50 protein-coding genes, 4 tRNA genes, 1 pseudogene and 1 riboswitch (1 of these 56 cut by a window edge) are annotated in these 46,782 nt (G+C 74.3%); of the genes and pseudogenes, 43 read left to right on the forward strand and 12 right to left on the reverse strand.

Features of this window, described 5'->3' with window-relative positions; all coding sequences use genetic code 11:
* From recA to LPA27_RS07535, 6 genes are all read left to right on the forward strand, one after another.
* Positions 1–48 carry the 3' portion of a recombinase RecA gene (gene recA / locus LPA27_RS07510; RefSeq protein ID WP_056862721.1) on the forward strand. Its footprint begins 999 nt before the window's first position, so only the last 48 of its 1,047 coding nucleotides appear in the window; the start codon falls outside the window, past its left edge; the stop codon is at positions 46–48.
* A gap of 2 nt (positions 49–50) precedes the next feature.
* Positions 51–908: a regulatory protein RecX gene (locus LPA27_RS07515; RefSeq protein WP_228942054.1), complete on the forward strand. Its 858-nt coding sequence runs from the start codon at positions 51–53 to the stop codon at positions 906–908.
* Between the two features lie 141 nt (positions 909–1,049).
* Entirely contained in the window at positions 1,050–1,544 is a 495-nt protein-coding gene (locus tag LPA27_RS07520) for a phosphoribosyltransferase (protein WP_056862722.1), read from the forward strand.
* Complete coding sequence (locus LPA27_RS07525; RefSeq protein ID WP_228942055.1) at positions 1,541–2,413, forward strand: PPK2 family polyphosphate kinase; 873 nt, start codon at positions 1,541–1,543, stop codon at positions 2,411–2,413. Before LPA27_RS07520 ends, LPA27_RS07525 begins: the two co-directional genes overlap by 4 nt.
* Complete coding sequence (locus LPA27_RS07530; protein ID WP_228942056.1) at positions 2,410–3,252, forward strand: HipA family kinase; 843 nt, start codon at positions 2,410–2,412, stop codon at positions 3,250–3,252. The genes LPA27_RS07525 and LPA27_RS07530 overlap by 4 nt, the downstream gene beginning before the upstream one ends.
* Positions 3,253–3,257: 5 nt before the next feature.
* Positions 3,258–3,668 carry a DUF3037 domain-containing protein gene (locus tag LPA27_RS07535; protein WP_228942057.1) on the forward strand — a complete coding sequence of 137 codons (411 nt, stop codon included), beginning with the start codon at positions 3,258–3,260 and terminating at the stop codon, positions 3,666–3,668.
* A 94-nt stretch (positions 3,669–3,762) separates the two neighbouring features.
* On the opposite strand, the gene LPA27_RS07540 is transcribed toward LPA27_RS07535, so the two are convergent.
* From LPA27_RS07540 to LPA27_RS07555, 4 genes are all read right to left on the reverse strand, one after another.
* A complete protein-coding gene (locus LPA27_RS07540; protein WP_056862724.1) occupies positions 3,763–4,506 on the reverse strand; it encodes a sirohydrochlorin chelatase in 744 nt (247 codons plus the stop codon).
* A 142-nt stretch (positions 4,507–4,648) separates the two neighbouring features.
* Positions 4,649–5,395: a phosphoadenylyl-sulfate reductase gene (locus tag LPA27_RS07545; RefSeq protein ID WP_056862725.1), complete on the reverse strand. Its 747-nt coding sequence runs from the start codon at positions 5,393–5,395 to the stop codon at positions 4,649–4,651.
* The gene (locus LPA27_RS07550) at positions 5,392–5,589 is read right to left on the reverse strand and encodes a hypothetical protein (protein WP_193664273.1); all 198 of its coding nucleotides are present in this window, start codon (positions 5,587–5,589) and stop codon (positions 5,392–5,394) included. The genes LPA27_RS07545 and LPA27_RS07550 overlap by 4 nt, the downstream gene beginning before the upstream one ends.
* A complete protein-coding gene (locus LPA27_RS07555; RefSeq protein ID WP_228942058.1) occupies positions 5,586–7,319 on the reverse strand; it encodes a nitrite/sulfite reductase in 1,734 nt (577 codons plus the stop codon). The genes LPA27_RS07550 and LPA27_RS07555 overlap by 4 nt, the downstream gene beginning before the upstream one ends.
* 440 nt (positions 7,320–7,759) lie before the next feature.
* On the opposite strand from LPA27_RS07555, the gene LPA27_RS07560 reads away from it, so the two are divergent.
* The 3 genes from LPA27_RS07560 (at position 7,760) to LPA27_RS07570 (ending at position 10,666) form a co-directional block, all read left to right on the forward strand.
* On the forward strand, positions 7,760–9,202 hold the full coding sequence (locus LPA27_RS07560; protein WP_228942059.1) for a glycine hydroxymethyltransferase: 1,443 nt from the start codon (positions 7,760–7,762) through the stop codon (positions 9,200–9,202).
* 87 nt (positions 9,203–9,289) lie between these two features.
* Complete coding sequence (locus LPA27_RS07565; RefSeq protein WP_056862729.1) at positions 9,290–9,766, forward strand: hypothetical protein; 477 nt, start codon at positions 9,290–9,292, stop codon at positions 9,764–9,766.
* A 72-nt stretch (positions 9,767–9,838) separates the two neighbouring features.
* The gene (locus tag LPA27_RS07570; RefSeq protein ID WP_228942060.1) at positions 9,839–10,666 is read left to right on the forward strand and encodes a hypothetical protein; all 828 of its coding nucleotides are present in this window, start codon (positions 9,839–9,841) and stop codon (positions 10,664–10,666) included.
* A gap of 16 nt (positions 10,667–10,682) precedes the next feature.
* Here LPA27_RS07570 and LPA27_RS07575 read toward each other — a convergent pair whose 3' ends face one another.
* Entirely contained in the window at positions 10,683–11,393 is a 711-nt protein-coding gene (locus tag LPA27_RS07575; RefSeq protein WP_056904393.1) for a response regulator, read from the reverse strand.
* On the reverse strand, positions 11,390–13,153 hold the full coding sequence (locus LPA27_RS07580) for a sensor histidine kinase (RefSeq protein WP_228942061.1): 1,764 nt from the start codon (positions 13,151–13,153) through the stop codon (positions 11,390–11,392). The genes LPA27_RS07575 and LPA27_RS07580 overlap by 4 nt, the downstream gene beginning before the upstream one ends.
* A 175-nt stretch (positions 13,154–13,328) precedes the next feature.
* On the opposite strand from LPA27_RS07580, the gene LPA27_RS07585 reads away from it, so the two are divergent.
* The 4 genes from LPA27_RS07585 (at position 13,329) to LPA27_RS07600 (ending at position 17,578) form a co-directional block, all read left to right on the forward strand.
* Positions 13,329–14,726, forward strand: a complete 1,398-nt coding sequence (locus LPA27_RS07585) for a cation:dicarboxylate symporter family transporter (protein WP_056862732.1) — start codon at positions 13,329–13,331, stop codon at positions 14,724–14,726.
* Positions 14,727–14,879: 153 nt separating this feature from the next.
* Entirely contained in the window at positions 14,880–16,067 is a 1,188-nt protein-coding gene (locus tag LPA27_RS07590) for a YihY/virulence factor BrkB family protein (RefSeq protein WP_228942062.1), read from the forward strand.
* Between the two features lie 51 nt (positions 16,068–16,118).
* Entirely contained in the window at positions 16,119–17,177 is a 1,059-nt protein-coding gene (locus tag LPA27_RS07595) for a potassium channel family protein (protein WP_056862988.1), read from the forward strand.
* A 68-nt stretch (positions 17,178–17,245) separates the two neighbouring features.
* Positions 17,246–17,578, forward strand: a complete 333-nt coding sequence (locus LPA27_RS07600) for a hypothetical protein (RefSeq protein ID WP_228942063.1) — start codon at positions 17,246–17,248, stop codon at positions 17,576–17,578.
* A gap of 394 nt (positions 17,579–17,972) precedes the next feature.
* Here LPA27_RS07600 and LPA27_RS07605 read toward each other — a convergent pair.
* The 3 genes from LPA27_RS07605 to LPA27_RS07615 form a co-directional block, all read right to left on the reverse strand.
* Positions 17,973–18,047 (reverse strand) — tRNA-Val (locus LPA27_RS07605).
* Position 18,048: 1 nt separating this feature from the next.
* A tRNA-Cys gene (locus tag LPA27_RS07610) sits at positions 18,049–18,119 on the reverse strand.
* A gap of 33 nt (positions 18,120–18,152) precedes the next feature.
* A tRNA-Gly gene (locus LPA27_RS07615) sits at positions 18,153–18,225 on the reverse strand.
* Positions 18,226–18,409: 184 nt separating this feature from the next.
* On the opposite strand from LPA27_RS07615, the gene LPA27_RS07620 reads away from it, so the two are divergent.
* Both LPA27_RS07620 and LPA27_RS07625 read left to right on the forward strand, forming a co-directional pair.
* Positions 18,410–19,249 (forward strand): aminotransferase class IV, encoded by an 840-nt coding sequence (locus LPA27_RS07620; protein ID WP_228942064.1) that lies wholly within the window; start codon positions 18,410–18,412, stop codon positions 19,247–19,249.
* 88 nt (positions 19,250–19,337) lie between these two features.
* A tRNA-Val gene (locus LPA27_RS07625) sits at positions 19,338–19,412 on the forward strand.
* Between the two features lie 428 nt (positions 19,413–19,840).
* On the opposite strand, the gene LPA27_RS07630 is transcribed toward LPA27_RS07625, so the two are convergent.
* On the reverse strand, positions 19,841–20,155 hold the full coding sequence (locus tag LPA27_RS07630) for a DMT family transporter (RefSeq protein WP_056862736.1): 315 nt from the start codon (positions 20,153–20,155) through the stop codon (positions 19,841–19,843).
* A gap of 11 nt (positions 20,156–20,166) precedes the next feature.
* Positions 20,167–20,234: riboswitch (guanidine-III (ykkC-III) riboswitch) on the reverse strand.
* 153 nt (positions 20,235–20,387) lie between these two features.
* Here LPA27_RS07630 and LPA27_RS07635 point away from each other — a divergent pair.
* From LPA27_RS07635 to LPA27_RS07655, 5 genes and pseudogenes are all read left to right on the forward strand, one after another.
* Positions 20,388–21,116, forward strand: a pseudogene (locus tag LPA27_RS07635) (NADPH-dependent F420 reductase); the annotation flags it as partial.
* A gap of 204 nt (positions 21,117–21,320) precedes the next feature.
* Positions 21,321–23,315: a threonine--tRNA ligase gene (thrS, locus tag LPA27_RS07640; protein ID WP_416383234.1), complete on the forward strand. Its 1,995-nt coding sequence runs from the start codon at positions 21,321–21,323 to the stop codon at positions 23,313–23,315.
* 10 nt (positions 23,316–23,325) lie between these two features.
* Entirely contained in the window at positions 23,326–24,414 is a 1,089-nt protein-coding gene (locus LPA27_RS07645; RefSeq protein ID WP_228942065.1) for a hypothetical protein, read from the forward strand.
* Between the two features lie 189 nt (positions 24,415–24,603).
* Positions 24,604–25,641, forward strand: coding sequence for an AurF N-oxygenase family protein (locus tag LPA27_RS07650; protein WP_228942066.1), 1,038 nt, complete (start codon positions 24,604–24,606; stop codon positions 25,639–25,641).
* Positions 25,642–25,717: 76 nt separating this feature from the next.
* The gene (locus LPA27_RS07655; protein WP_228942067.1) at positions 25,718–27,451 is read left to right on the forward strand and encodes an FAD-dependent oxidoreductase; all 1,734 of its coding nucleotides are present in this window, start codon (positions 25,718–25,720) and stop codon (positions 27,449–27,451) included.
* 54 nt (positions 27,452–27,505) lie between these two features.
* Here the strand turns inward: LPA27_RS07655 and LPA27_RS07660 are convergent, their stop codons facing one another.
* Complete coding sequence (locus tag LPA27_RS07660) at positions 27,506–27,643, reverse strand: hypothetical protein (RefSeq protein WP_165699018.1); 138 nt, start codon at positions 27,641–27,643, stop codon at positions 27,506–27,508.
* 122 nt (positions 27,644–27,765) lie between these two features.
* Between LPA27_RS07660 and LPA27_RS07665 the strand changes: the two genes are divergently transcribed.
* The 5 genes from LPA27_RS07665 to pdxS are packed head-to-tail and all read left to right on the forward strand — an operon-like array spanning position 27,766 to position 31,536.
* Positions 27,766–28,551, forward strand: a complete 786-nt coding sequence (locus LPA27_RS07665) for a TetR/AcrR family transcriptional regulator (RefSeq protein ID WP_156697724.1) — start codon at positions 27,766–27,768, stop codon at positions 28,549–28,551.
* Entirely contained in the window at positions 28,548–29,108 is a 561-nt protein-coding gene (locus tag LPA27_RS07670) for an HIT family protein (protein ID WP_056904386.1), read from the forward strand. The genes LPA27_RS07665 and LPA27_RS07670 overlap by 4 nt, the downstream gene beginning before the upstream one ends.
* Before the next feature lie 3 nt (positions 29,109–29,111).
* Entirely contained in the window at positions 29,112–29,948 is an 837-nt protein-coding gene (locus LPA27_RS07675; protein ID WP_228942068.1) for an inositol monophosphatase family protein, read from the forward strand.
* A 12-nt stretch (positions 29,949–29,960) separates the two neighbouring features.
* Positions 29,961–30,569, forward strand: a complete 609-nt coding sequence (gene pgsA, locus LPA27_RS07680) for a phosphatidylinositol phosphate synthase (protein ID WP_228942069.1) — start codon at positions 29,961–29,963, stop codon at positions 30,567–30,569.
* 52 nt (positions 30,570–30,621) lie between these two features.
* On the forward strand, positions 30,622–31,536 hold the full coding sequence (gene pdxS, locus LPA27_RS07685; RefSeq protein ID WP_056862745.1) for a pyridoxal 5'-phosphate synthase lyase subunit PdxS: 915 nt from the start codon (positions 30,622–30,624) through the stop codon (positions 31,534–31,536).
* 84 nt (positions 31,537–31,620) lie between these two features.
* On the opposite strand, the gene LPA27_RS07690 is transcribed toward pdxS, so the two are convergent.
* Complete coding sequence (locus LPA27_RS07690) at positions 31,621–32,457, reverse strand: hypothetical protein (RefSeq protein ID WP_228942070.1); 837 nt, start codon at positions 32,455–32,457, stop codon at positions 31,621–31,623.
* A gap of 249 nt (positions 32,458–32,706) precedes the next feature.
* On the opposite strand from LPA27_RS07690, the gene LPA27_RS07695 reads away from it, so the two are divergent.
* The 18 genes from LPA27_RS07695 (at position 32,707) to LPA27_RS07780 (ending at position 46,623) form a co-directional block, all read left to right on the forward strand.
* Complete coding sequence (locus LPA27_RS07695; RefSeq protein ID WP_056862747.1) at positions 32,707–33,240, forward strand: alternate-type signal peptide domain-containing protein; 534 nt, start codon at positions 32,707–32,709, stop codon at positions 33,238–33,240.
* Between the two features lie 4 nt (positions 33,241–33,244).
* Positions 33,245–33,847, forward strand: a complete 603-nt coding sequence (locus LPA27_RS07700) for a signal peptidase I (protein ID WP_056904382.1) — start codon at positions 33,245–33,247, stop codon at positions 33,845–33,847.
* On the forward strand, positions 33,840–34,448 hold the full coding sequence (locus LPA27_RS07705) for a SipW-dependent-type signal peptide-containing protein (protein WP_056904381.1): 609 nt from the start codon (positions 33,840–33,842) through the stop codon (positions 34,446–34,448). Before LPA27_RS07700 ends, LPA27_RS07705 begins: the two co-directional genes overlap by 8 nt.
* The gene (locus LPA27_RS07710; protein ID WP_056904380.1) at positions 34,445–34,891 is read left to right on the forward strand and encodes a hypothetical protein; all 447 of its coding nucleotides are present in this window, start codon (positions 34,445–34,447) and stop codon (positions 34,889–34,891) included. Before LPA27_RS07705 ends, LPA27_RS07710 begins: the two co-directional genes overlap by 4 nt.
* Before the next feature lie 161 nt (positions 34,892–35,052).
* Positions 35,053–35,646 (forward strand): alternate-type signal peptide domain-containing protein, encoded by a 594-nt coding sequence (locus LPA27_RS07715; protein ID WP_228942071.1) that lies wholly within the window; start codon positions 35,053–35,055, stop codon positions 35,644–35,646.
* On the forward strand, positions 35,646–36,245 hold the full coding sequence (locus tag LPA27_RS07720; protein ID WP_228942072.1) for a signal peptidase I: 600 nt from the start codon (positions 35,646–35,648) through the stop codon (positions 36,243–36,245). The genes LPA27_RS07715 and LPA27_RS07720 overlap by 1 nt, the downstream gene beginning before the upstream one ends.
* A gap of 105 nt (positions 36,246–36,350) precedes the next feature.
* Positions 36,351–36,977 carry a hypothetical protein gene (locus tag LPA27_RS07725; protein WP_228942073.1) on the forward strand — a complete coding sequence of 209 codons (627 nt, stop codon included), beginning with the start codon at positions 36,351–36,353 and terminating at the stop codon, positions 36,975–36,977.
* Positions 36,970–37,611 carry a TasA family protein gene (locus LPA27_RS07730; RefSeq protein ID WP_228942074.1) on the forward strand — a complete coding sequence of 214 codons (642 nt, stop codon included), beginning with the start codon at positions 36,970–36,972 and terminating at the stop codon, positions 37,609–37,611. The genes LPA27_RS07725 and LPA27_RS07730 overlap by 8 nt, the downstream gene beginning before the upstream one ends.
* Entirely contained in the window at positions 37,608–38,453 is an 846-nt protein-coding gene (locus LPA27_RS07735; protein WP_228942075.1) for a hypothetical protein, read from the forward strand. Before LPA27_RS07730 ends, LPA27_RS07735 begins: the two co-directional genes overlap by 4 nt.
* Before the next feature lie 61 nt (positions 38,454–38,514).
* Positions 38,515–39,114 (forward strand): pyridoxal 5'-phosphate synthase glutaminase subunit PdxT, encoded by a 600-nt coding sequence (gene pdxT, locus LPA27_RS07740; RefSeq protein ID WP_228942076.1) that lies wholly within the window; start codon positions 38,515–38,517, stop codon positions 39,112–39,114.
* Positions 39,115–39,195: 81 nt separating this feature from the next.
* A complete protein-coding gene (locus LPA27_RS07745; RefSeq protein ID WP_228942077.1) occupies positions 39,196–39,963 on the forward strand; it encodes a YebC/PmpR family DNA-binding transcriptional regulator in 768 nt (255 codons plus the stop codon).
* A 151-nt stretch (positions 39,964–40,114) separates the two neighbouring features.
* Positions 40,115–40,750: a crossover junction endodeoxyribonuclease RuvC gene (ruvC, locus tag LPA27_RS07750; protein WP_193664222.1), complete on the forward strand. Its 636-nt coding sequence runs from the start codon at positions 40,115–40,117 to the stop codon at positions 40,748–40,750.
* On the forward strand, positions 40,747–41,343 hold the full coding sequence (ruvA, locus tag LPA27_RS07755; protein ID WP_056904373.1) for a Holliday junction branch migration protein RuvA: 597 nt from the start codon (positions 40,747–40,749) through the stop codon (positions 41,341–41,343). The genes ruvC and ruvA overlap by 4 nt, the downstream gene beginning before the upstream one ends.
* 49 nt (positions 41,344–41,392) lie before the next feature.
* On the forward strand, positions 41,393–42,409 hold the full coding sequence (gene ruvB / locus LPA27_RS07760) for a Holliday junction branch migration DNA helicase RuvB (RefSeq protein ID WP_227489176.1): 1,017 nt from the start codon (positions 41,393–41,395) through the stop codon (positions 42,407–42,409).
* 204 nt (positions 42,410–42,613) lie between these two features.
* A complete protein-coding gene (yajC, locus tag LPA27_RS07765; RefSeq protein ID WP_056862761.1) occupies positions 42,614–42,943 on the forward strand; it encodes a preprotein translocase subunit YajC in 330 nt (109 codons plus the stop codon).
* Between the two features lies 1 nt (position 42,944).
* Positions 42,945–44,804 carry a protein translocase subunit SecD gene (gene secD, locus LPA27_RS07770; RefSeq protein ID WP_228942078.1) on the forward strand — a complete coding sequence of 620 codons (1,860 nt, stop codon included), beginning with the start codon at positions 42,945–42,947 and terminating at the stop codon, positions 44,802–44,804.
* A complete protein-coding gene (gene secF, locus LPA27_RS07775; RefSeq protein WP_228942079.1) occupies positions 44,804–46,066 on the forward strand; it encodes a protein translocase subunit SecF in 1,263 nt (420 codons plus the stop codon). Before secD ends, secF begins: the two co-directional genes overlap by 1 nt.
* The gene (locus tag LPA27_RS07780) at positions 46,063–46,623 is read left to right on the forward strand and encodes an adenine phosphoribosyltransferase (RefSeq protein WP_228942080.1); all 561 of its coding nucleotides are present in this window, start codon (positions 46,063–46,065) and stop codon (positions 46,621–46,623) included. Before secF ends, LPA27_RS07780 begins: the two co-directional genes overlap by 4 nt.
* Positions 46,624–46,782 lie beyond the last annotated feature (159 nt).

Consider the following 46,782-nt stretch of genomic DNA (forward strand, 5'->3'; position numbering starts at 1 on the left):
GCCGAGGTCTCGCTGCCCGGTGACCCGGTCGGCGTCGACGACTTCTGATCGTGACCCGGTCGCAGCGACCGGTCGACCGCGACGTCGACCCCCGGCCCGCCCCGTCGTGGGCCGGGGTCGACGCGACCGAGTCCGACCTCGGTGAGCCGGCGGTCTCCCCGTCCTGGCGTGGCGACGTCTCGGCGGGCGTCGACGCCTGGACCCAGCGCGCCGAGCGGACCGCGCGGTCCGGTGGGCCCGACGACGCGGCCGGGGCCGACGGGGCCTCGCGTCCGTTCGGGGAGGCGAGGTCCTCGGGTCGCAGGGGCTCCCGGGCCCGCGGCGGGTCCGAGGGCCGGCGGCAGGGTCGCAGCCGCTCGTCGGCGGGTCAGCCGCCCCCCGACCGCGCCGCGCTGGGGCCGGAGGCCGACCCGGAGTCGGTGGCCCGCACGATCCTGCTCGACCAGCTCACGGGCCGTGCCCGCAGCCGCAAGGAGCTCGGCGACAAGCTCGCGCAGCGCGAGGTGCCCGACGAGATCGCCACGGCGCTCCTCGACCGCTTCGAGGAGGTCGGCCTCATCGACGACGAGGCCTTCGCGCGGCTCTGGGTCTCCTCCCGCGGCGCCGGCGGGGGTGGCAGCAAGTCCCTGGCACGCCGCGCGCTGAGCCAGGAGCTGCGACGCAAGGGCGTCGACGACGAGGTCGCCCGCACGGTCCTCGACGAGATCGACCCCGACGACGAGGAGCAGGCCGCGCGAGAGCTGGTGCGCAAGAAGCTGCGCTCGCTCTCGCGCGTCGACGACGTCACCGCGACCCGCCGTCTCGTCGGCATGCTGGCGCGGAAGGGCTACGGCTCGGGCCTGGCCTTCTCCGTGGTCAAGCAGGAGCTCGCCGCCTCCGGTCGCGACGAGCCCGACCCCCTCGAGTGACGCGACGGTGGTTGAGGAGCGAGCGCCAGCGAGCGTCTCGCCACCACCTACTCGCCGCACCGTGGTCGAGGAACGCGTGCCGCCCGCCGTCGCCACGCCCCCCGCTCGACGCTGCGGCCGGCCTCCCGCCACAATGACCGGGTGGCCGACGAGCGCGAGATCCTGACCTACGACCTCTTCGGCACCGCGGTGCGCGACCTGGCCCAGCAGGTGGTCGACGACGGCTACGAGCCCGACCTCGTGCTGGCCATCGCCCGGGGCGGTCTGGGCCTGGCCATGGGGTTGGGCTACGCCCTCGACGTCAAGAACCTCTCGGCGGTCAACGTCGAGTTCTACACCGGCGTCGACCAGCGCCTCGACGTGCCGATCATGCTGCCCCCCACGCCTGCGGCCGTCGACCTGTCGGGCCTCAAGGTGCTCATCGCCGACGACGTCGCCGACAGCGGACGGACCCTGGAGTCGGTGCTGGCCTTCTGCGCCGACCACGTGGCCGAGGCCCGCTCGGCGGTGGTCTACGAGAAGCCGCAGAGCGTGGTGAAGCCCGACTACGCCTGGCGCCGCACGACGCGCTGGATCAACTTCCCGTGGTCCACGCAGCCGCCGCTGGTGACCCGCTCCACCGTGGTCGACGCGTGAGCGCCTCGCTGCTGCGGCTGCCGACGGGCCCGGTGGACCTGCGCAGCCTGCCCACCGACGCCACGCCCGACTTCGCGCACGGCAAGACCGCCGGCAAGGTCGCGCTGGCCGAGCTCGGCCCGCGGCTGGGCGAGCTGCAGGAGCGGCTCTTCTCCGAGCACACCACGGAGCACCCCCGCAGCGTCCTGCTGGTGCTGCAGGGCATGGACACCTCGGGCAAGGGCGGGGTCCTGCGGCACACCCTGGGGCTCGTCGACCCCCAGGGGCTGCGGATCACGTCCTTCAAGGCCCCCACGGCGCAGGAGCGGGAGCACGACTTCCTGTGGCGCATCCGTCGCGCGCTGCCCGGCCCGGGGCTGATCGGCGTTTTCGACCGCTCCCACTACGAGGACGTCCTCGCCGCACGGGTCAGGGGCCTGGCCCCCCTCGAGGAGGTCGAGCGTCGCTACGCCGCCATCAACGACTTCGAGGCCGAGCTGCTGGCCGCTGGCACGACCGTGGTCAAGTGCATGCTCCACATCAGCGCCGACACCCAGCGCGAGCGGCTGCTGGAGCGCCTCGACCGACCCGACAAGCACTGGAAGTTCACCCCCGGGGACATCGACGACCGACAGCTCTGGCCGGCCTACCGCGCTGCCTACGAGACGGCCCTGGAGCGCACCAACACCGAGGTCGCCCCGTGGCACGTCGTGCCCAGCGACCGCAAGTGGTATCGCAACCTCGCGGTCGGGCGCCTGCTCCTCGACGCCCTGGAGGGCCTCGCGCCCACCTGGCCCCCGGCGCGCTACGACGTCGCGGAGCAGCGACGGCGCCTGCTGCACGAGGCCGACCCGGATCCCGACCCCGGCCCGGAGGGGAGCGCGGCGTGAGCCCCGACCACCCGTCCGGTGCCGCCGACCGCGCCGTAGACGACGGCCCGCTGCCCACCGTGGCCGTCACGCGCTATGTCACCCCGCTGCGCGAGGGCGGCAGCCTGCCGGGGATCGTGGAGGCCGACGACCTGGGCACCTACGTGTGCAAGTTCCGCGGCGCGGGCCAGGGCGTGCGCGTCCTGGTCGCCGAGGTCGTGGTCGCCGAGCTGGCCCGTCTGGTCGGGCTGCGCACCCCGCGGCTGGTCGCCCTCGAGCTCGACGCGGAGATCGCGCGCTACGAGGCCGACGAGGAGGTCCAGGACCTGCTGGTCGCGTCGGTGGGGCTCAACCTGGGCGTCGACTTCCTGCCCGGCTCCTTCGGCTACGACGGCGAGCGGGCGGCCACGACGCCGGGCGGCGGCACCGCGGCGGTGGCCGAGGAGGCCGCCCGCGTGCTGTGGCTCGACGCGTTCTGCGCCAACGTCGACCGCAGCTGGCGCAACCCCAACCTCCTGGTCTGGCACGACGACCTCTGGGTCATCGACCACGGCGCCTCGCTGTACTTCCATCACGCCTGGAGCGGCGGCGTCACCGACCCGGCCCGCTTCGCCGCCCAGCACTGGGACGTCTCCGACCACGTGCTCGGCGCCCACGTCGGCGGCCTCGACGCCGTCGACGCGGCGATCAGCGAGGTGCTGACGCCCGAGGTCCTGCCCGGCGTGCTCGAGCGCGTGCCCGACGCCTGGCTCCAGCCCGTGCCCGGCGCCGAGACACCCGCGGCGCTGCGCGCGGCGTACGTCGCCTTCCTCACCGCCCGGCTCGGCACCCGCCAGTGGCTGCCGGGGGCCGACGCGTGAGCGGCGTGCCGGCCAATTCCGCCGGCGCCCCGACGCGCCCGCTGATGGCCTACCAGTACGTCGTGCTGCGCTGCGTGCCGCGCGCCGACCGCGAGGAGTTCCTCAACGTGGGCGTGGTGCTCTACTGCCAGGCCGGCGACTTCCTGGGCACGGCGTGGCACTGCGACCGCGAGCGCCTGACCGCCTTCAGCGCCGGGCTCGACGTCGACCAGGTCTGCGCCTCGCTGCGCTTCGCCGAGGCCGTCAGCGCCGGCGACGAGCGCGGGGGTGCGGCCTCGCGACACCCGGTGGGACAGCGCTTCGGGTTCCTCAAGGCACCCAAGAGTACGGTGGTGCAGCCCGGTCCGGTGCACGGCGGACTGACCGCCGACCCCGCTGCCGAGCTGCGGCGCCTGCTCGCCTGCCTGGTGACCTGAGCCCCGGTGTGCTGAGCCCCGGTGTGCTGAGCCCCGGTGTGCTGAGCGCCCCGGGGCGCCGAGGCCCGGGCGCCACCACGGTGACGGCCCGGGATCAGACCGGGACGAGCTCGACGGCGCCGACGGCGTAGCGGGCCAGCACCGTGCGGGCGACCTCGGGGTGCGCGCCCAGCGGCTCGGAGACCGCCACCGCGCCGGCCTCGAGGGCCAGCTCGGCGGAGCGGTCGGTGGCGCAGCCGGGGGAGAGGAAGAGCGAGGCCACCGCGATGTGGCGACGGCCCTCGCCGCGGAAGGCGCGCACGGCCTCGCCGGTGGCCGGCGGGGAGACCGAGGCGAAGGCCGCGGTGACGGGCAGGCGGTGGTGGGCCCCCCACAGCCGGGCGAGGCGGGCGACGGCCTGGTTGGCCAGCGGGTCGGTGGAGCCCGACGCGGCCAGCACGAGGGCGTCGAGCTCACGCACCCGCGACTGGCGCAGCGCCTCGCGCAGCCGCACGTCGAGCACCTCGAGGAAGCACGGCTCCAGACCCAGGATGGCCGTCGAGCGGATCTGCAGCCCCGGGTGCCGCGCGGCGGCCGCGGCCACGGCGGAGGGCACGTCGGCGGCGAGGAGCTGGCCCTCGGTCAGCAGCAGCGGCACGACCACGATCTCCTCGTGCCCGGCCTTGACGAGCCGGTCGACGACGGTCTGGAACGCGGGCCGGGCCGACTCGAGGAACGCGCGCTCGACCTTGAGGTCGGGGCGCATCGCGCGCACCTCGTCGACCAGTGCGGTGATGGTCGCGGAGGAGCGCGCGTCGCGGGTGCCGTGGGCCAGGGCGATCAGTGCCGGAGCTGCCATCGGAGGTGGCCTCCCTTGTCGTGGTGATCTCGGTGGGGCGGGGGTCCCGGGCCCAGCGGCGCTGCTGGTGGGTGTGGTGCTGATGTCGTGCGGTGGGTGTGGAGCGGTCCTCGGGTGGTGCGGGTGGGGCCGGGGGCGGAGGTCACATGTGGATGCCGCACTCGGTCTTGTTGGTGCCGGCCCAGCGGCCGCTGCGGGCGTCCTCGCCGGGGGCGACGCGACGGGTGCAGGGGGCGCAGCCGATCGAGGGGTAGCCGTCGTAGACGAGCGGGTTCACGAGGATCCCGTTGTCGGCGATGTAGGTCTCGACCTGCTCGTCGCTCCAGCGGGCGATGGGGGAGACCTTGACCTTGCCCTTCTTGGCGTCCCAGCCGATGACCGGCGCGATGACCCGGTTGCGGGTCTCGGCGCGGCGCAGGCCGGTGGCCCAGGCGTCGTAGCCCGCGAGCGAGCGGGCCAGCGGCTCGACCTTGCGCAGCTTGCAGCACAGGTCGGGGTCGGTCTTGTAGAGGTCCTTGCCGTACTCCGCGTCCTGCTCGGCCACGCTCTGCACGGGGGTGATGGTCAGCAGGTTGACCGGCATCGTCGCCTCGACGGCGTCGCGGGTGCCGATGGTCTCGGCGAAGTGGTAGCCGGTGTCGAGGAAGACCACGTCGATGCCGGGCACGACCTTGGAGGCCAGGTGCGACAGCACGGCGTCGCCCATCGAGGAGGTCACGCAGAAGCGCTCCCCGAAGGTGGCGGCGGCCCACTCGATGATGTCCTCGGCCGGGGCGAGCTCGAGTTCGGCGCCCCAGTGGGACACGAGGTCGCGCAGCTCCTCGGGCGAGCGGCCCGCGGTCTCGATGGCTCGGTTCGCGCGCGCCGTGAGGGTGGTGGCGGCGGTCATGTGGCGGCTCCCTGGGTCGTGGTGCCCGGCCGGATCAGGCCGAGCATCCTCAGGGAGAAGGCGCGCAGGCAGGAGCGGCATTCCCAGCTGCCGTGGGGGGAGCTGATCTGACCGTCCTGCGAGACGACCTCGTGCGGACGCAGGTCCTCGTCACCGCAGTAGGGGCAGTGGAAGGGGATGCCGCGCCCGCTCATGAGGCCGGCTCGAGGGTCTTGTCGCCCTTGAGGAGCTCCTCGTCGGCGCGGGCGACCCACGTCGTGAAGGACTCCTCGGTGCCCGTGCGGTCGGCGAGGTAGTTGACGACCAGGGTGGCGACGTAGTCGCCGAGCCCGGCGCTGGTGACCTTGTGGGCGCGCAGCTTGCGGCCGAAGTTGGCCTGCAGCCCGGTGGCGCCGCCGAGGTGGACCTGGAAGCCCTCGACCTGCTGGCCCTCGTGCATGACCAGCTGGCCCTTGAGCCCGATGTCGGCGACCTGGGTGCGGGCGCAGGCGTTGGGGCAGCCGTTGACGTTGACGGTGATGCCGTCGGGCACCAGTGCGTCGAGGTCGGGGAAGCGCTGCTCCAGCTCGGCGACCAGGTCGCGGGCGCGGTCCTTGGTGTCGACGATGGCGAGCTTGCAGAACTCGATGCCGGTGCAGGCCATCGTGTTGCGCCGCCAGCCCGAGGGCCGGCCCGAGAGCCCGAGCTCGTCGAGGTCGTCGAGCAGGGCGTCGACGGCGTCGGCGGGCACGCCGATCAGCACGATCTTCTGGTACGGCGTGAGCCGCGCACCCTCCACGCCGTGGCGCTCCATCGCGTCGGCCAGGCCGACCAGCAGCGTGCCCGACACCCGGCCGGCGGTCGGCGCGACGCCGACGTACTTGCGCCCGTCGGTCTGGTCGTGCACGCCGATGTGGTCGCGGTGGCCCACCGGCGAGGCCGGGGACTCGCAGGAGACGAGCTCGCGCCCCAGGTACTCGGTCTCGAGGACCTCGCGGAAGCGCTCGACGCCCCAGTCGGCGACGAGGAACTTCAGCCGCGCCCGCGAGCGCAGCCGGCGGTAGCCGTAGTCGCGGAAGATCGAGGCGACGCCCTCCCAGACGTCGGGCACCTCGTCGAGGGGCACCCACACGCCGAGCTTCTGGGCGAGCATGGGGTTGGTCGAGAGCCCGCCGCCGACCCAGACGTCGAAGCCGGGGCCGTGCTCGGGGTGCACCGTGCCGACGAAGGCGATGTCGTTGGTCTCGGGGGAGACGTCGTGGGAGGGGTGGCCGGTCAGGGCGGTCTTGAACTTGCGGGGGAAGTTCGAGAAGGCCGGGTCGCCGATGTAGCGGCGCTTGATCTCCTCCAGCGCCGAGGTGCCGTCGATGATCTCGTCGGCGGCCACGCCGGCGACGGGCGAGCCGAGGAAGGGGCGCGGGGAGTCGCCGCAGGCCTCGAGGGTGCTGAGCCCGGCCTCCTCGAGGCGCTCCCAGATGGTGGGGACGTCCTCGACGCGGATCCAGTGGTACTGGATGTTCTCGCGGTCGGTCACGTCGGCGGTGTCGCGGGCGAAGTCCTGCCCGATCGTGCCGAGCGCCCGCACCGTGGCCGGGGGCAGCAGGGCGCCGTCGGAGCGCACGCGCATCATGAAGAACTCGTCGTCAAGCTCCTCCTCGGCCAGGGTGGCGGTCTTGCCGCCGTCGAAGCCCGGCGCGCGCTGGGTGTAGAGGCCCATCCAGCGGAAGCGGCCGCGCAGGTCGGCGGGGTCGATGGAGGCGAAGCCGCGCTTGGAGTAGATGTTGAGGATGCGCGCCCGCACGTTGAGCGGGTTGTCGTCCTTCTTGGACTGCTCGTTCTTGTTCAGCGGTTCCATGTAGCCCAGGGCCCACTGACCCTCACCGCGCTTGGGGCGCGGACGGGCGGGGCGGGGGGCGGCCTGCTCGGTGGAGAGCTGCTCAGTCATGGGGTGGGGTTCCTCGGGTGCGTGTCTCGGCGGTGAGCGCGCGACTCTTCACGGGTCGGAACCACGTCGTCGGGGTTCGCTGCGACCTCGGAAGACCGGGCGCCCGCGGTCGGTTCGTGCGGGCGGTGCGTCGGGTGTCGCCGGGTGGGCGCGACGCGGGTCAGTGAGGTCGACACATGGAGCTGCGGGTGCGCCCGAGGTCCACGTGGCGTCGGACCACGAGGAAGGCGGACGTGGCAGCGGAGATCATGTCAAGGAGTCTCAGTCCTCGGACCGTCCGCCCACAAGGCGAAATCCCATGATGTGAGATCTTGATCCGCATGGTGAGACGGCCCACCGCGGGACCGCGGCCCGCCACGGGGTCGTGCGTCCCATGTCACACCACCGTGACCTGTTCGCGACCATCCGCCCGACCGTGCCGGCCGCGTAGGCTGAGGGTCATGTCGTCCACGCCCGACCTCACCAGCAGCGTCTACTCCCAAGCCCTCGAGCTGATCGCCTCGGTGGAGCCTCGCATCGCGGAGGCGACGCGGCAGGAGCTCGCCGACCAGCGCGCCTCGCTCAAGCTCATCGCGAGCGAGAACTACGCCTCGCCCGCCGTGCTGATGACGATGGGCACCTGGTTCAGCGACAAGTACGCCGAGGGCACGGTCGGGCACCGCTTCTACGCCGGCTGCCAGAACGTCGACACCGTCGAGACGCTGGCCGCCGAGCACGCCCGCGAGCTGTTCGGCGCCGAGTACGCCTACGTGCAGCCGCACTCCGGGATCGACGCCAACCTCGTGGCCTTCTGGTCGATCCTGGCCCACCGCGTGGAGTCGCCGGCCCTGGCCGAGCTGGGTGCGCGCAACGTCAACGACCTGACCGACGAGCAGTGGGAGACCCTGCGCCGCCGGCTGGGCGACCAGCGCCTGCTGGGCATGTCGCTCGACGCCGGCGGCCACCTGACCCACGGCTTCCGGCCCAACATCAGCGGCAAGATGTTCCACCAGCAGCAGTACGGCACCGACCCCGAGACCGGCCTGCTCGACTACGACGCGCTGGCCGCCAAGGCGCGCGAGTTCAAGCCGCTCGTGCTCGTCGCGGGTTACTCCGCCTACCCGCGCCGGGTGGACTTCGCCAAGGTCCGCGAGATCGCCGACGAGGTCGGCGCCACCCTCATGGTCGACATGGCCCACTTCGCCGGGCTCGTGGCCGGCAAGGTCTTCACCGGCGACGAGGACCCGGTGCCGCACGCCCACGTCGTCACCAGCACCACCCACAAGTCGCTGCGCGGCCCGCGCGGCGGCATCGTGCTGGCCACCGAGGAGTACGCCCCCTCGGTGGACCGCGGCTGCCCGATGGTGCTCGGCGGCCCGCTCTCGCACGTGATGGCGGCCAAGGCCGTCGCGTTCGCCGAGGCCCGCCAGCCGGCGTTCCGCACCTACGCCCAGCAGGTCGCCGACAACGCCCAGTCGCTCGCCGAGGGCTTCCTGGGCCGCGGCGCCACCCTGGTCACCGGCGGCACCGACAACCACCTCGTGCTGCTCGACGTCTCCTCCTACGGCCTCACCGGCCGTCAGGCCGAGTCGGCGCTGCTCGACGCCGGCGTCGTCACCAACCGCAACTCGGTGCCCGGCGACCCCAACGGAGCCTGGTACACCTCCGGCATCCGCCTGGGCACCCCGGCGCTGACCACCCGCGGCTTCGGTCACGACGAGTTCGACACCGTCGCGGAGCTGATCACGATGGTCCTGGAGAACACCCAGCCCGGCACGACCAAGGCCGGCGGCCCCTCCAAGGCCTCCTACGTCCTGGCCGACGGCGTCGCCGCCAAGGTCAAGGACGCCTCGGCCGAGCTGCTCGACAAGCACCCGCTCTACCCCGGCCTCGAGCTCTCCTGAGCCCTCCCACCCGCACCCGACCACGGCCGGCACCCCGCGAGGGGTGCCGGCCGTCGTCGTACACCGGGACCGTGGCAGCCTGGAGCGGTGACGGAGCCGACCCACCCCGAGCAGCCCCACCCCGACCAGCCGGCGCCCACCTACCAGTGGGCGGTGACCAGCGACCCCGACGTGCTGCACGTGCAGCTGCCGCCGGTCGCGGTGGTCGACGGCGACCGGGTGCGTGACGCGCTGCGGGCCCTCTTCGCCCGCCGCGGCTTCGCCGCGCTGCGCGACCCCGAGGACCTGCGCGCCCGCGCCGCCAACGGGTGCGTGCTGCGCCTGGTCGACGACCGGAGCGCCGAGCTGGTCGTGACGATCAGCGAGGGCGTCGGCGTCACGCGGGTGCCGGTGCCGCACCACGACCCGGCCTGGTCGGCGCGCGTGCTGGCGGCCGGCGAGGTCACCGTGCTGGTCACCGAGGCCGCGATCGACCCCAGCGGTGCCCTGACCCCGGAGCGCCTCGCCGCCGACGTCGCCGCCGGCGGCGTCAGCCTGGCCCGCGTGCCCGCCGGGGAGCTCTGACCCGACCCCTCCGCGGCGAGCCCGGCCCGGCGCGTGCCACGGCGGGGGCGCCGCGGCGTCTAGTGTCCTGCCGTGGACCCCACCCCCCCGGCCGCGACGGACGCCGTCGACGACGACCCGGAGCGCCCGCGCAGCACGCTCCCGGGCCGTGGCCTCGTGCCCCAGCGGTGGCAGGCCTGGCGCGTGCTCCTCGGTGCGGCCTGGGTCGGGGTGCTGGCCACCGTCGTCCTGACCGGCGTGCGCGACACCGGGTGGGCCGAGCTGACCCAGGCGGTGCGCGCGGGCGAGGTCGACCGCGTGGAGGTGGTCGGCGGTCTGCCCGCGGGTGCACGCGGCACCGCGACCGTGGAGGTTCTCTGGCGCGACGGGCTCCTGCGCCGCTCGACCGAGGTCATGGAGCGCCGACCCCTGCGCGCCTCGCCCGACGGCACCCCGCTGGGTCCTCGGGGCTCGGCCGGGCGCGGCCTGCGCGCCGCCGACGGGTCGCCCCCGGTGGTCCCGGACGTCGGCGCGGCACTGACCGGCCTCGGCGCCGGCTCCGCCCCTGGGCTGGTCGTGGAGCGTGTCGAGGCGTCGCAGGCGACGTGGCACGCGCAGGTGCGCCTGGCGGGCTTCCGCACCGGGGGCACCCTGGCCGGCGCCGCTCTCGTGCTGCTCGTGCTGACGGTGCTGCTCCTGGCCTGCGGCCCCGAGCCGCGTCGGGCGACCCGGTGGGCGTGGTGGTGGATCCTGCTCACCCTGCCGCCGCTGGGGCTGGCGGCGTACCTGCTGCTGGGCGGTCCCGGGCGGTCCGCGACCGGTGACCAGCCCGCGGGGGCCGGGCGCGACGGGCGGCTCACCGGAGGGTGGGCCTTCCTGCTCACCGTGCTGCTCGGGTCGGCGTCCTCGAGCCTGCTCTGAGGCCGGGGCGGCGTGCTCAGCGCCGCCAGCGGTACTCCAGCTCGGGGCGGCCTCCGCGCCCGTAGCGCGGCTGCCGCTCGGCGAGCTCGGAGTCGGCGAGGTGCTCGAGGTAGCGCCGCACGGTCACGCGGGAGGCCCCGACGGCCTCGGCCACCTCCGAGGCCGACCGGGGGCTCTCGGCGTCGCGCAGCGCCGCGGTCACCTCGCGCAGGGTCTCCGCGCTCATCCCCTTGGGCAGCACGGTCGCGGCGGCGGGGGAGCGCAGGCTGCCCAGCATCCGGTCGACCTCGTCCTGGGCCATCTCCGCCGAGGAGGCCGCGAGCCGGTCGCGGTAGGCGGCGTACTGCTCGAGCTTGGCGCGGAAGGTGGGGAAGGTGAAGGGCTTGAGCAGGTAGAGCACGACGCCCTGCGCCACGGCGTGCCGCACGACCTCGGTGTCGCGCGCCGAGGTGACCGCGATGACGTCGCACAGGTGGCCCGAGGCGCGCATGCGCTGCAGCAGGCCCAGCCCGTGGCCGTCGGGCAGGTGCAGGTCGAGCAGCACCAGGTCGACCGGCCGGCCCTCGGTGCGCGCCTGCTCCAGCAGCCGGGCGGCGTCGCCGGCCGAGCGCGCGGTGCCGGCCACGGCGAAGCCCGGCACGCGCCCGACGTACGCCGTGTGCGCCTCGGCCGCCCGCGCCTCGTCCTCGACCACCAGCACGCGCACCTCGGCCGCGGGGCCGCTCACGGGGTCGCCGCCGCGGTGCCGGGAGCGGCGGCGGGAGCAGGGCCGGGAGCAGCCCCGGCCGGCGGCGGGGCGGTGGAGCCCAGGCGCAGCACGACCTCGAACTCCGCCCCGCCGAGGGCGGAGACGCCCACGGTGACCTCGCCGTGGTGGCGGCGGGCCACCTGGGAGACCAGCGCGAGACCGAGACCGCGGCCGTGCCCGGCGCTGGCCTTGGTCGACCAGCCGCGCTCGAGCACCCGGGCCGCGGAGTCGGGGTCGAGGCCAGGGCCGGAGTCGCCGACGGTGACCCGCAGCCGGCCGCCGTCGGGCTCCCCCTGCCGACCGCCCAGGCCGGTGCTGGGGTCGGTGCTGGGGTTGGTGCTGGGGTTGCTGCTGGGGTCGGTGCGCAGGTCGACGTGCACCCGGCGCTCGGGGCGCGAGGTCACGGCGTCGAAGGCGTTGTCGACGAGGTTGCCGAGCACCGTGACGAGGTCGCGGGCCGGCACCTCGGAGCCGTCGCGGACCTCGCCGGTGATGACCAGCTCGATGCCGCGCTCGACGGCCTCGGAGGTCTTGCCGAGCAGGAGGGCGGCCACCACGGGGTCGCCGGTGGCGCCCACGACCCGGTCGGCCAGCAGCTGGGCGACCTGGAGCTCCTCGGTGGCGAAGTCGACGGCCTCCTCGGGGCGACCCATCTCGATGAGCGACACCACGGTGTGCAGCCGGTTAGCGGCCTCGTGGTTCTGCGAGCGCAGCGACTCGGTGAGCCCGCGCACGGCGTCGAGCTCGCCGGTGACCGAGCGCAGCTCGGTGTGGTCGCGCAGGGAGACCACCGAGCCGACCTCGTGGCCGTCCCACGACGCGGGGGCCGAGGAGACCACGAGCATGCGGTCACCGGCGAGGTAGAGGTCGTCGGACTCCGCGGTGCGCCCCAGGGCGGCCGCGACGAGGCCGGGGGCCAGCCCGAGGTCGTGCACCGAGCGCCCCACGACCTCGTCGCGCTCGCGGCGGCCCTCGGCGACCGGCTCGGGCAGGCCGAGCAGTCGTCGGGCCTCGTCGTTGACCAGCTGCACCCGCCCGTCGGCGTCGATGAGCAGCAGCCCCTCCCGCACGGCGTGCAGCACCGCGGAGTAGTACTCGTACATCCGGGTGATCTCGCGCTCGCCCAGGCCGTGGGTCTGGCGGCGCAGCCGGCGGCTCACCAGCCAGGCGCCCAGCAGGCCCACCGCGAGCACGGCCGCGGCGGAGACCGCGATCAGCACGAGGTCGTCGCCCAGGGCCTGGTCGATGGCCTGCACGGTGATGCCGACCGAGACCAGCGCGACCACCGTGCCGGCGTCGTCGAGCACCGGCACCACGGCGCGCATCGAGGGCCCGAGGGTCCCGGTGTACTGCTGGGTGAGGATCCCGCCCTGCGGCGCGTCGCCCAGGTCGCCCACGAAGGGCCGGCCGATGAGCGCGGGGTCGGGGTGGCTGTAGCGGGTCCGGTCGAGGGCCATCACGGTGACGAAGTCGACGTCGGTGTCGCGGCGGACCTCCTCGGCGTAGGGCTGGATGCGCACCGCGGGGTCCTCGGTGCGCAGCGCCGCGACCAGCGCGGGGGAGTCGGCCACGGCGCGGGCCACGCCGACCGCGCGGTCGGTGGCGGCCACCCGGGCGTCGCGCCGGGCGTCGTACGTCGCGAGCGCCAGCGACGCCACCACCAGGACCACGACCACCAGCACCTGGAGCAGCAGCACCTGGCGGGCGACCGACCCGTCCCGCCGCTCCGACCTCCGCACCTGCGCATTGTGCCCCACCGGCGCGCCGCCGCCCGTCCAGCGCCCGTCGGCCGCCGGTGCCCGCGGAGCGGACGTCGGCGTCCGCGAACTCAACGACCACAACGGTGACCACGGTCACAAGCGGTGCGAGCGTGCTCGGGTCGGGCACGGGCCCGGACGAGACACGGAGGAACCCATGAGCAGCAGCACCACCGCGAAGCCGGGCCGCACGGCACCGCGCAACCGCACGCACTACCTCTACATCGCCGTCATCGTGGCGGTCGCCCTCGGCATCCTGGTCGGCATCGTCGCGCCCGACTTCGCCAAGGAGCTCAAGCCGCTCGGCACCGGCTTCGTGGCCCTGATCAAGATGATGATCCAGCCGGTCATCTTCTGCACGATCGTGCTCGGCGTCGGCTCGGTGGCCAGCGCCGCCCGCGTCGGCAAGGTCGGCGGCCTCGCGCTCGGCTACTTCATCACGATGTCGACCTTCGCCCTGGCCATCGGCATGGTCGTCGGCAACATCCTCAAGCCCGGCGACGGCCTCCAGCTCGACGAGTCGGCCGCCTCGGCCGGCCAGGAGCAGGCCGCCGGCGCCCACAGCAGCACCGCCGACTTCCTCGTCGGGATCATCCCCGACTCGATGCTGTCCTCGCTGACCTCCGGCGAGGTGCTCCAGACCCTGCTCGTCGCGCTGCTCATCGGCTTCGCCCTGCAGCGCATGGGCCGCAGCGGCGCCCCGATCCTGCGCGGCATCGAGCACGTGCAGCGCCTGGTCTTCCGCGTGCTGGCCATGATCATGTGGGCCGCCCCCGTGGGCGCCTTCGGGGCCATCGCCGCCGTCGTCGGCGAGACCGGTGTCGGTGCGCTCAAGTCGCTGGCGGTGCTGATGATCGGCTTCTACATCACCTGCGCGCTCTTCGTCTTCCTGGTGCTCGGCACGCTGCTCAAGGTCGCCACCGGCGTCAGCGTGTTCAGCCTCTTCAAGTACCTCGGCCGCGAGTTCCTGCTCATCGTGTCGACCTCCTCCTCCGAGTCGGCCCTGCCGCGCCTGATCGCCAAGATGGAGCACGCCGGCGTCGACAAGCCCACCGTCGGCGTGGTCGTGCCCACCGGCTACTCCTTCAACCTCGACGGCACCGCCATCTACCTCACGATGGCCTCGCTCTTCATCGCCGAGGCCCTCGGCGACCCGCTGTCGATCGGCGAGCAGATCTCGCTGCTGTTCTTCATGATGATCGCCTCCAAGGGCGCCGCCGGCGTCACCGGCGCCGGCATGGCCACGCTGGCCGGCGGCCTGTCCTCGCACCGCCCCGAGCTCGTCGACGGCGTCGGTCTCATCGTGGGCATCGACCGCTTCATGTCGGAGGCCCGCGCGGTCACCAACTTCTCGGGCAACGCCATCGCCACGATCCTCATCGGCCACTGGACCGGCGGCCTCGACCGGCCCCAGCTCGACCGCGTGCTGAGCGGGCAGGACCCCTTCGACGAGACCACGATGATCGACGACCACGGCGACGACGCCCACCTCGACCAGGCCGAGGTGGCCCCCGCCGGGCCCGCCGGCCCGGTGCGCCCCACGCAGTCGGTCTGACCCGCACCTCCGCTCGACCACCGCTCGACCACCGGACCCCCGTCGCACCCGCGACGGGGGTCCGCTGCGTCGTGGGCCACCCACCGCGACCGCTCCCGCAGCGCGCGCTCGGGGTGCCCGGATCGGGGTCCGGCGGGCGATACCGTACCGACCATGGCCACCCCCACCCCCCAGTCCGCCGAGGGGTCGCCGCTCCTCGCGTGGGGGCGGCGCGCGGCCGAGACGCTGTGGCGGCTCGTGGTCGCCACCGTGGGCGCCTGCCTGCGCTTCCGGGTGACCGGCCTGGCCGCCGAGGCGGCGTTCTTCGCCGTCGTCTCCGTGCCGCCCCTGGTCTTCGCCCTGGCGGGGGCGATCGGCTACGTCTCCGAGCAGTTCTCCGCCGCCCAGGTCGCCGACGTGCGCGCGGCCATCCTCGAGGTCTCCTCGCGCGCGCTGACCGAGGGCGCGGTGCGCGACGTCATCGAGCCCACCATCGACGACGTCCTGCGCGGCGGCCGCTTCGACGTGGTCTCGCTGGGCTTCGTGCTCGCGCTCTGGTCCGGCTCGCGGGCGCTCAACGTCTTCGTCGACACCATCACGATCATGCACGGCCTGGGCGGCCACCGCGGGATCGTCAAGACCCGCGCGCTGTCCTTCGTGCTCTACGTCCTGGCCATGATCACCGGCGTCGTCTCGCTCCCGCTGGTCGTCGCCGGGCCGAGCCTGGTCGGTCGCTGGCTGCCCGAGCGCGCCGAGGTGCTCATGCACTTCTACTGGCCGCTGGTGCTGGTGCTGTGCATCTGCTTCCTGGCCACGCTCTACCACGTCTCGGTGCCCGTGCGGACCAACTGGAGCTTCAACCTGCCCGGCGCCGTCTTCTCCCTCGTGGCCTGGATCGCCGGGTCCTACGCCCTGCGGTGGGTGCTGACCGTCACCGCGTCGGACTCCCGGTCGATCTACGGCCCGCTCGCCGCACCGATCGCGGTGCTGCTGTGGCTCTACCTCGTCGCCATCGCCGTGCTCATCGGGGCCGCGGTCAACGCCGCCTTCGACACCGTCTTCCCCCAGTCGACCACCTCCCGGGCCCGCACCGAGCTGGTCGCGCGCCTGCGCCAGCGGCTGACCCGCGAGCGCGCCGACGACGGGGAGCCGGACGCACGCCCCGCCACCGACCCGGCCACCCGTCCTGACGTCGGTCCGGTGCCACCCTCGGCAGCACCCGCGGCTCGCCCCTCGGCAGCGCCCCCGGCTCCGCCGACCGGTCACGAGCCGCCTCCCACGCAGCCGCTGCGTGCGGTGCGGCGCGGGTCCGCGGTCCCCGAGCCGGGGCGGGTCGGCGGCGGCGCGGGCCGGGTCGACTAGATTCGGCGCGTGCCCGACGTACCCGAGCCCACCGCGGGCGGCAAGCGCGGGATGATCTCGCTGCCCGACCGCCAGCGCAGCCCGCTGTGGGAGCTGGGGCGACGCCTGCTGCTGGCCACCGCGATCCTGGTCGGCACGGTGCTGCTGGTCTACTTCGACCGCGAGGGCTACCGCGACGGCAACGACCCCGGGTCGAACTACGCCGTCGACTTCAAGGACGCGATCTACTACACGACCGTCACCCTCAGCACGACCGGCTACGGCGACATCGCGCCGGTCTCGGAGACCGCGCGCATGGTCAACGCGTTCGTCATCACCCCGGCCCGCATCGCCTTCCTGGTGCTGCTGATCGGCACCACCCTCGAGGTCCTCGCCTCGCAGGGCCGCGAGCTGTTCCGGGTCTCCCGGTGGAGGAAGCGCATGCTCAAGCACGTCGTCGTCATCGGATACGGCACGAAGGGCCGCAGTGCGGTGGACACGCTGATCAACAACGGCCTCGACCGCGAGAGCGTGGTGGTGGTCGACCCCAGCCCCGCGGCGCTCCAGGACGCCCACGCCGACGGGCTCGCGGTCGTCACCGGGGACGCCACGCGTCGCGAGGTGCTGCGCCGCGCCGGCTGCGCCACCGCCGAGCAGGTCATCATCACCACCGACCGCGACGACTCCAACGTGCTGGCCACCCTCACCGTGCGCCAGCTCAACCCCGACGCCTGGATCGTCGCGGCCGTGCGCGAGCAGGAGAACGCACCGCTGATGAAGCAGTCGGGCGCCGACTCCGTCATCACCTCCTCCGACGCCGTGGGCCGCCTGCTGGGCCTGTCGTCGATGTCGCCGACGCTCGGCTCGGTGATGGAGGACCTGCTGACCTACGGCGACGGCCTCGAGGTCGCCGAGCGCGACCTGCTGGTCAACGAGGTCGGCAAGCAGCCGCAGTCGCTGCCCGACCAGGTCATCGCCGTGGTGCGCGACGAGAAGGTCTACCGCTACTTCGACCCGGTGGTGACCCGGCTGGCCCGCGGCGACCGGCTCGTGGTGGTGCGTCCGGCCAAGGAGCTGCCGTGGGCGCCGCGCCCCGGCACCCACAACGAGGAGTTCGCCACCGAGGACTGACCCGTCCCCGGCCACCCGACCCCTCCCGTGCGTCGAACAGGTGTTCGATCGTGTGGGACGATGGGGCGGTGAGCAGCGGAGCGCGGCAACGGCGGGGCGAGGCGCCCCCGGGGCGCCCCGGCCGACGTCCGCCCGGGTCCTCCGGCGGCCCGAGCCAGCCCTCGCTGGGCGTCTCGGCGCTGCACGGCACGGCCGGGGGAGTCGAGGACTGTCCCGTGCGCCACTGCTGGGTCTCCGGAGCCGTCGACGTCGACGGTGTGACCCGGCCCGGGATGCTCGTGGAGTGGCGGCGCGGCGCGGGCGGCTGGGAGGGGCTCGTCGTACGCCCCGAGCGCCGGGCGCCCGGGGTGTGGGTGCTGGTGCAGCAGTGGGTGCCCGCGCGCCTGCTCAGCCCCCGCTGAGGCCGCCGGGACCCTCCGTGGCGTGTCGGGCCTCCCGCGTGGTCCGTCGCCGTCTGCCAGGGTGCAGTGCGCCCGCGCCTCCCGAGCCGTCGTCCTGGCCGACAACCGGTGGGCGCTGCTCGGCCTCGTGCTGCCCGTGGCCGGTGGGCTGCTCCTGGTCGGCTGGGTGCGCCAGCGACAGGGGCTGCGGGCCCCGGGCCTGCTGCTGGCCTCGTCGGTGCGTTTCTGCGGATCTTGCTCGACGTTGTCACCCCATGAGACCGGCGCTCGCACGTCGCGCACCGGTCCGTGGCTGTTCGAAGCCAACCCCGGGTGGACCGCGTCGCGATCGTGCGGGAAAGCAGAAGGCCCCGCCTCCCTGAGAGGGAGCGGGGCCAGACCTGCGGTGTAGCTGTGGTGGGCGATACTGGGTTTGAACCAGTGACCTCTTCCGTGTCAAGGAAGCGCGCTACCGCTGCGCCAATCGCCCGAGGTGGAGACGGGATTTGAACCCGTGTAGACGGATTTGCAGTCCGTTGCCTCGCCTCTCGGCCACTCCACCGCTGGAGGTCAAACCAAGAGAGAGACCTCTCCGAGCGGACAACGAGACTCGAACTCGCGACCTCAACCTTGGCAAGGTTGCGCTCTACCAACTGAGCTATGTCCGCTTGCTTCCGACGTTCCCGTCGGCGTGCGGTGAAACAGTAACCCAACGCCTGAGGCGTGCCAAATCCGGGTGTCGGGCGTGTTGTGGGGGCATGTCCGGCGGTCGTCACGGGGCCCTGGGAGCCTCCGCCGGCCCCCCCGTCGGCCCGTGTCGCGGGGTGCCCGCGCCCTCCTAGAGTGGCGGCCATGCGCGCCTGGATCGACGGTCACCTCCTGCCCGACCCCACCGCCCCCGCTGTTGGGGTCACCGACCACGGCCTCACCGTGGGGGACGGCGTCTTCGAGGCGGTCAAGGTCGTGGAGGGGCGTCCCTTCGCGCTGACGCGCCACCTGGAGCGCCTGCGCACGAGCGCCGCCGGCCTCGGGCTGCCGCCGGTCGACCTCGACCTGGTGCGCCGGGGCGTCGCGGCGGTGCTGGCCGAGGAGCACCTCGCGCTGGGTCGCCTGCGCATCACCGTCACCGGGGGACCGGCCCCGCTGGGGTCGGGTCGCGGCGACGCGGCGCCCACCGTCGTCGTCGTGGCGGCGCCGATGCCGCCGGCGGCCGCGCAGGTGGCCGTGGCGACCGTGCCGTGGCCGCGCAACGAGCGCGGCGCGCTGGCCGGGCTGAAGACCACGTCGTACGCCGAGAACGTGGTGGCCCTCGCCGAGGCGCAGCGTCGCGGTGCCGACGAGGCCGTGGTGGCCAACCTGGCCGGCCACCTGTGCGAGGGCACGGGCTCCAACGTCTTCTACGTCGTCGACGGCGAGCTGCGCACCCCCACGCTGGCCGGTGGTTGCCTCGCCGGGGTGACGCGGGCGCTGGTGCTCGAGTGGTTCGGCGGCCGCGAGGTCGACGAGCCGATCGACGTCGTCCGCGGGGCCAGCGAGGTGTTCCTGGTGTCGACCACCCGCGACGTGCAGTCGGTCGTGCGCTGGGACGACGTCGACCTGCCCGCCCCGGGGCCGGTGACCCGCGCGGCGCAGAAGGCCTGGGGCGAGCGCGAAGAGGGCATGCTCGAGGAGGCCCGCACACCGGGCGACTGAGCGGTCGCAAGGCCCCAGGGGCGGGCCCGCATGGGCCCCGATGTGTGGGTCGGCGCGGGATGGGTTATCGTTTCCGCCGCATCACCGCGGGCGATTGGCGCAGTGGTAGCGCGCTTCGTTCACACCGAAGAGGTCACTGGTTCGAACCCAGTATCGCCCACCAGATCACGCACGAGGCCGGTCCCCACGGGGCCGGCCTCGCGGCGTTCCTGGGCCGCTCGGTCAGGGCCGTCCGGCGCCGCGTGGGCCGGAGCGGCGACGTGTGTCCCGCCGCTCCGGCCGCTGGTGAGTCCCCCCGGTCACCGGCACGGGTCCAACGAGGCGCCGCGCAAGCGGTTACGCCCCGGCGTCCCCGGTGCGTGCGTCCTGTCGACGGCGCGACGTGCTCCGGGCGGGGGAGGACGTCCACCGCGGGGCGGTCGCGCGGGTCCGGCGTCGGGACGGGCCGCGTCCGGGTCGCCCGGGTGCGGTCCCACCAGCCCCACGCGTCGCACCGGTCGGCCCGGACCCGCACCTGTCGCCCCGTGCGTGGGCCGACAGGTGCGGGTTTCGCCAGCCGGCTGGCGAAACCCGCGGGGCCGGCCACCGACCTCAGTGGGTGAGCTTGAGACCGGCGACGCAGCCGACGATGCCGAGCAGGAGCAGCACGCGCACGACGGAGACCGGCTCGGCGCCGGTGGCCATGGCCCAGCCGGCGGTGGTGGCGGCGCCGATGCCGACCCACACGGCGTAGGCGGTGCCGACGGGCAGCTCGCGCAGGGCCCAGGAGAGGCCGGCCATGCTGGCGGCGGCGGCCACGAGGAAGACGGCCGCGGGCCCGAGGCGGGTGAACCCCTCGCTGCGGTCGAGGGCGGTGGCCCACACGGCCTCCAGGACACCGGAGACGACGAGGACGATCCAGGACATGGGGAGCTCCTTGGGCATCGTCTTGTCGCTGGCCGGGTACGACGCGCCTCGTCCGGGTGCCGGTCTGGCGCGGCCATCGTGGCACGCCCGCGTCGCTGGCCCAAGGCGGTCCGCCCCCGCGCCCGCCCACGCCCCCGCACACTGACCCGCCCACGCCCCGCCCACGCCTCCGCCCACGCGTCCGCCCACGCGCCGGCACGGCGACGGCACGGCACCGGCGTGGCGACGGCCACGGAATCAGCGCCGGCCGGGCGGGGTTGGAGCCAGCATGACCACCATCGGACTCATCGGAGCAGGCAACATCGGCAGCACCGTCGCGCGACTCGCGGTGCGTGCCGGACACGACGTCGTCGTCAGCAACAGCCGCGGGCCGGAGACGCTCTCCGACCTCGTGGCCGAGCTGGGCGAGCACGCCCGCGCGGCGACCGCGACCGAGGCGGCGGAGGCCGGCGACGTCGTCGTCGTGACCATCCCGCTCAAGAACTACCGCGAGGTGCCGGTCGAGCCGCTGCGCGGCAAGGTCGTCATCGACACCAACAACTACTACCCCGAGCGCGACGGCCACATCGCCGAGCTCGACGACGAGTCGACCACGACCGCCGAGATGCTCCAGGCCCACCTGCCGGAGTCGCAGGTCGTGAAGACCTTCAACAACATCTACTTCGAGCACCTGCTGCGCCTCGCCCGCCCCTCGGGCGACCCCGAGCGCAGCGTGCTGGCCATCGCCGGCGACGACGCCGCGGCCAAGCGGGCGGTGACCGAGGTGCTCGACAGCCTCGGCTACGACGCCCACGACGCCGGCCCGCTCAGCGAGGGGTGGCGCTTCCAGCGCGACACCGCGGCCTACGCCGACCTCTACGCCGGCGAGCGCGGCTTCGACCCCGAGGGCGGTCGCCGCGTCGACGAGGCGTTCCTCGTCCAGCAGCTCGACGCGGCGAAGCGCTACCGCGACATGGACTGACCCTCCCGCACTACGCGCGCCACCCGCCACGCCCCGACGTCGGCCGGTGCGCGGGCGGAGGCGGCGTACGACGAGCGCGGCCCGCACGGCCCCGGACAAACCCGGGAGCCGTGCGGGCCGCGCTGTCGTTACCCTTGACCCGGCTCGTCCGAGCCGCCCGCCGGCCCGTGGCCGGTGGCGCCGCCCCACCGTCAGGAGACCCCCGTGCCCGACCTCAAGATCGCCCTCGTCCACGCCGGTGAGCGTGAGGTGCGGGAGGTCACTGCGGGCACCAAGGCCTGGGAGCTGTTCACCGACGACACCTCGGTCATCGCCGCCCGGGTCGGGGGCGAGCTCAAGGACCTCTCCCACCCGCTGAGCGAGGGCGACGAGGTCGAGGGCGTGGCCATCGACTCCGCCGACGGCCGCGACATCCTGCGCCACTCCACCGCGCACGTCATGGCCCAGGCCGTGCAGCAGCTCTTCCCCGAGGCCAAGCTCGGCATCGGCCCGCCGGTCACCGACGGCTTCTACTACGACTTCGACGTCGAGACCCCCTTCGTGCCCGAGGACCTCGCCAAGATCGAGACCGCGATGCGCAAGATCGTCAAGGAGGGCCAGCGCTTCGACCGCCGCGTCACCACCGACGCCGACGCGCTCAGCGAGCTGGCCGAGGAGCCCTACAAGATCGAGCTGATCGGCCTCAAGGGATCCGGGCGCAGCGACGACGCCGCCGAGGGCGCCAGCGTCGAGGTCGGCGCCGGCGAGCTGACGATCTACGACAACGTGCGCCGCAACGGCGACGTGGCGTGGTCGGACCTGTGCCGCGGCCCGCACCTGCCGACCACCAAGCGCATCCCCGCCTTCAAGCTGATGCGCTCGGCGGCCGCCTACTGGCGCGGCGATGAGAAGAACAAGCAGCTCCAGCGCATCTACGGCACCGCCTGGGAGACCAAGGAGGCCCTCGAGGAGCACCTGCACCGCCTCGAGGAGGCCGAGCGCCGCGACCACCGCAAGCTCGGCCGCGAGCTCGACCTTTTCTCCTTCCCCGACGAGATCGGCTCGGGCCTGCCCGTCTTCCACCCGCGCGGCGGCGTGATCAAGCGCGAGATGGAGGACTACGTCCGCCTGCGCCACATCGAGGAGGGCTTCGAGTACGTCGGCACCCCCCACATCGCCAAGGAGGGGCTCTTCCACACCTCGGGCCACCTGCCCTACTACGGCGAGGGCATGTTCCCCGCGCTCGACGTCGACGGCATGGACTACCGCCTCAAGGCGATGAACTGCCCGATGCACAACCTGATCTTCGACGCCCGCCAGCGCTCCTACCGCGAGCTGCCGCTGCGGCTCTTCGAGTTCGGCTCGGTCTACCGCCACGAGAAGTCCGGCGTCGTGCACGGCCTGACCCGCGTGCGCGGCTTCGCCCAGGACGACTCCCACTCCTACTGCACCCCCGAGCAGGCCCCGGGCGAGGTCAAGCACCTGCTCGACTTCATGCTCAGCGTGCTGCGCGACTTCGGCCTCGACGACTTCTACCTCGAGCTGTCGACGCGCGACGACTCGAAGCCCGACAAGTTCGTCGGCTCCGACGAGGACTGGGCCGCGGCCACCGCCGTGCTCGAGCAGGTCGCCACCGAGTCGGGCCTCGAGCTCGTGCCCGACCCGGGCGGCGCCGCGTTCTACGGCCCCAAGGTCTCGGTGCAGGCCAAGGACGCCATCGGCCGCACCTGGCAGATGGGCACGGTGCAGTACGACTTCAACCAGCCCTCGCCCGACCGCTTCAACCTCACCTACGTCGCCCCCGACGGCTCGCGCCAGCAGCCGGTGATGATCCACTCCGCGAAGTTCGGCTCGATCGAGCGCTTCCTCGGCGTGCTCGTCGAGCACTACGCCGGCGCCTTCCCCCCGTGGCTGGCCCCCGTGCAGGTGCAGGCCATCCCCATCGCGGAGCGCCACGCCGACTACCTGCACGACGTGGCCCGCCGCATGCGCACCCAGGGCCTGCGCGTCGAGGTCGACGACTCCGACGACCGGATGCAGAAGAAGATCCGCAACGCCCAGCTGCAGAAGGTGCCGTTCATGATGATCGCGGGCGACGACGACCTCGCCGCGGGCGCCGTCTCCTTCCGCTACCGCGACGGCCGCCAGGACAACGGCGTGCCGCTCGAGGAGGCGATCGCGCGCGTCGCGGCCGCCGTGGAGTCGCGCGAGCAGGTCTGAGGCGGGCGTCGTGGGCCGGGTCTTTGGCCGGGACGTGGGGGAGCGGGCCGCCCGGGGCCGGCGTACGTCGGGCTGCACGGCCGTCCGGTCGGCCGCGGCGCCCACGGCGCTGGCCGCGCTCCTGGCGTTGAGCGCCTGCGCGGGCGGGGCCGGTGGCTCGGGCGGCGACGTCGCACCGCGCGAGCAGGCCGAGCAACGCGTGGCCGCGGGCGAGCCACCGCTGGTGGAGCCGCCGCGCTCGGCCTCGCCGCAGGACCCCGGCGCCGCCGGCGGCCGCGTCGACCCCGACGCCCCCGACCCGCAGGACCTCGAGGACCTCGCGGCGCTCGCCGAGGGTGAGGCCCGGGCGCAGGAGCGCCGCATCCCGGCCTTCGACGGGCCGGTGCTCGGCGGCGACATCAGCTGGCCGCAGTGCCCCCGGGGCCTCGGCATCCCCGAGAAGCGCACGCTGGGGCTGCCCCCGCCGCTGCCGGAGGCGCGCTACGTCGTGATCGGGCTGACCAACGGCCCCGGCTTCGTGGCCAACCCCTGCCTGGCCGACCAGGTGGCCGAGTCGCGCGAGCGCGACCTGCTGGTCTCGGCCTACGCCGTGTCGTCCTTCCCCAGCGCCGCCGAGCAGGAGACCCACGGCGCCGACGGCCCCTACCCGGCCGGCTCGCGGCTGGGGCGGCTGGCCAACGCCGGCTACCAGCAGGCGCGCTACAACGTCGCGTCGATGCGCGCCGCCGGCCTGGAGACCCCGGTGGTCTGGATCGACGTCGAGCCGGTGCCCGACTTCGAGTGGAGCAGCGACCCCACCGCCAACGCCGCGGTGGTGCAGGGCGTCGCCCGCGGCTACACCGACGCCGGCTACCGGATCGGGGTGTACTCCACCCCGCTGCTGTGGGAGCAGGTCGTCGGCCCCCTGGAGCTCGGCCTGCCCGAGTGGCGCGCCGCCGGCCAGACCTCGCGCGCCGAGGCCGCCTCGCGCTGCGGCGACGACTGGGTGATCCAGGGCGGTGAGCCGGTGATGGGCCAGTGGGTGGAGGCCTCCCGCGACCAGAACGTCACCTGCGGCGACGTGCACCTCGACCTGGGTCGCTGGTTCCACCGCTACTGACGCGCCGGCGCCCGGCGCGACGACGTGGCGCCCTCACCCCTCCGGTGGTTACCGACGGGTAAGTGTGACGTGGTGTCGCGCTCACCATTTACACCGACACGGTGTCGCACTAACGTCCGTGGAACTGCAGCACGAGCCCCGCAGCAGCGGGGCTCCGGCCACGACGACGACGCCACGACGAGGTGCGAGATGACCGCGACCCCCACGCTCCACGACACCGCCGCCCCGGTCCGTGCGACGGCCTCCGCCGACGACGCGGCGGTGCGCGCCGAGCGCACCCGGGCCTACGAGCAGCGGCTCCGCACCCTCTCCGAGGCCTCGGTGCACCAGCACTTCGATGCCTTCCTCGACATCGCCTGGGACGACCCCGACCACGCCATCCGTCTCGACGACCCGCGCTGGGTCCTGCCCAGCGTCGACGTGCTCGGTGGCACCGACTGGTACCGCTCGCTGCCGCTGGAGGAGCAGATCCGCGTCGGCCTCTACCGCCAGGCCAACATCTGCAAGGTCGGCCTGCAGTTCGAGCAGATCCTCATCAGCGGCCTGATGAACTTCGCCTTCAACCTCCCGAACCGCTCGGCGGAGTTCCGCTACTCCACCCACGAGGCGACCGAGGAGTGCCACCACACCCAGATGTTCCAGGAGTTCGTCAACCGCTCGGGCCAGGACGTCCCCGGCGGGCGCCTGCTCTTCCGGATGGCCGGCCCCTTCCTGCCGCTGGCCGCGCGCTGGGTGCCGTTCGGTTTCTTCTACGGCGTGCTCGCCGGCGAGGAGCCGATCGACCACGTGCAGAAGTCGGTGCTGCGCGCGGGCGACGACATGCACCCGCTGCTCCAGCGGATCATGCAGATCCACGTCGCCGAGGAGGCCCGCCACATCGGCTTCGCCCACCAGTACCTCGAGCACCAGGCGCCCAAGCTCACCCGCCGCCAGCGCGCGGTGCTGTCGGTGCTGGTGCCGGTCGTGATGCGGGTGCTGTGCGACGAGATCCTCGTGCCCAGTCGCCGGATGCAGCGCGACCTCGGCATCCCGCGCCAGGTGGTCAAGGACCTCTACTGGCGCGAGCCGGAGTCGCGGAAGTTCCTGCGCGACCTCTTCGGCGACGTGCGCATGCTCGCCGAGGAGACCGGGATGATGAACCGCGTCTCGCGCCTGGTCTGGCGCTGGATGGGGATCGACGGCCGCCCCAGCCGCTTCCGCAGCGAGGTCGCCTCGGCTGCCGCCTGAGCCGCCACCGAGCCCCGCCCCAGCCCAGCCGACCCCGGCCGACCCCGGCCGGCACCCGACCGAGCGGACCCCTCCCGTGCCCTACGTCGTCACCCAGTCGTGCTGCAGCGACGCCTCGTGCGTCGTGGCCTGCCCGGTCAACTGCATCCACCCCGCCCCGGGCGAGCCCGGCTTCGCGACGGCCGAGATGCTCTACGTCGACGCCGACTCCTGCGTCGACTGCGGGGCGTGCGCGACGGCCTGCCCCGTCGACGCGATCAAGCCGCACACCAGGCTGAGCGAGGCGGAGCTGCCGTTCCTCGACATCAACGCCGCCTACTTCGACGTCTTCCCCCACGCCGACCGCACGCCCCTGGCCGTGGTGGCCGAGCAGCGCCGGATGAAGCGGCCGCGGCCGGTGCGCGTGGCCGTCGTCGGCGCGGGGCCCGCGGGGCTCTACGTCGCCGACGAGCTGCTGCGCCACCCGGAGACGCGCGTCGACGTGCTCGACCGGCTGCCCACCCCCTACGGCCTCGTGCGCGCCGGCGTCGCGCCCGACCACCAGCACACCAAGCGGGCCACCACCCTCTTCGCCGCCATCGAGGCCGAGCCCGGTTTCCGGTACCTGCTGGGCGTGGAGGTCGGTGAGGGCCCGGGGGCCGCGGTCACCCACGCCGAGCTGGTGGCGCACTACGACGCCGTCGTCTACGCCGTCGGCGCGGCCAGCGACAAGGCGCTGGGCGTGCCGGGGGAGGACCTGCCCGGATCGCTGTCGGCCACCGACCTCGTCGGCTGGTACAACGGCCACCCCGACAAGCAGGACCTCGCGGTCGACCTCGGCCACGAGCGCGCGGTGGTGGTGGGCAACGGCAACGTCGCCCTCGACGTCGCCCGGGTGCTGACCGCCGATCCCGACGAGCTGGCCGGCACCGACCTCGCCCGGGTGCCGTGGGCGGTGCTCGCCGGCAGCGGGGTGCGCGAGGTGGTCGTGCTCGGGCGCCGCGGCCCCGACCAGGCGGCCTTCACCCTGCCCGAGCTGGTCGGCCTGGCCGCGCTGCGCGGCGTCAACGTCGTGGTCGACACCCGGGGTGCGGCCCTGAGCCAGGGCGACGCGCCAGGGGTCGAGGGCGACCTGCGCCGCCAGGTGCTCGCCGAGCTCGCCTCCCGCACCCCCGACCCGGCGCTGCGCACGATCGTGCTGCGCTTCCTCACCTCGCCGACGCGGCTGCTCGCCGGACCCGACGGACGGGTGGGCGGGATCGAGCTGGTGCGCAACGAGCTGGTCGCCGACGCCACCGGGGTGCTGCGCGCGCGGTCCACCGGCGAGACCGAGGTGCTGCCCGTCGGGCTGGTGCTGCGCTCGGTGGGATACCACGGCGAGCCCGTCGACGGCCTGCCCCACGACGCCGCCACCGGCACCGTGCCGCACACCGCCGGACGGGTCGTCCCCGGCGTCTACGTCGCCGGCTGGGCCAAGCGCGGCCCCAGCGGCTTCATCGGCACCAACAAGGCCGACGCCCAGGAGACGGTGTCGACCCTGCTCGACGACCTCGACGCCGGCCTCGTCGCGGCGCCCGACGGGTCCGTCGGGGGGCCGCGGTCGCACCGGGGCGACCTGGCCCGGGTGCTGCGGGAGCGCGGTGTCGCGGTGGTCGACCTCGCCGGGTGGCGCGCGATCGACGCCGAGGAGCGCCGCCGCGGTGCCGCCGCGGGGCGCCCCCGGACCAAGGTCGTCGACGTCGCGGAGATGCACCGGATCGCGGCGCAGGCGGCGGACGCCCGGCCGCGCCGGCGGACCCTGCTCGGCGTACGGACCTCGAGCAGGGCCTGAGCGCGCGAGCCCGACCGAGCCCGACCGAGCCCGGGCGCGCGGTCGGCGCTGGGCTCAGCGCTTGCGGTCGGTGAGTTTCTCCACCCCGCTCGTCGCGGCGTCGGCCGCCTTGTCGCGCTTGGCTCCGCGCTTCTCCTTGAGGGACTTCCCGGACTTCTTCGACAGGGCTTGGCGCGGGGACTTGTCGCTCATGGCGGTTCCTCTGGTGGAGGGCCTGGATGGCCCCGTGCGATCGACAGTACGCCGGTGCCACGGGTTAGGGTTGTCAGCACAGCGACAGCGACGCGCCGACGGGCGCACGGGACGGGGTGGGGATGGCGTCGACCGAGCGCGGCCGCCCCGACGGGCGCCAGGCGCGCTGGGACCGCCACAACCAGGAGCGGCGCCAGCAGATCATCGACGCCGCCCTCGCGGTGATCGAGGCCGGTGAGCCCGGCGCCGAGGTCCACGTGCAGCAGTACGCCGAGCAGGCCGGCCTCAGCCGCACCGTCATCTACCGCCACTTCGCCGACCGCGCCGACCTCGACCGGGCCGTGCAGACCGCGATCGTCGAGGGGCTGGCCGCCGAGCTGCTGCCCGCCGTCACCCTCGACGGCACCATCCCCGAGATCGTCGGCCGCGTCGTGCGGACCTACGTCGACTGGGCCACCACCCACCCCGCGCTGCACCACGTGGCCGAGCAGGACACCTCCCTCGACGGCTCCGGCCCGCTCCAGCAGGGCATCGAGCGGATCGCCGCCCAGGTGGTCGAGGTGATCACCACCGCGGTCGACCTGCTCGACCTCGAGGTCAGCGAGGACGAGCGCGCCGCCCTCGACCCGCTGGTCTTCGGCCTGGTGGGCGCGGTCTTCGGCGCCGTGCGCCGCTGGATGGCCAAGCCCGAGCAGACCCCGCCCGCCCCGCTGCTGGTCGCGCTGACGACCGACTCGGTGTGGTTCATCCTCCAGGGCCACGCCCGGAGCCTGGGGCTGGAGCTGCGCTCCGACCAGCCCATCGAGCAGCTGCTCGAGCAGGCCTCCGCCGCCGTCGACGCGGCGGCGAGGGTCGAGACCAGCGACCTCGTCGACCTCCCGCCCGCCCGGGTCGAGGGCCCGCGGTGAACGGCCGAGGAGCCGAGGACGAGGCGGTCCTGGTGCAGGACGGCATCGGCGAGCCCGACGGCCTCGACCGGCTGTGGACACCCCACCGGATGGCCTACATCCGCGGGGAGAACAAGCCGGCCGACGCGACGTCGGGGGAGTGCCCCTTCTGCCGGATCCCCTCGCTGCCCGACGAGGACAGCCTCGTGGTGCACCGCGGCCGGCTGAGCTTCGTGCTGCTCAACCTCTACCCCTACGCGCCGGGCCACCTGATGGTGTGTCCCTACCGCCACATCGCCGACTACACCGAGACCACCGACGAGGAGGCCGCGGAGATCGCCGACCTGACCCGCACGGCCATGCGCGTGGTGCGCTCGGTCTCCGGGGCGGGCGGCTTCAACATCGGCATGAACCAGGGCGAGATCGCCGGGGCCGGCATCGCGGCCCACCTGCACCAGCACGTCGTGCCGCGCTGGCCCGGCGACCAGAACTTCATGCCGATCATCGGGCGCACCAAGACCCTGCCCGAGCTGCTCGGCCAGACCCGCGCGCTGCTCACCGACGCCTGGCCCTCCTGAGCCGTGGCCCCTCCCGCGCCGCGCGACCGGCGTCCCGACCCCGCCGACGTGGAGCTGGCCGTCGCGCTCGTGCGCGACGCGGGGCGCTTGGCGCTGCGCATGCGCGGTGCCGGAGCCCTCGACACGACCCGCAAGACGTCGGTCTCCGACGTCGTCACCGCGGCCGACCACGCCGCGGAGCGGCTGGTGCTCGAGCGGCTCGCCGCGCTGCGCCCCGACGACGGCGTGCTGGGGGAGGAGGGCGCCGAGCGGGTCTCGCGCAGCGGCCGCACCTGGGTGGTCGACCCCGTCGACGGCACCTACAACTTCGTGCGCGGTCTCACCGGGTGGTGCTCGGCCCTGGCCCTGGTCGAGGGCGACCCCTCGCGCCTCGACGCCGCCCTGCTGGGGGCGGTGCACCACCCCCACGACGACACGACCTGGGTCGGCGGCCCGGCCCTGCCGAGCACCCGCGACGGCGTGGCGCTCGACCCGGTGGTCGACCGCACCCTCGACCAGGCCTGCGTGGCGACCTACCGCCACCCCCCTACCCACGCCACCCCGGCCGGCCTGGCCTGGGGCCACGCCCTGGCGCCGGCGGCGACGGTGCGGATGCTCGGGTCGGGGTCGATGGACGCCGCGCTGGCCGCCGGCGGCGTCGTCGACGTGGTCGTGCAGCACTCCGTGCCCGACTGGGACCGGCTGCCCGGCGAGGCGCTCCTGCGCGGGGTCGGGGGCGTCGCGCGCCACGTCGAGGCCGCGGGCCGGCGCTGGTACGTCGCCGGCGCTCCGAGCGCGGTGGCCGAGGTCTGCGAGCGCCTGGCCGAGGCGGGTGCCGGCGGCGCGGCGCCGGGCCGCTAGCCTGCTCCCGCCATGATGGAACGTTTCCGCGCCTTCTGGACGAAGGTCATCGCCCCCGTCGCCCACCTCCTGATCCGCCTCGGGGTGAGCGCCGACGTCGTGACCCTCGTCGGCACCCTCGGGCTCAGCGCCGGCGCCCTCGTCTTCTTCCCCCAGGGCATGCTGCTCACCGGTGTGCTGGTGGCGACCGCCTTCGTCTTCAGCGACCTCATCGACGGCTACATGGCCCGGTCGCAGGGCAAGAGCAGCAAGTTCGGCGCCTTCCTCGACTCCACGCTCGACCGCATCGGCGACGGCGCCATCTTCATCGGGCTCTCGCTCTACTTCGCGGGCCCGGGCGACAGCACGCTCTACCTCGTGCTGTGCCTGGTCTGCCTCCTCATGGGGGCGGTGACCTCCTACGCCCGCGCCAAGGCCGAGGGCCTCGGCTTCACCGCGAAGGTCGGCATCGCCGAGCGCGCCGACCGTCTCGTGGCCATCCTGGTGATGACCGGGCTGAGCGCGATCTTCGACGCCCCGATCCTGCTGCACGTGGTGCTGTGGGCCCTCGCCGTGGCCAGCACGGTCACCGTGGTGCAGCGGATCTGGGTCGTGCGCCAGCAGGCGCTCGCCGAGGTGTGAGGACCCTCTCGTCGAATGGGTCGGGCAGGTAAACGGCCGTAGAATTCGACCCATGGCTGACACCGCTGGCACCCCGTCCGAGACCACCGGCACCGGCACCACCCGCGTCAAGCGCGGCATGGCCGACATGCTCAAGGGCGGCGTGATCATGGACGTCGTCACCGCCGAGCAGGCGAAGATCGCCGAGGACGCCGGCGCCGTGGCCGTCATGGCCCTCGAGCGGGTGCCCGCCGACATCCGCGCCCAGGGCGGCGTGAGCCGGATGAGCGACCCCGACATGATCGACTCGATCATCGAGACCGTCTCGATCCCCGTCATGGCCAAGGCCCGCATCGGCCACTTCGCCGAGGCGCAGGTGCTGCAGAGCCTCGGGGTCGACTACATCGACGAGTCCGAGGTGCTGACCCCGGCCGACTACGCCAACCACATCGACAAGTGGCAGTTCACCGCCCCCTTCGTCTGCGGCGCCACCAACCTGGGCGAGGCGCTGCGCCGCATCGCCGAGGGCGCGGCCATGATCCGCTCCAAGGGCGAGGCCGGCACCGGCGACGTCTCCAACGCCGTCATGCACATGCGCACCATCGGCGGCGAGATCCGCCGGCTCTCCTCGCTGCTGCCCGACGAGCTCTACGTCGCCGCCAAGGAGCTCCAGGCGCCCTACGACCTGGTCAAGGAGGTCGCCGAGCGCGGCTCGCTGCCCGTGGTGCTCTTCACCGCCGGCGGCATCGCCACCCCGGCCGACGCCGCGATGATGATGCAGCTCGGCGCCGAGGGCGTCTTCGTGGGTTCGGGCATCTTCAAGTCCGGCAACCCCCAGCAGCGTGCCGAGGCCATCGTCAAGGCCACGACCTTCTACGACGACCCCGACGTGGTCGCCAAGGTCTCGCGCGGCCTGGGCGAGGCGATGGTCGGCCTCAACGTCGACGAGATCCCGCAGCCGCACCGCCTGGCCGAGCGCGGCTGGTGACGCCCGGGCCCGCCGCGCCCTGACGGGCCGGCGGGTCGCCCGGCCCGGCGCCGGCTCGGCCGACGCCGCGCGTCACCGCAGGGCTCAGCGCAGCTCGGGGCAGGGCAGGAGCGCCCGGTCACGGGCCGTGAGGGCGTCGTAGTCGCCGACCAGGTCGAGCACCCGGCCCGTGGTGTCGAGGTAGGCGCGGAAGTCGTAGGGCGCGGCCGCCCAGTAGAGCTGCGGCTCGCCGCCGTCGGCGACGGTGTAGCGGCCCGACGGCTCGCCCATGAGGTCCACCACGACGCCCGACGGCGACCCGACCTCGAGGTCGCACCACGCCGCGACCCACCGCGCGGTGACGGCGTCGTCGACGGCCCCGCCGCCGCGGGCCACGGTGGCGAGCACCCGCCACCTCGCGTCGTCGTAGGTCATCGTCACCGTCTGGTCGCGGCCGGGCAGGTCGACCGCCAGCACGGTCCGCTCCGCGGTGGCCGAGGTGACCTCGAGACCGGCGACGTCGGTCGCGAGGGTCTCGGTCGGCTCGTCCCACAGCACCCCGACGAAGCCGGTGCAGGGGTCGCCGAGGCCGGCACGACCCAGCAGGATCGCCCTGCCGCGCAGCTCGATCGTCAGCTCGGGCGCCTGCCGCGCACAGGCCCCGGCGGCGTCGCGCGCCGCGAGCGCCCCCAGCCACGCCAGGTACGCCGACTCCGCGGCCGTGCCGCCGCCGGGCGCACCGGGGCCCGCCGTGGCGTCGCCGGCGTCGGACCCGGCGTCGGACCCGGCGGTGGGTGCATCGGTGTCGGCGGGGGCGGTGGCGACCGACGGGTCCGCCGGGAGTGAGGGGGCCCTGTGCGGAGCGCCGGGGTCGGTGCAGGCGCCGAGCCCGAGGACGGGGGCGAGGAGCAGCGCCGCGACGACGACGCTGGCCCGGGTCATGGCGTCAGCCTGCCACGCGGCGTACGCCCCCGGCGGCGCACGGACGGGCGGGCCCGTCCGGGCCATGCCACGACCCGCACCGCGCACCGACGGGCGGGCCCGTCCGGGCCATGCCCGGCCCCGACCGGGTGGACCGGGTGGACGGACGGGTCATCGACGCGCGGAAGCCTCCGACGGGCGCCGCGCCGACCGATGGGCACGGGGAGCCGGCTGCCGCCAGGGCGCTGCCGGAGCCAGGAGGGCGTCGACGTGCGCACCATCGTCAAGGGATCACTCGCCGCGGGCGCAGGCGTCGTGCTGCTGCTCGGGGGCGCCGGCACGCTCGCGGTGTGGACCGATGCCGAGGACCTCCCCGGCACCGGCTCCACCAGCGGCTACCTCGACCTCACCGACCCGGTCTGCGACCCGTGGGAGCTCGACGGGGGCGCTGCGTTCACGACCCAGCTGATCGTGCCCGGCGACGAGCTCAGCCACCGCTGCACCTTCACCCTCGACGCCGCGGGTGAGCACCTGTCGGCGACCTTCGAGACCTCCGACCCCGTCGTGACCGAGACCAACGCGCTGGTCGACGACCTCGTGGTCTCCACCGCCTACACCGTCGGCGGCGTCCCCGTCGACCCGGAGGCCGGCGGGGTGGCGGTGCAGGACGGCGACGTCGTCACCGCGGTGGTGACGGTGTCCTTCCCGCTGGGGTCCGACAACGCCAGCAACGTGCCGACCGCCGGGCTGCAGGCGACGCTCGAGGACATCACGGTCACCGCGACCCAGGACCACTCCGGCTGAGGCCGTGCGCGTCCTGACGTGGGTCCGTCGCGTCGCCCGGGTCGCGGCCTGGGCGGCGACGCTGCTCGCGCTCGCAGCGCTGACCGTGGGGCTGGTCGTGCCGCGTCTCGCAGGCGGCTCGGCCTACACCGTGCTCACCGGCTCGATGCGGCCCGGGCTGCCGCCGGGCACCCTGGTCGTGGTGCGGCCGGCCGAGACCGGCGCGCTGCGCACCGGCGACGTCGTCACCTACCAGCTGCGCAGCGACGAGCCCGCCGTCGTCACCCACCGCATCGTGGCCGTCGGGGTCGACGGGGCGGGCGAGCTGCGCTTCACCACCCGGGGCGACGCCAACGACGTCGCCGACCCCGTCGCCGTGCGGCCCGAGCAGGTGCGCGGACGGCTCTGGTACGCCGTGCCGCACCTCGGCCACGTCGGGCGGCTGCTCAGCGGGGAGCAGCGGCGGCTGGCCGGCCTCGTCCTGGCCGGCCTGCTGCTGTCCTACGCCGCCTCGGCGTACGCCCGGGCGGTGCGGGAGCACCGCGCCGCGTCGTCGCGGCGCACCCCCGTCGCACCGGGGCGGCACCGGGCCCCGGTCGAGCACCCCCGCGAGCGCGCCGATGCCTAGCCACCGCGCGACCCCCGCCCGCGGCGGGGTGCCCCGGCCGCTGCGGTCGCTGCGGGTGCGGGCGGCGCTCGGTCTCGCGGTCGTGGCCTGCGTCGCGACCACCGGCACGTGGGCGGCGTGGACCGACGAGGTGCCGGTCAGCGGCGCCACCGTCACCGCGGGGAGCATCGACTTGACCGTCGACGGCAGCAACGCCGTGACCGGCTACACCTCGCTGTCGGTGGGGGCGATGGTGCCCGGGGGCAGCGTCGCGGCGGTGCTCACCGTGCGCAACGCGGGCACCGCTCCGCTGCGCTGGACCGCCACGTCGACCGCGACCAACGGCGACGGCAAGGGCCTGGCCGCGACGCTGGTGGTCAAGGTCACCGGCGACACCACGGTCACCGGCAGCGCCCCGACCACCACCTGCGCCGGCACCGCCCTGGCCGGCGCGGGCTCCGCGCTCAACGGGGCGCTGGTCGGGACCGGTCGCACCCTGGCCCCCGCCACCACGGAGAAGGTGTGCGTGCAGCTCACCCTGCCCGGCAACGCGGCCAGCGGCCTGCAGGGCGCCACGACGGCGGTGACCCTCACCTTCACGGCCTCCTCGGACCTGTCGTGACCCCGCGGCACCGGGACGACCCACGCCCGCCCGGCCGGGCCCGCGCCGCGGCGCACGCCACGCTGGCGGCGCTCGCGCTCGCCGCCGGCCTGCAGCCGGCGCCGGCGCGGGCCGCCCCCTGGACCGACACCGTCGGCGTCGGCGGCACCATCCTGAGCGCAGGCACCGTGCCGGCGCCGGCCACGTTCACCTGCACCGGTCTGGGCCTCGGCAGCGTGCGGTTCACCTGGTCCCCGGTGGCGGGCGCGACGAGCTACACGGTGTCCTACGACGGCGGAGCCGGATCGGTCACCACGACCGGCACCTCGGTGGACCTCGTGGGTCTGCTCAGCGGGGGCACGGCCTGGGTGCGGGCCCACGTCGCCTACCCGTCGGTGACCTGGTCCTCGGTTCCCTCGACCACCCGCACCTACACCTTCGTCGTCGTGAGTCTCTGCGGCTGACCCGCGCCACCGCACCCGAGTCCCGTCCTGGCCCGCACGGAAGCCGGTGAGTAGTCCGTCCGGGCCGGTGCGGCGCCGGTCGGGCAGAACCCCTGACCCGTCATGACCATCTCCGTCGGAGGGCCATGACCCCGGCGCGACGGGCCCGTTGAGGAGGTGTCTTGCCCGCCACCCACCGACCGGAGCCCCTCATGAACAAGACCACCAAGGGTGCCCTCGCGGCGTCCACCGCCGCCGTGCTGCTGCTCGGGGGCGCCGGCTCGCTGGCCTACTGGACCGACAACGACGTCGTCCAGCCCGGGTCCTTCGCCAGCGGCGAGATCAAGCTGACCGACGGCGCGTGCGCGACGAGCTGGACCTACGCCCCCGGCAACGCCAAGGCGGGAACCGTGGTGACCGCCATCGTCCCGGGGGACAAGATCACGAAGACCTGCACCTTCACGGTGCGGGCCAAGGGCGACAACCTGTCGGCCACGCCGACCCTGCCCGCGGTGATCCCGGTGCGCAAGACGTCGTCGGACCCGGGCACGTCCACCCTCGACGCCACCGCGGCGGCGACCTACACCACCACCAGCGGGTTCACCGCGGGCAAGCTGACCCGCTCGAACGACAACGACACGCTGAGCGCGGCCATCACGGTCTCGTTCCCCTACGGCGACGCCACCACCAAGAACGCCAACGACACGCAGAACCTCATCGCCGCGGTCGACGCGCTCACGGTGTCCCTGGTGCAGGACAACCCCAACCCGGCCTGATGAGCAGCCGCAGCCGCAGCCGCAGCCGCAGCCGCAGCCGCAGCCGTAGCCGCGGCACAGCGCGGGGCTGGGCGGGGCAGGTCGCCGCCTGGACCGTGCTGCTCGCGGTCGCGGCGGTCGTCGCGGCCGGGGTCGTCGTGCCACGGGTGGTCGGGGCGACGCCCTACACGGTGCTCACCGGGTCGATGGCCCCGACCTACCCGCCGGGGACCCTCGTCGTGGTGAGGCCCGTCGACGCCGACGACATCGGCCCGGGCACGCCGGTGACCTTCCAGCTGGAGTCCGGGCGGCCCGAGGTCGTGACCCACCGCGTCGTCGACGTGGCCTACGACCTGACCGGCCGGCGGCTGCTCACCACCCAGGGCGACGCCAACCCGGTGCCCGACGCCGAGCCCGTCGAGGCCGCGCAGCTGCGCGGCGAGGTCTGGTACGCCGTGCCGCACCTCGGCCGCGTCAACGCGCTGCTCACCGGCCACCAGCGCCAGGTCGCGGTGTGGGTCGTCGGCGGTGGGCTGCTCGCCTACGCCGGCGCCATGTTCACCGGAGCCGCCCGCGAGCGGGGTCGCCGCCCGCGCCCGACCCACCTGAGCACCGCCTGACCTGCACCGCCTGACCTGCACCGCCCACCGCGACCGTCCGCGGGTGCGCCGCCGACCGCTCGACCGACCGACCGCCCGCCCGCCCGATCCAGGAGAGGAGCCACCGTGTCGCACGCCCGTCGCCTCCGCACGGTGCTCGTCGCCGCCGTCCTGGTCGCGCTGCCGGTGAGCACCGTCGCGATGCGCCCGGCAGCCGGGCCGCCCGGGGCGGGTGCGAGCCGGGCCGAGGAGTCGGCGCTGCGCGACACCGACGTGTCGTCGTACCTCGCCGTGTCGCGCGACCGCGCCTTCGCCTCGGCCTGGGACGGCCCCGTGTGGGGCCGCGGGGTCCGCTGGGTGCCGGGGGAGCGGCGCGCGGGGGACTTCTGGGTGCGCAACGACGGTCCGGTGCCGGCCGACCTGACCCTCACGGTCGCCTCGCGCGGCGCGAGGCCGCTGCTCGCGGCCGACCGGTTCAGCGTGCGGGTGGCGGGTCGTGCCCGTCGCGGCGCTCCCAGCCGCGACCTCACGCGGAGCCTCGCCCGGGTGGAGGGGTCGCTGCGGCGCACCGCCCCGGTCGTGCTCGCCTACCACCTGCGCCCGGGCCGGCTGGTGCACGTGCGGGTCGTCGCCGCCCTGGCCTACACGGCCGGCAACCGCACCCAGGGCAGGGGGTCGCGCGTGTCCCTCGAGCTCCGCCTGACCCAGGACGTCAACGGCTTCCGCGACGACACGGTGGTGCTCCGTGGCTGAGCACCGCAGGACCCAGCGGCCGTCCCGGCCCGCGCTCACCCGCCCCACGGGCCGCCGTCGGGCGGTGGTGCCGCGGCGCGGCCGGGCCACCAAGGGCTGGGCGGCACTGGCACTGGCCGGGGGACTGGTGCTGGGCGCCGGCAGCCAGGGCACCTTCGCCTTCTGGAGCGACACCGACACCGTGGCCAGCGGCTCCTTCACCACGGGGCGCCTCGACCTCACCGTCGACGGCGCCCAGGGCAACCCCACCGCCTACGCCGCCACCAACCTCGCGCTCGCCACGATGGTGCCGGGCGAGAGCGTCGCCGCGACGCTCACCGTGCGCAACGCCGGCGACGCGCCCTTCACCTTCCGCGCCAGCGCCACCAAGACCGGCGACCTGGCCGCTCCGCTGGTGGTCGAGGTTCTCGCCGGGTCGACGCAGACCGGAGACGACGCGACCTACCCCCGCACCGAGGGGTGCTCCGGCGGCACGCCGCTGTCGCCCACCACGGCGACCCGGCTCGACGTCGCCGCCTCCACCACGCTCTGCGTCAAGGTGACCCTGCCCTTCGAGACCGCCGACACCTTCCAGTCGAAGACCGCGCCGAGCACGGTCTCCCTCGCGCTCGTCGCCAGCCAGGTCGCCCCGTGAGCCGCCCCGTGGTCGTGGTGCTCGCGCTCCTGCTGGGGCTGGGCGTCGGCGCGGCCCTCGGGGCGTCGCCCCGCGCAACGCTGGCCGCCTTCTCCGACTCCGCCGCCGCGACCAGCGGGGAGCTCACCAGCGGGGCGATCGCCAGGCCGACGTCGCCGGTGGGCAGCCGCTCGCTGGCGGGAGCGGTGACCCTGAGCTGGGCGGCCACGCCGGCGGGCACCGGCACGGCCGGCACGTACCGGGTGCTGCGCTGGAGCGCGGCCACGGGCGGCACCAGCGTGCAGGCCTGCGCCACCACGGCCCCCACCACGACCTGCTCCGACGCGGGCGCGCCCGTCCTGGCGACCGCCTACTACTCCCTCGTCGCCACCGTCGGCGCCGCCTGGAGCAAGGAGTCCGACCGGGTCGCGGTGCCGGTGGCCGGCTCCTCCGACACCGTCGCCCCCGCGCTCACCGTGGGCTTCCCGACCACCGGCACGTCCTCCTCGTCCAGCTCGTTCTCGACCAAGGTCGCCGCCGGCTGCCCGGCGGGCGGGGTGGCCTGCGGCTCCACGTCGGACAACGTCGCCACCACCGCGGTCACCTACCGCCTGGAGCGGCGCAGCGGCACGGGCCTGGGTGCGAGCACGGTGTGCTGGAACGGGTCGGCGTGGGCCTCGGCCACCTGCCTGCTCGGCCAGCAGCCGGCCACGCTGGTCGGCGGCACGGCCTGGCGGGTGCCGAGCTCGCCCGAGTCCGCCTACCCCAACACCTTCGGGGCGGCGGCCTTCACCCTCACCGTCCGTGCCGTCGACGCCGCCGGCAACGCCACCACCGCGACCAGCACCTTCTCCACCACCTGACCCGCCCCGCGCGGTCCCACCTGCCCGCGCGGGGCTCCGGGCCCGGCCCTACGATCGCCCGGTGCCGTCACCCCGCATCGGAGTCCTCGCCCTCCAGGGCGACGTGGTCGACCACGTCCGCGCGCTGCGGGCGCTGGGGGCCGAGGCGACCGGCGTACGCCGCGCGGCGGAGCTGGCCGCCGTCGACGCGCTGGTCGTGCCGGGCGGCGAGTCGACCACGATGATCCGCCTGGCGAGGGTCTTCGACCTGCTCGGACCGCTGCGCGAGCGGATCGCCGAGGGTCTGCCGGTGCTCGGCACCTGCGCGGGGATGATCATGCTGGCCGACCGCGTCGAGGACGCCGCGCCCGGGCAGGAGACCCTCGGCGGGCTGCACGTCACGGTGCGCCGCAACGCCTTCGGGCGCCAGGTCGACTCCTTCGAGGGCCCGCTCGACGTGGCCGGCCTCGACTCCCCGGTGCACGCCGTCTTCATCCGCGCGCCCTGGGTGGAGGCCGTCGACGACGACGTCGAGGTGCTCGCGCGTGTGGCGCACGGTCCGGCCGTGGGTAGGATCGTCGCGGTCCGGCAGGGCCCGCTCATGGCCACCTCGTTCCACCCCGAGGTCGGCGAGGACACCCGCATCCACGGGTTGTTCCTCGACCTGGTCCGGGAGCCCTGACCGGCCGGCGCAGCACTTCGACAAGCACGACCGCCCCGGTGCGCCGGGAGCAGGGCGTGGACGGACGGGAAGAGGGAACGCATGTCGGGGCACTCCAAGTGGGCGACCACCAAGCACAAGAAGGCCGCGATCGACGCCAAGCGCGGCAAGATGTTCGCCAAGCTGATCAAGAACATCGAGGTCGCGGCCCGCATGGGCGGCGGTGACCCCACCGGCAACCCGACGCTCTACGACGCCATCCAGAAGGCCAAGAAGTCCTCGGTGCCCAACGACAACATCGACCGCGCGGTCAAGCGCGGCTCCGGTGCGGAGACCGGCGGCGCCGACTACCAGACGATCATGTACGAGGGCTACGGCCCCTCCGGCGTCGCGATGCTCATCGAGTGCCTCACCGACAACAAGAACCGCGCCGCCATGGAGGTCCGCACCGCCATGACCCGCAACGGCGGCTCGCTGGCCGACCCGGGCTCGGTGTCCTTCCTCTTCCACCGCAAGGGCGTCGTCGTGGTGCCCGCGCAGCAGGAGGGGAAGACCGTCTCCGAGGACGACGTGCTCGAGGCGACCCTCGAGGCCGGCGCCGACGCCGTCAACGACCTGGGGGAGGCCTTCGAGGTCGTCTCCGAGCCCACCGACCTGGTGGCGGTGCGCACCGCGCTGCAGAGCGCCGGCATCGACTACGACTCCGCCGACGCCTCCTTCGTGCCCGACATGCAGGTCGCGCTCGACAAGGACGCCGCGGCCAAGATGTTCCGCCTCGTCGACGTCCTGGAGGACCTCGACGACGTGCAGAACCTCTACGCCAACTTCGGCGTGGCCGACGACGTCATGGCCCAGCTCGAGGACGCCTGACCCGAGGCCGCTCCCGAGGCTGCTCCCGAGGCTGGGCCCCGGCCCGCGTGTCGCCGCGGCCCAGGCCGGTCGTGGTGGGTAGCGTTGCCTGCGAACACATGTTCGACACGACGCCGGCCCACCGAGGCCCGGTGGCAGGACAGGAGGCGCGATGCGGGTGCTCGGGATCGACCCCGGCCTGACCCGCTGCGGCCTCGGGGTGGTGGAGGGGTCGGTGGGCCGCCCGCTGACCCTCGTCGACGTCAACGTGGTGCGGACCTCCTCGCACCTGCCGGTCGCGGAGCGCCTGGTCACCATCGAGAAGGGCGTGGACGCCTGGCTCGACGAGTTCTCACCCGACGCCGTCGCGGTGGAGCGGGTCTTCGCCCGCTCCGACGTGAGCACGGTGATGGGCACGGCGCAGGCCAGCGGGATCGCCATGGTGTGCGCGGCGCGACGCGGGCTGCCGATCGCGCTGCACACCCCCAGCGAGGTCAAGGCCGCGGTCTCGGGCAACGGTCGCGCCGACAAGCAGCAGGTCGGGGCGATGGTGACCCGGATCCTGCGCCTCGACGCGCCGCCGAAGCCGGCCGACGCGGCCGACGCCCTGGCCCTGGCCATCACCCACATCTGGCGCGGCGGGGCCCAGCAGCGCCTCGACGCCGCCGTCGGGGCCAGCGGCGCGCGCGCCCACCGGCAGGCGCAGGTCGACGCCCAGGTCAGGGCCCAGCGGGCCGTCCAGCAGCAGGCGCGCAGGCGCGCGTTGGAGCAGGCCGCCGAGGTCGCGGCCGGGAGGAGCAGCAGGTGATCGCGTTCGTGCACGGCCAGGTGGCCACGGTGGGCCTGTCCAGCGCCGTCCTCGAGGTGGGCGGCGTGGGGCTCGAGCTGCTCTGCACCCCCGGCACCCTGGCGTCGCTGCGCGTGGGGCAGCCGGCGACCCTGCCCACCAGCATGGTGGTGCGCGAGGACTCCCTGACGCTCTTCGGCTTCCTCGACGACGACGAGAAGGCCTGCTTCGAACTCGTGCAGACCGCCTCCGGCGTCGGTCCCAAGCTGGCCCAGGCGGTGCTGGCCGTGCTCGCGCCCGACGACCTGCGCCGCGCAGTCTCGGCCGAGGACGTCAAGACCCTCACGCGCGTGCCCGGCATCGGGCAGAAGGGCGCGCAGCGGATCATCCTGGAGCTCAAAGACCGCCTCGGCGCGCCCGTCGGCGGTCGCTCGGCGCCAGCCGCCGCCTCGGCCGAGCCGTGGCGTGAGCAGGTGGCGACCGGTCTGGTCGGTCTGGGCTGGTCGGCGAAGGACGCCGAGAAGGCCGTCGACGCCGTGGCCCCCGAGGCGGGGCCGGTGCCCGACGTCGCGGCGCTCCTGCGCGCCGCGCTGCGCTCGCTGAGCAGGGCCTGACGTGCGCGAGGAGGACCTCGCGGCCGCCGAGGACGCCTACTTCGGGTCCCTGACCGCCGCCGAGGCCGAGGGCGACGAGCGTGCGGTCGAGGCCGCGCTGCGACCGCGCAGCCTCGACGAGGTCGTCGGGCAGGCCCGGGTGCGCGACCAGCTGGGCCTGGTGCTGGAGGCGGCGCGGATGCGCGGGCGCTCGCCCGACCACGTGCTGCTGTCGGGCCCGCCGGGTCTCGGCAAGACCACGCTGGCCATGATCATCGCCCACGAGATGACCGCACCGCTGCGCCTGACCAGCGGCCCGGCCATCACCCACGCCGGCGATCTGGCCGCGATCTTGTCGGGGATGAACGAGGGCGAGGTCCTCTTCGTCGACGAGATCCATCGGATGTCGCGCCCGGCGGAGGAGATGCTCTACATGGCGATGGAGGACTTCCGCGTCGACGTCGTCATCGGCAAGGGGCCCGGCGCCACCGCCATCCCGCTCGAGATCCCGCCCTTCACCCTCGTCGGCGCGACCACCCGTGCCGGGCTGCTGCCCGGCCCGCTGCGTGACCGCTTCGGCTTCACCGCCCACCTCGAGTACTACGAGCCCCACGAGCTCGACCGCATCGTGCACCGCTCGGCGGGCCTGCTCGGGGTCGAGCTGCGCCCCGACGGCTCCAGCGAGATCGCCTCGCGCTCGCGCGGCACCCCGCGCATCGCCAACCGCCTGCTGCGCCGGGTGCGCGACTTCGCGCAGGTCCGCGCCGACGGCGTCGTCACCCTCGACGTGGCGCGCGCGGCGCTCGACCTCTACGAGGTCGACGAGCTCGGCCTCGACCGGCTCGACCGGGCCGTGCTCGACGCGCTGTGCCGCCGCTTCGGCGGCGGCCCCGTGGGGGTCTCCACCCTCGCCGTGGCCGTGGGGGAGGAGCGCGAGACCGTCGAGGAGGTCGCCGAGCCCTTCCTGGTGCGCAACGGCTTCCTGGCCCGGACCCCCCGCGGGCGCATCGCCACCCGCGCGGCCTGGCACCACCTCGGCCTGGCCGCACCCGCCGCGGTGGCCGACACGGCGCTCTTCGACGACTGAGCGGTCGCGCGCCGCGTGGCCACGCCGCCGCCGCGCGCCGGGCCCGCACGACCTGGTCCGAGAGGGTGTGGCGGTGCGCGCCCCGCCGGGCACGGTGGTGCACGACGTGGCCTGGGCCACGGCTACACTTTGCCGTCGGTCGCCCCCGGGACTCCTCCGGGGTCCCGCGGCCCTGCACCCACTCCCTGCTCGAGAGGTCTTGTCGTGTCGACGCTCGTCAACCTGCTGCCGATCATCCTGATCGCGCTGGTGTTCTGGCTGCTGATCATCCGGCCGCAGACCCGGCGCCAGAAGGAGCTCGTGCGCATGCAGGGCTCCCTCACCGTCGGCGACCGGGTGATGCTGACCTCGGGCGTCTTCGGCGAGGTCCGCGAGATCACCGACGAGCACGTCGGGGTCGAGATCGCCGACGGCGTCGTGATCCGCGTGGTGCGCGGGGCGATCGGCTCGATCATCCCCGCCCACGACCCGCTCGAGGACCCGACCGACGGGCCGGCCCTCGGCGAGGGCCGCGCCGAGACCGAGGAGCGCTGACGTGGCGCGCCCCTCGACCCGTCCGGGCCGCACCCTGGTGGTGTTCTTCCTCGGCGTGGCGATCCTCTACGGGCTCACCGCGCTGGCCGGCACCTGGAAGCCGGCCCTGGGCCTGGACCTCCAGGGCGGCACCCGCATCGTCCTGATCCCCGACGGCGACCCCTCGCAGGAGAACCTGGAGGAGGCCCGCCAGATCATCGACGACCGCGTCAACGGCTCCGGCGTCTCCGAGGGCGAGGTCACGACCTCGAGCGGCAACATCACCGTCGAGATCCCCGGCGAGGACCAGAGCGACCTCGAGGAGACCGTGCAGCGCACGGCCCAGCTCCGCTTCCGTCTCGTCGCGTGCTCCCCGCTGCTCGGCACCGCCTGCGGCGCGGCCGGCCAGGTGAGCACCGACCCCGGCACGCAGGTGCCCGGCGCCACCACCCCCGGTGGCCAGCAGGGTGGCCAGCAGGGCGGCACCCAGAACGGTCAGCAGAACGGCCAGCAGCAGGGCGGCCAGCAGGACGGCGCCGGTCAGAGCGGCAACAACCGCCCCGCTCCCGGCTTCGCCCAGCGCGACCTGCTCACCTCCGGCACGGCCTCGCCCAGCCCCAGCGGCCAGCCCAGCGACCAGCCCAGCGGCCAGGCCGGCGACGGTGCGAGCACCAGCCCCTCGGCCCAGCCCTCCGGCAGCGCCTCGCCCTCGGGCAGCGCCGGCCCGGGCGCCGCCGCCGGCGGCCAGGCCGCGATCGACAGCTGCCTGGCGGCAGCCGCCGACGACGAGACCCTGGCCGACCCGCTGGCCTGGATCAACAGCCCCACCCCAGCGTGCGCCGAGGCGTTCACGGCGTACCAGTGCCCCGCCGAGGGCACCGGCCAGGCCATGCCCGACGACCCGGCCACGCCGCTCATCACCTGCGACGACGAGGGCATCCCCTACCTGCTGTCGAGCTCGATCATCGAGGGCACCGACCTCACCGACGCCGCCGCGGGCATCCCGCAGGGCCAGGTCGGCTGGGCGGTCACCCTGTCGTTCAACGGCGAGGGCACCGACACCTTCGGCGAGGTCTCCCAGGCCCTGGCCGGCCAGGAGCGTCCCTTCGCCATCGTGCTCGACGGCGGCGTGATCTCCGCGCCCACCATCGACACCCCCATCCTCAACGGCGAGGCCCAGATCACCGGCGACTTCGGCGAGGAGGAGGCCGACAGCCTGGCCACGAGCCTGAAGTACGGCTCGCTGCCGATCGCCTTCGGCGACACCTCGGTCGAGACGATCGGCCCCTCGCTCGCGGGCAGCCAGCTCAGCGCGGGCATCTACGCCGGCGCGGCCGGCCTGCTCCTGGTGATGCTCTACTGCCTGGTCTACTACCGCGGCCTGGGCCTGGTGGTCGTCGGCTCGCTCGCCGTCGCGGCGGCCATCACCTACGCCATGGTCCTGCTCCTGGGCGCCGGCGCGGGCTTCACGCTGACCCTGCCCGGTATCGCCGGTCTCATCATCGCGGTCGGTGTCACCGCCGACTCCTTCATCATCTTCTTCGAGCGCATCCGCGACGAGATGCGGGAGGGCAAGTCGATGCGGGTCGCGGTCGAGTCGGGCTGGCAGCGCGCCCGGGTCACGCGGCTGGCCGCCAACGTGGTCTCGCTGCTCTCGGCGGCGGTCCTCTACATCTTCGCGACCGGCGTCGTGAAGGGCTTCGGCTTCGCGCTGGGCCTCTCGACGCTGATCGACCTCGCGGTGCTGTTCTGGTTCACCAAGCCGATGGTGTCCTACCTCGCGCGCTACTCGTTCTTCAACGGCGGCGGTCGGCTCTCCGGCCTCAGCCCCGAGACCCTGGGCATGGACCGGGTCCCGGCCACGGCAGGAGGCAAGGCCTGATGGGCACGTTCTCACGGCTCGGCAACGACCTCTACGGCGGTCGGAAGTCGATCGACTTCGTCAACAAGCGCGGCCCCTGGTACCTCGTCTCGGTGCTGCTCGTGGCCGCGGCGATCGCCATCGTGCTGCTCAAGGGCCTCAACTTCGGCGTGGAGTTCACCGGCGGCACGCAGTTCGACGTCGACGTCGCTGCGAGCTCCGCGACCCAGGACACCGCCGACGAGCTGCGCCAGGAGATCGCCGACTCCGGGATCGAGGCCGCGGGCACGCCCACGGTCACGACCTCGAGCCGCGACGCGCTCATCGTGCAGACCGAGAACCTCTCCAACGCCGACAACGACGCGATCCTGCAGATCATCGACGACGTCACCGGCGCGTCGGGCGACGCGATCTCCCAGACCGAGATCGGCCCGAGCTGGGGCCAGCAGGTCGCCCAGCGCGCCGTGCTCGGCGTGGTCATCTTCCTCGTCCTCGTGGTGCTCTTCATCTGGGCCTACTTCCGCGAGTGGAAGATGTCGGTCGCCGCGCTGGTCGCGCTCTTCCACGACATCGCCATCACGATCGGCATCTACGCCCTCTCCGGCTTCCCCGTGACGCCGTCGGCGGTCACCGGTCTGCTGGCGATCCTCGGGTTCTCGCTCTACGACACCGTCGTCGTCTTCGACAAGGTCCGCGAGAACACGACGTCGGCCGAGCTGCGCCGCACCCGCTACACCTACGCCGAGGCCGCCAACCTGGCGGTCAACCAGACGCTGGTCCGGTCGATCAACACCGCGATCGTCGCGCTCATCCCGATCGGCGCGATCCTCTACGTCAGCACCGTGCAGCTGGGTGCGAGCTCGCTGCAGGACCTGGCGCTGTCGCAGTTCGTCGGCATGGCGGTCGGTGTGTACTCCTCGATCTTCCTGGCGCCCCGCCTGCTGGTGCACATGAAGTCCTCGGAGACCGAGGTCAAGCTCGAGGAGAAGCGCGCCAAGGCCCGGGCCCGGGCCATGGCCGACCCCTACGCCACCGTGCCGAGCTTCGCCGAGGACATGCCGGTCGAGGACGAGCCGGGCGCCGACCCGGCCGACCGCCCGGTCGTCGACCGCGACCGGCCGCAGATCGCCGGCAACGCCCCGCGCACCGCACCCCCGCGGGCCTCGGAGGCGGTGGGACGCGGTCGGGTGGTGCCCCCGTCGCGGGGTCCGGTCGCCGACTCCCGCGCCGCCGGTCGGCAGCAGCCCTCGCGCCAGACCCGATCCAAGCGCGGCAAGAAGTGACCTCGCCCGGCGAGGACCCGCTCGCGCCCGCCCGCGACGCCCTGGCCCGGTTGATCCTCGACGTGGCCGACTACCCCGAGCCGGGGGTGGTGTTCAAGGACATCACCCCGCTGCTCGCCGACCACGACGGCCTCAGCGCCGTGGTGGCCGCGCTGGCCTCGGCCGGGCGCTCGGGCGCCGACAGCGTGGTGGACAAGGTCGTCGGCATGGAGGCGCGGGGCTTCATCCTGGCCGCGCCGGTGGCGCTCTCCCTCGGTGCCGGCTTCATCCCGGTGCGCAAGGAGGGCAAGCTGCCCCGCGAGACCCACGGCGTCTCCTACTCCCTGGAGTACGGCGAGGCCACGCTGGAGATCCACCGCGACGCCATCGCCCCCGGCGACCGCGTCCTGCTCGTCGACGACGTGCTCGCCACCGGCGGCACGGCGCGCGCGACCCAGCAGCTGGTCGAGCAGTGCGGCGGCAGCGTCGTCGGCGTGGCGGTGCTGATGGACCTGTCCTTCCTGCCGTGGCGCGAGGCGCTCGGCGAGCTGCCGGTGACCACGCTGATGACGGTCTGACCCGGCCCGGCCACGGACTAGACTGACCAGGTGACCGAGGAGCGCACGGCCCCGCAGACCGGGTCCGGTGCGCCCGGCCCCGCCGACTCCTCCCCGGGCGCCGCGGCGGAGGCCGCCTCCGCCCCGACCTCGTCCGGCCCTGCGCCGCGCGTCGAGCCC

Origin of the sequence: Nocardioides sp. Leaf374 (assembly GCF_916862475.1) — a bacterium.
Taxonomy (GTDB): Bacteria; Actinomycetota; Actinomycetes; order Propionibacteriales; family Nocardioidaceae; genus Nocardioides; species Nocardioides kribbensis.

Excerpts from the sequence above, each read along its gene's own strand:
- LPA27_RS07555 (WP_228942058.1), bottom strand. The coding sequence starts at position 7,319 with ATGACTGAGCAGCTCTCCACCGAGCAGGCCGCCCCCCGCCCCGCCCGT.
- pgsA (WP_228942069.1), top strand. The coding sequence starts at position 29,961 with ATGATGGAACGTTTCCGCGCCTTCTGGACGAAGGTCATCGCCCCCGTC.
- LPA27_RS07550 (WP_193664273.1), bottom strand. The coding sequence starts at position 5,589 with ATGAGCGGGCGCGGCATCCCCTTCCACTGCCCCTACTGCGGTGACGAG.
- LPA27_RS07745 (WP_228942077.1), top strand. The coding sequence starts at position 39,196 with ATGTCGGGGCACTCCAAGTGGGCGACCACCAAGCACAAGAAGGCCGCG.
- LPA27_RS07540 (WP_056862724.1), bottom strand. The coding sequence starts at position 4,506 with ATGGCAGCTCCGGCACTGATCGCCCTGGCCCACGGCACCCGCGACGCG.
- ruvC (WP_193664222.1), top strand. The coding sequence starts at position 40,115 with ATGCGGGTGCTCGGGATCGACCCCGGCCTGACCCGCTGCGGCCTCGGG.
- LPA27_RS07620 (WP_228942064.1), top strand. The coding sequence starts at position 18,410 with ATGCGCGCCTGGATCGACGGTCACCTCCTGCCCGACCCCACCGCCCCC.
- pdxS (WP_056862745.1), top strand. The coding sequence starts at position 30,622 with ATGGCTGACACCGCTGGCACCCCGTCCGAGACCACCGGCACCGGCACC.
- LPA27_RS07705 (WP_056904381.1), top strand. The coding sequence starts at position 33,840 with ATGCCTAGCCACCGCGCGACCCCCGCCCGCGGCGGGGTGCCCCGGCCG.
- LPA27_RS07595 (WP_056862988.1), top strand. The coding sequence starts at position 16,119 with ATGATCTCGCTGCCCGACCGCCAGCGCAGCCCGCTGTGGGAGCTGGGG.
- secF (WP_228942079.1), top strand. The coding sequence starts at position 44,804 with ATGGGCACGTTCTCACGGCTCGGCAACGACCTCTACGGCGGTCGGAAG.
- LPA27_RS07585 (WP_056862732.1), top strand. The coding sequence starts at position 13,329 with ATGAGCAGCAGCACCACCGCGAAGCCGGGCCGCACGGCACCGCGCAAC.
- LPA27_RS07665 (WP_156697724.1), top strand. The coding sequence starts at position 27,766 with ATGGCGTCGACCGAGCGCGGCCGCCCCGACGGGCGCCAGGCGCGCTGG.
- LPA27_RS07720 (WP_228942072.1), top strand. The coding sequence starts at position 35,646 with ATGAGCAGCCGCAGCCGCAGCCGCAGCCGCAGCCGCAGCCGCAGCCGT.
- LPA27_RS07650 (WP_228942066.1), top strand. The coding sequence starts at position 24,604 with ATGACCGCGACCCCCACGCTCCACGACACCGCCGCCCCGGTCCGTGCG.
- LPA27_RS07545 (WP_056862725.1), bottom strand. The coding sequence starts at position 5,395 with ATGACCGCCGCCACCACCCTCACGGCGCGCGCGAACCGAGCCATCGAG.
- LPA27_RS07660 (WP_165699018.1), bottom strand. The coding sequence starts at position 27,643 with ATGAGCGACAAGTCCCCGCGCCAAGCCCTGTCGAAGAAGTCCGGGAAG.
- LPA27_RS07560 (WP_228942059.1), top strand. The coding sequence starts at position 7,760 with ATGTCGTCCACGCCCGACCTCACCAGCAGCGTCTACTCCCAAGCCCTC.
- LPA27_RS07630 (WP_056862736.1), bottom strand. The coding sequence starts at position 20,155 with ATGTCCTGGATCGTCCTCGTCGTCTCCGGTGTCCTGGAGGCCGTGTGG.
- LPA27_RS07590 (WP_228942062.1), top strand. The coding sequence starts at position 14,880 with ATGGCCACCCCCACCCCCCAGTCCGCCGAGGGGTCGCCGCTCCTCGCG.
- LPA27_RS07690 (WP_228942070.1), bottom strand. The coding sequence starts at position 32,457 with ATGACCCGGGCCAGCGTCGTCGTCGCGGCGCTGCTCCTCGCCCCCGTC.